The organism is Fibrobacter sp. UWEL, assembly GCF_900142535.1.
Classification (GTDB): Bacteria; Fibrobacterota; Fibrobacteria; order Fibrobacterales; family Fibrobacteraceae; genus Fibrobacter.
Genome location: NZ_FRBE01000022.1, coordinates 1 through 55,198, shown reverse-complemented (window position 1 = coordinate 55,198; position 55,198 = coordinate 1). Strand labels below are relative to the sequence as shown.

Sequence of the window (55,198 nt, the reverse complement as noted above, 5' to 3'; positions counted from 1 at the left end):
TGTAGATGTAAAGATAGCCTACGAATGGGAATCGGAATCGAGAGATTCATCTAGCAAGGCTGCCTAAATGCTTCCACACATGTTGATGATGCCTCCTAAAAGAGCTCAATTCTATCCGAGCACACTTGAAATAAAGTGTACAACAGGAAACACTGTATCAAAACTGCAGTTTCAAGTGCCATGATTCACTCAACATCCTTATATTAAAAAATCTACGGCACTTTTGCATTTTTGCCGTAGATTTGTTATATTATAATTATGGCTACATACGACAATAAAAAAATACCCGACAGCCCAACGCTTATCCTTCGAGAATCAGCAAGTGCGTATCAGTACCATCAAGCCCTTCAGAAGGTTAGAACCGGCGAAATGATTCGTCTGCGTCCAGGAATATTTGCTTCCACCGAAACACTAGCAGCAACCATGATTGACATCAATCAAGTTGTGCCAAAAGGCGTCTTGTGTATGTATTCTGCGTGGTTTCATCACAATTTGACAACTCAAATTCCGTCCGCATACAATATCGCAATCGAAAGAAAGCGAAAAGTCGTTCTATCATCACCGATTTCAGTAGAACTGTATTACTGGTCCGAAAAACTATTCGAGTTCGGCATTGAGCAAACAAACATCGAAGGACATTCTGTCCACATCACCGATATAGAAAGATCCGTTTGCGACGCCATCAAGTATCGCAATAAAATCGGTTTGGACCTCAGTTCCGAAATATTTCGCAGTTACCTGCAACGTCCCGATAAAAAGATTTCAAAGCTTTTGGAAACAGCAAAAAAATTGCGCGTCGAAAAAACCGTCAAGTCTTATTTGGAGGTAATCCTATAGTATGGTCAAATTCGTGGACAAATCCATTCGTAATAGACTTCTCGGACTCACAAGAAAAGAGAATCTAAACTACCAGCAAATTCTCATCCGTTTCATCCACGAAAGATTCTTGTACAGGGTATCCATTAGCAAATACGCAACCTCGCTGTACCTAAAAGGCGGTGCACTACTCTTTGCCTACGAAAAATTCGGATCCCGTCCAACCGTAGATATTGATTTTCTTGGAACGCGAATTAAGTCCGACAAAACCGAAGTAAAAAAAGTATTCACAAACATCTGCTCGCAAGTCTGCCAAGAAGACGGGATCACCTTTGATATTCAAAGCATATCCACAGAAGACATCATGGTAAACAAAGAATACAAGGGCGTTCGAGTTCAATTTCTCGCACACCTAGATACCATCGTGCAAAGAATTTCTATTGACCTTGGATTTGGAGATGTTGTCACTCCGGAACCAATCAGAATAACCTATCCAGCATTGTTGTCCAATATTCCCGAAACAAACCTTTTTGCCTATTCTCTAGAAACAGTCCTTGCCGAAAAATTTCACGCAATGGTTGTTTTGGAAAACGCAAACAGCAGAATGAAAGATTTCTTTGACTCCTATCAAATTCTTTCAAATCAAAAAATTGACTCCACAACATTAAAGCAGGCAATCATCAACACGTTTGACAATCGGCAAACAACCGTTCCGCAAGACATCATCGCCTTCACCGATGATTTTGCAAACGACCCTATTCGCAACAGATTTTGGAAGGGTTTTCTCAGAAGAATCAAGTGGAATAAACCTCTTGAATTCCCAGTAGTTGTTCAACTGATTCGCGAGAAAATGCAACCCGTGGTGAGCGAGATTAGCCGTCGCACTACTTCTTAATCGCCGCCAAAAAATCCTTCAAACGCTGATCCTTGGGGTTGTCAAAGATTTCAGCGGGAGTGCCGTCTTCCTTGATGACCTGGTCGGCAAAGAACAGCACGCGGTTAGCCACTTCACGGGCAAAGCCCATTTCGTGAGTCACCACCAGCATGGTCATGCCATCGTTTGCCAAGTCCCTCATGATTTTCAGGACTTCGCCCACCATTTCCGGGTCCAAAGCGCTGGTAGGTTCATCGAACAGGATGGCTTCGGGATTCATGGCGGCGGCGCGGGCAATGGCCACACGCTGCTGCTGACCGCCGGAAAGCTGTGCGGGATAATGGTCGGCACGATCAGCCAAGCCAACTCGTTCCAAAAGTTCCTTGGCGCGTTTTTCACCTTCAGCCTTGCTCAGCAAGCCCAGCTTTACAGGCGCAAACATAATGTTTTCCAGTGCAGTCATATTCTTGAACAGATTAAACTGCTGGAACACCATGCCGACGCGGGCACGAATAGAAGGCTTTGAAACCTTCTTATCCAAAATACTCTTGCCATCCAACAGAATGTCGCCGCTGGTGGGCTTTTCCAGCAAATTCAGCTGACGCAGGAACGTGGACTTACCGCAACCAGAAGGTCCGATAATAGCAACCACGTCACCCTTATGGAACTTCACGTTAATGTCTTTCAGAATCGTCTTGTCGCCGTAGGACTTGCAGAGATTCTTCACTTCAATCATAACTTGTTTTTCACTCATGGCAAATCCTCCTTAGCGTTCGTTCTTCTTCAGTTTCTTTTCCAAGCGAGCAACGCAAGTGGAAAGTCCTGCCACGATGATGAAGTAAACAATGGCCACAGAAATCAACGGGAACATGGCTTCGTAAGTGAGGCTTCGGATAATATCGCCGCCGCGGGTCAAATCAGTCAAACCGATGTAGCCGCAAATCGAAGTTTCCTTAATGAGGGAAATAAATTCGTTAGTCAACGCCGGCAGAGAATTCTTGAAAGCCTGGGGATAAACCACATGAATCATCACCGTCTTAAACTTCAGGCCAAGGCTGCGGCCAGCTTCAATCTGGCCCGGATCCACAGCCTTAATGCCACCGCGAATAATTTCAGAAACGTAAGCGCCGGAGTTAATACCGAAGGCGATGATTGCCACCAGCAGCTTATTGATGTTCACAGAAGAAAAAACGATGTAGTAGATGATCAACAGCTGGACCATCATAGGCGTACCGCGAATCACCGCCAGGTAAGCCTTGCAAATCCAGTTAGCAATTTTGTACTTGCCGTTAAACTCGTGGTTCACACGGACCATGGCCACTAAGAAGCCAATGAGAATACCCAAGAGAGCTGCGCAAAGGGCGATAATCAAAGTATTGCGAAGACCTTCGGCGATGTACTTCCAGCGATTGTCCTTAATGAAATTCTTCTGGAACTTTTCCACGAAAGTTTCCTGATCCGCTTCCTTCATGCCGGTACGGACCAGAATCACCACGCGGTTATCCACCAGCTTATCGGTGAAGTTAATGGACTTCTTGCGTTCTTCGGTGACGGTAAAGCCAGACAAACCAATGTCAGCCTTGCCGGAACTTACTGCGTTAATCACAGCATCAAATTCAATGTCCTGAATTTCCAGCACACGGCCCATCTTGTCGGCCAGGTAGTAAGCCAGTTCAATTTCCAGGCCAGCAATCTTATCACCTTCGTGATATTCGTAGGGCGGGAACTGGGCGTTAGTGGCCAGCACCAACTTCTCCCCTTCCGTCACCTTTTGTGCGTAATGGAAAGAACCGGTTCCATTGATGTAAGTGTTCATCAAAGAATCGAAGGTGCCATTTTCATGCATCTCCTTCAACACCACATTGAAGGTATCCAACAAGCCTTCGCGGCCCTTGGCAATGACACCTGCATAAGTTTCTTCAACGAAAGCTTCATCCAAAACGCGCAGCGTAGGATTCTGCTTTACGAAATAAATAGCCGGCTGGTCATCCAGCAGCACAGCGTCAATCTTGCCCTGCTTGAGAGCCTGGACCGCATCAGCCAACTTGGTGTAACGTTCCACATCAATCTTGTTGGTATCACCACCATATTCGGAAGCATAAATATCGGCAGTATTACCAATCTGAACACCCACCTTCTTCTTGCCAAGATCGCTAACCGCAAAAACCTTGTTATCCAGTTCGCTGGGCTTGATATCGCTGCGAACCATGACCACAACCTTATTGTCCACCAACTTGTCGGTGAAATTAATGGACTTCTTGCGCTCTTCGGTAACGGTAAAACCAGACAAACCAAGATCGGCTTTACCAGAACTTACAGCATTAATCACTGCATCAAATTCAATGTCCTGGATTTCCAGCACGCGGCCCATCTTGTCGGCCAGGTAGTAAGCCAGTTCAATTTCCAAACCGACAATCTTATCGCCTTCGTGGTATTCATAGGGCGGGAACTGAGCGTTGGTAGCCAGCACCAACTTTTCCCCTTCCGTTACCTTCTGAGCATAATGATATTCACCGGTACCATTGATGTAAGTGTTCATCAAGGAATCGAAAATGCCATTGTCGTGCATTTCCTTCAGCACCACATTGAAGGTATCCAGCAAGCCTTCACGGCCCTTGGCAATGACACCTGCATAAGTTTCTTCGACGAAAGCCTCGTCCAGAACGCGAAGCGTAGGATTCTGCTTTACGAAGTAAATGGCCGGCTGGTCATCCAGCAGCACCGCGTCAATCTTGCCCTGCTTGAGAGCCTGGACCGCATCAGCCAACTTGGTGTAGCGTTCCACATCGATCTTGGCAGTATCGCCACCATATTCCGAGGCATAAATATCTGCGGTGTTACCAATCTGAACACCCACCTTCTTCTTGCCCAGGTCACTGACCTTATTGACACGATTTGCCAGCGGATCATTTTCGTTGCAGCCCACCAGGACCATAGCGGAAAGGGCCAGGGCAGCGGCCATCACCATCTTAAAAACATTACGAATCATACGGAGATTCCTAAGAAAAAATACGGATAGAAATATAGGTATATCCACCGTTGAACAAAGCTGGATCCAACCCGTTTTTACTAGATTTGACCCCGCAAATTACAAGCGCAGGCAATGAAATGGAAATGAACGAAGACGAAAAATTCCAGCTGGAATGGATCATGAATCACCGCATGGAAGACAAGGATCTGGCTCGCCAGCAGGCCGAAGAAGCAGAAGCCGCCGCCCGCCCCCAGAACCGCGGTCCCCGCGGCAAGAAAATGCGCCGCAGCCCCTCCAGTTGGGAACTTCCCGTTCCCGAAGATGAAATCGACCTTCACGGATACACCTCCGAAGAAGCCGCAGCTGCAGTAGAACGCCGCATTGACGACCTCCTGATTGCAGGCCTCTCCGTCCTCCGCGTCATCCACGGCGGCGGAAACCCGGAATACGGCAACGTCAAGCACATCATCGACCGCAAAGCCCGCACCGAATGGAGCAACCGCATCACCCTCTACAAAGTAGAGCCCGACAACGCAGGATCCAGCATTATGAAACTAGGAAAACCCGCTCCCAAACTCAATTCCAAAGGCAAACCCAAAGCAAAAAAGTAACTTTTTTGCCCCATACCCCTTTAAAAAGTCCAATACACTATCTATATTTGGACTCACAAAACGGAATATAGCTCAGTCTGGTAGAGCGCTTGCTTCGGGAGCAAGAGGTCGTGAGTTCGAATCTCGCTATTCCGATACGAAAAAGAAAGACCACCCAAAGGGTGGTCTTCTTTTTTCGTGTATTCAGGATAGCGAGATGCAGGAGAACTCACGAAGTGAGTTCGACTGCCAGCAAGCCGAGTGCAGCGCCGGGGAGCTAGCTCACCGGCATTGCCGAGGCGTAGCGGCAGAGGCTACGAAGTAGCCTTATCTCGCGCTGTTCAGTTAGCAAACTAAAAGAAATCCCAATTCCCAGTTCTAAAAATCACAAGGCACTTTCATCTCGACGATTTCCGTCCTAGAAACGTAATCGCCCAAACGCTTTCCCTTGATGATATAGACCAGCATCTCAGGCCAGCCCAAAAGCCAGAAAACGTTGCGCAACACTCGCTGAAGCACACTAGCAGGAAGCTTCGTTCTGGCATCCACCAGTTGCAACCCCATAGCACGCTTCCCGATACTACCCTTCTTAGGCAAATCCCTAACCACCATATAAATCATGGCAACCAGAGCCGCAAGGAACGCATCCACAAACGTCTGATGGGAATCAAGTTTCTGACCAGCCAAAACAGGCTGCATCACCATAAAGTAAAACGGGATATTGTAAATAGCAATCGTTATGACAAAGTCAATAGCAAAAGCCATCACCTTCTTATCTCTCATATTCTCCAACCTTTTTTAAACCCAAAACAAAAATAGTAAAAATACAGACAAAATAAAAGACCCCAGTTCATCACTGAGGTCTTTTATAGACAACTCCCTACGTTTGGGAAAGGAGGGTCTTAGGGAGGGCGAAGCCTTCCCTAGTCTAATTACTTAGCTCTTTCGAGATAAGAACCGTCGCGGGTATCCACGCGGATCTTAGTGTTGTTTTCGATGAACAGCGGAATCATCACCTTAGCGCCAGTTTCAACGGTGCATTCACGGAGAACGTTACCGCTGGTGTTGCCCTGGACAGCCGGAGGAGCGTCGATGATCATGAGGTCAACGAAGGTCGGCGGAATGACTTCGATAGCCTTTCCATCCCACCAGGTCACTTCAACGGTAGCACCGTCAAGGAGCCACATTTCTGCGCCATTCAGGTTTTCCTTAGGAATTTCAACCATTTCCATGGTTTCAGAATCCATGAAGTACCAGTTAGTGCCGTCATTGTAGCTGTAGGTCATTTCGCCATAAGTAACATCGGCTTCTTCAACGGTATCACCGCTCTTCCAAGTACGTTCGAGAGTACGGCCGGTAACCAGGTTCTTAATACGAACGCGGTTGAAAGCCTGGCCCTTACCCGGCTTCACGAACTGGTTTTCAATGATTTCATACGGCTGACCGTCAACCATAATCTTAAGCTTCTTACGGAATTCGTTGGTGCTTACAGTACCCATATTATCCTCTTTTTGGTTTTTATGTTGCTAAATTTAGTAATATAATGGAACAACCCGCTTTTGTATTCACGCAAATTTCTGATTTTTTAGACTATTTAGGCCCCGATTTTGCAACTTTGATTGCAAACAACCCCTATTTGGCCAGCTTGGACCGCGACCCCACGTTCCCTTTCTGCTGTTCCAGGCATTATGCCGACCTGATCAAGAACGCAAAGGAACCCGCCGCCCTCCTGCGTGAAGTCCTCCCCACAAAAGAAGAATACCAGGACGTTCCTGGCTTCGTGGACGACCCTGTAGGAGACCTTCCTGCAGGCAAAAGCGAATGTGTCATCCAGAAATACGACCAGAGAGCCTTGATTGTTACAACGGCCACCTGTGGCGTACGTTGCAGGTTCTGCTTCCGCAGGAACTACCCCTTCCAGAACATCCCCAACGTCGACATCCAGGTGGGCAGCTGGCTGGACACCCACACGGACATCTGGGAAGTCATCCTCTCCGGAGGCGACCCCCTGACCCTGTCCCCCGCAAAGTTCCAGAGCCTTATTGAAGCCATCGGCGACCACTCTTCCATCACCACCCTCAGGATTCACACCCGCTTGCCAGTCATGCGCCCGGACCTGATCCAGCAGCATATGGAACTCCTCCGGGAACTTCCCGCCCGCTTCGATTGCGTGCTGGTAAGCCATGTGGACCATCCCGACGAACTGGACGAAGAAAGCCAGGTCATCTTTGGCCAGCTGAAATTTGCCGGCTGGACCCTTTTGAACCAAAGCGTTCTGCTCAAGGGCGTAAATGAGTCCGCAGGCACCATGGTCCAGTTATGTAGAAAACTGTTCGAACAGGGCGTCCTCCCCTATTACCTCCACCAGCTGGATCACGCCAAGGGTGTGGCTCATTACGAAATCAGCGACCCGCAGGCCAAGGCCCTCGTCGCTGAAATTCGCACAAAGCTTCCCGGCTATCTCGTTCCAACACTAGTTCGTGAAATCGCCGGGGAAAAAAGTAAGACCCCGGTGTAGATAATAGACGAGAGAACACCCGCCTTCGGCGGGTTACAGACGAGAGACGAAAGAGGCATGAGGTCGGAGGCTACGCCTCCTAGGGGTTTTAATTCGCTAAAAGTTTCAGTTCTTAACGCAGCGGACCGAGAATCCGTATTCAGCGTCATGGTTTTCAATAACCAAGGACCCGCTCTTAATCATCAAGCAAGATCCATCGGCCGCCCAGAAATTCGTTTCATCCCCGACGCCATAGAAAGAACTACTAGAATATTTCTTTGTGCCAGCAGGATAGGCAGAGAAGCCATAGCTTCCAGAAGATTCAACACCGGACCAGCCTGTAGCAGAAATCAAATAGGGCACAACCTCGCTCCATTTGTCCAACTTCTGCGCTTCTTGAATCAAGTCAACCAGTTCTTCCCATTCCGTTTTGGAAGGCAGGTGCCAGCCCACAGGACAGCCATTTTTCGCATCCGCAAAAGTATACAGGCGACCATACTTTTCACACATGGACTTATCATTTTCATAACACCAACTACCTTCACCTGCGTAATTCAGATTTTCAGCCATCCAGGTTCGCTCCCCCAATCGAACTACACCATACTTGCTTCCATCTCTGGAATCAATCAGCTTACCATCTTCAATCACGCTGGGAGCAACCACCGGATCCTTCTTGTCAAACCACAAAGTATCACTTTCACAAACCAAGGTGTAAGTCTTCCCATCTAGAATCTGGAAAGAACAACCAGAGTCCGCCTCAACCACAATAACAGAGTCCCGAATGACAACCGTATCCTTTTCATAGGCGAACGTCATGCGAACCCAGGCATTTTCATCACAGAAGAAAACCGCAGCGGAGTCCACCACATAAACGGTCTCACCGAACATCTCCGGAGTACACTTTCCTAGTTTCTCACCGGCATCCAGTTTACCCACCGTCTGGTTACGTTCCGTGATGTAGGTAATTTCATCACCAGAGCAAGCCATTAGAATCATGGCACAAAAAGATAATGCGAGAAGATGTTTCATATACATTCCTTACTTTCCTAAAAATACGGTGGTCACTTCCACAGAGTCCTCAACGCCGTTGATATCCGTGTAGATTGCGGTCCAGGTAATGGTGGTATCGGATTCCAGCGGTTCATCCAGCCAATTCCACAAACGATTTTTATACGTCACAAGCTTAAGAGGATAGGTCTGAGGGCAGCTAAAACACATCTTTTCCGCCAGATAATACCCGTATACAGTATCCACCTCAGCCTTATTAATCACAAGGACCGTATCCACGTTGTGCGACGCCTCAGGATACCCCACAGCGTAAGCCCATTCAGGCAAATCATCACTTGAGATGGAATAACCTTCCGAATAAAACAGTCTTCCAAAATCCAGGGTATCCTTCGTATCCAGAGTATCAAAGGCAGCACGTAAATCTTCCACAGAAAACTTCGGTACTTTGGTGTAAGGAATGAAGTTGGACGGATGTCCCTTTCCATAGTTAATGGAATTGATCTGCTTATAAGTTGCATTCTTGATGACCTGATAAACAGAATCCACGAAAATCGTATCCATAACATGTATGCATCTATCGTAGCGGCTACCATCCGATTTTACCGTAGTGGTGCATCGTTCATCCCGAACCGGCCAAGGATAACGAACAACAGACACCGTTTCTTCAACCTGTTGTTCAGAAGCCATTTGGTAAACGACTATCGTCGGTGTCACATAATAAGGGGCCTCAACAGTGCATTCAAAATAATTCTTCTGAATGTCACAATCCGCATTTTCAGATTTTACAGTGACGGTATCATATAATTCTTTACCCCGCTGGAAAATAAAGCTTGTATAGGAAACCGTATCCACATAGCGAGTCTTATAAACCGTATCCCGATAAACACGAACCTCCCCCACATTCACATAAAGAACGCCATCCTCAACAAACGTATCCGGAAAAATGACATTCTCCCGAAGGGGGGCTGCAGCCACACTCTCCTCATCAGAGCAGGCAACAAACAAAAAGCCAGCGCAAAGCCCCACCCAAAACAAAAACAACTTCATGAGTCCTCCTAATCTAACAACAAGATACTAAAACAGCGTCTTCACGCCAATCCCTATAATACCGTCTAAGTAGTTCTCGCCATTCCTGAGTGCGTAATAGAAATTCACACTCCAATTGCTGCGATACTGAGTGAAGGCAAGTCCATACTCATGCTCTTCCTTCCATCCGTGATCATCATCCAACTCCCGATACAATCCCGGCTGATAAAAAGCCTCAATACTCAAGTTGTAACCATCCTGCCACAAGAGCGCAAATTCAGAAAAACCATAAGCACGAGTCCTGAGGAATCGATAATCCATTCCCTTGAAATCATCCATACCGCCCAACGCAAAATAGTCGGAACGATCCAGAACCGCATCCGTAGCAAACAAGCCCCCTGCCTGTCCACCTGCACGAACAATCCAGTTCTTGTACAGAGGAACATACTTGACCAAGCTAGCTTTCAAGCGCAAGTAATTATCCAGAGAATCGGGACGCGCCATATTCCATACCGCAGACGCCTCCAAACGCATACCAGAACGAGGCAAGGAGAAACGATCCAGGGAAACGTAAGACACCTCCAGAGAAGACGTTTTTTCCTTATCCCCCACGCCCACAAAAACTCCAATCGAAAAGTCAAAACCAATATCACGAGTAACGCCGATTTCTCCATAAGCGTCCCGAGTGGAGGAGTCATCGTCAAAATACCCGCGGGCAACCAAGTTCCACTGCGTCCCGAAAATCCAAGGTTCCTTATAGGAACCTTCCAAACGTCGGGAATCCTCGGAAGTAAATCCCTCTACCTGCAGGTCCCTCGCAGTCCCCATTATATTCATGAGGGACACGTCAATTGAACCTTCCCACGTCCCGCTTTCGCTAGAATAAGTCAGCAGGGCTTCCGCTTCGGAAACAGCCGCCCCACGCATACTGAACGCAGGAATAATCCTGTTACGCGCAGGATCGCGGAACATTACCGCAGGAGCAGTCTTCTGGAAGTATCCCAAACGAGCAAGACGATTTTCCGCACGTTCCATATCCAGAGGCCGCACAAGATCTCCCGCAGGCAATCCCGCCAGCTTGCTAAATACATCCGGTCTCGTTCCCGAAGAATCCAGGTTCACACTTTCCGCCCAGACAAACGCAGAACCCCGACGAAGTTCAACCGTCAAAACACCAGCGCTATCCACATTCCCTAAAACGATTGCAGAAATAAACCCCTGATTTTCATAATCAGTCACAATCTTATCTGCTGTAACTTTCCAGGATTCGCAGGGCAACCCCATAACAAAAGCCATCTGGGTTTCATCCGCATCCGTACGCTCACCCGTCCAGACAATACGCTGAATGCGGCAACCTTCGGAGGCGAAGGCTACTCCAGCAAAAGCCAGCAGCAACAACGTATATGTCAAAACCAATCTTTTCATTTGTTCACTAGATTCTTCGGCTTCGCTCAGAATGACGCGGACTTATTTTTAAAAACTTGCTCTTGCCTCCATGCTGAGCTTCTGGAAAATATTTTCCTCGGCATCGCCAAATCTCAAAATATACCGTCCACCCATAGAGAAATAATCATTCACCGTCAGCGAAACACTCAATTCTAATCGATAAGTTCGGCCATCGCTATAGCCATCCATCACCTGATATGGCACGGTCCCTCCGTAAGTATCCGCCTGAATGACGGAGAAGACTGCATAGGCATCCGCTTTTTTCAAGCGTTTATACCCCAATCGCAAAGAACCTTCCCACAATTCACCTTCAAAATCGTCACCACTTTCATCCTCGCCGGAACCCGTGCGGTAGCGGCCCGCAGGCTGCACATAAAAACTCTGGAGGAAATCCATTCGGTACTTCAATGAACCATCATACACCCGCCAATCCCACTGGCTTAAAGCGGACAGTTCCTCATCCTGAATCAGGAACGAGCCACTTACCAGATGGTCCGTACCAAAGGGGACGCCACCTTCCAGAAAGTGACTGAAAATGGTTTCGTAATAGGAAATGGAAGACAACTTCTTGTCCAGTTCAACGCCAGGCTTGTAGGAAAGATTGGCGCCCATGGGATGTTCCCATTCCAGCAAGCCTTCCATGGAGATCATCCCCGACGTCAGGCGGTCCAGTTTAGACTTTGTTACCGGCGGGAAGAACAACTTCTTACCCGTGGTGTCATTTGCTTCTCCATTCCAGGAACCACCAATAGTAATATCCCTCAGGATACCGTTCTTGACGCCCAGAAAACGTCCCGGATTCCAGCGCAATTCCAATTCGAAGGAAACATCACTGGAAAGTACCGCCCCAACGGAATCGTTACGTCCAAGACCTTCGTAAACGAAGTCTCCATTGTCCACGCCTTCGATGTACGTGCCTGTCAAGCTATCATAACGCACATCACCAGTACCAGGCGCCACCGCCTTATACACCGCCGTATAAACCTGTTCTTCCGTCAGGCCCACCTTATAGGAAGTATTTCCCCACAGGCCTAAGTCCTCATTTCCAAACTGTGCATCCAGATTACCCGCCCAGTTGTTTTCCTTGCCGGACTGATTTTCTTCAATCTGGTCAAATTGCAGCAAGTGATTTACGGTAACGAAATCATTGCGATAGGAAACTTCCTGAAGCCACGTTGATGCTCGCAAAGAGTCTTCCCAATCCTTGCCGTAAGATTCCCCCTTACGTCGAGCCATGCGACCGCCAACGGATTCCTTCACTTCACCATTCTCGAAATAAAGCCCAAAGCCGCCGGCACTTTTTCCATAAACGACTTTATCCACATCATTGATTTCTGTATAGCGGCCATCCATACTTCCAAAGGGCCTGAATATTCCCTGAAGGAATTCACTACTCAACAAAGCCTGATAACGTTCCTTGGAATCTTCCTGCTGGCTCGCCACACGAACCAAACTGAATTGACTTGCCACATCCGAATTGCGGTGAGTCAAACCAAATGAAGTTCTAGACGAATTCCAGGATTCATCCTCATTGCGACGATAGCCCCACGTTGCAGAGCCCAGCAAATTTTTTCCCAGACGGAAACGGAAACCCAATTCATCAAACAGCAAGTCTTCATCCAGTGAAGAACTATCCTTAAGAGACAAGTCCCATTGGTCCCGTAAGTGATAGGAATTCCATCCCGAATAAGAACCTTGGAACTTGGAGATGTCAAAGCCTTTCTGAATGCGGCTGCCGCCCACATCCAAAGCCAGAGGGAACGTTTTCAAATAGCTGGAAGAGTCCGAGGTCACAAGCCATCGCAGGGCAAGTCCCTCCGGCCCTTTCACCTCATGGGAAACCGTGTTGGTGTCTTCACGATTGAAAGCGAATTCCACATCCGCATAAAAGCGATGGTCCAGCTGGGTACGGATTCTGGCGCCGCCACGATCAGTTCTTCTGGGGCGTGCAAGTACACCTAAGCTATCGTCACGAACAAATTCTTCCCCGCGATCCGCCTTCAGCATCTTGTAGTCATCATCCGTCCAGACACCCCGCTTTAGGCGATCCACATCATTTTCCAATCGAAAGCCAGACACGTCCAGCCACAAGTTTTCATGACGGTAATGACCTTGGGCTCCGTAAAGAGTATAGATGTTTTCATCTTCGTAGGCGTCAAACTCAATGCGGATTTCATCTTCCGCAGTCAGCATGAAACTGCCCGTAAAGTCCAGCAGACCGCCGGCATAATTCATCCGGTAGTCTTTCTCTCGGGAAAGTTTCCTTCCGTTCAGCCACACGGTTTCAGACTGCGGCACCACCTGGATATAACTTCCGGAGCCATCCATGGAGTAGCCTTCACGTTGGCCGCTGACTCCGTTAAACACCTTGGTAAAATGTTCCACCTCGTCGGTACCGAAAACACCGCTGGCTTCACCAGTCCCACCTAGAAGACTTCCTCGCACACCCGCCATGGCCCCTAAGGAACTGCGGTCCAGAGAATACAGGCTTAAAGATTCATCCTTCCAGGTCAAGTCCCCCAGATGCAAGAATCCAAAAGGCGCATTCACACGAAAGTAAATCTGGTCCACCTCACGTAAGGTGGATGTCGTCTGGTCTCCCGCCTTACGCCCCACATCAGAGAGAAGCGCTTCAACGTAAACGCTATCCGTAAGACGTCCCATAATAGACAGGCGCAGTTCCTGGTCCACCTGGGTTCCACCGTCACCCACCGTAATTTCCATGGTCTTGTAGCCGTGCGTTTCAAGTGAGTCCGTCCGTCGAGACGAATCCTCAATCACAGGCTTAGACTCCTTACTGTCTAGAACAGAAGGATCCCATACCGGTATTGTCTGGATATTCCTTGCAGAGGCTGTAAGCGCAAGAAGCCCCCCGAGGACCACTGCAAGTTTCATGGCCTTACCTCAGGGAAGGCGTTACTTTAAACTGCCTGGTTGCAAGGAGTTTGTGGCCCGCCACGAAGTCTACACTCCATTCCCCTTCCTTCATCAGCTTTGGGGTAATAATGGTGTAGCAAGATTCTCCCGAAAGATGGCAGGGAGCTTTCAAGACCGTATCCGCCCCATTAAACCAGACATGGAGCAAGGTGTCCTCGTCGGAAATGGCGGCTCTGGAAACTGTGGTGTAGAAATAAATTTTGCTATCGACGTCAAAGACACTGTCCACGCCAAAGGGACTGCCGTTCACAATATGGCTGCACACATCGCCCTGGGCTACAATCAGCTCGGACTCTGCGGAATCCTGAATGGTTGCGTCATCCATGCAGAGCACCACAATACGGTGGATCAAAAATCCTAAAAAGACGGCAATCACAAGGATTGTCGTCTTCCGCAAATTTCGAAGCGGTTGAACCTTTGTCACAAAGAGCCTATCGGACTAAGCGACTAGTATTCTGGGTAAATGCGGGGACTGCATCCACCAGCTTTTCCACCAACAGGCGGTTGAAGTCGTCGATGCGGTTCGGCAGGCGGTTGCCCGGGAAAATCTGGACCAACAGCAGGGCCTGGTCCACCGGAGCAATGTAGATGGAACGGTTGTCACCTGCGTAGGAAACAGAGTTAAAGTTTTCGCCACCCAGCATAAGACCCACCTGACGGGCGGAGTCAAAGGAGGCCGTGCTCAACACAGCCAGAGGAGTAGCGTCCAAGCCAAGGGAGCCAACTTCGGCGATGATAGAACCGTCGCGATGGCAAAGCACGATGTATTCGGCCTTAACGCTTGCCTGGTAAGCAGACATCAGGCGGCGGACTTTGTCCGCATCATCTGTATAAATGGTAAAATCACTCACGATGCAGCCTCCTTAGCGGTTATTTCTTCTTGGGAACGTACGGACGCAATTCGATTTCGTCGTCGGCAGCTTCGTTGGCAGGTTTTGCCACGTCACGGCCAAAAGTCGGCATACGGGGCGGAATTGCAGTAGCAGCCTTGGGTCGACCGAAGGGGGAAGACGTAGCTCCCTTCTGGAAGAGACCTGCACCGGCAGACTGGGGCTGAGCAGGAGCTGCAGCGGGTTTTGCGGCGAAGGACGGCATACGGAAAGGAGACGGTGCAGCACTCTGGGGAGCGGGAGCGGCAGGAGCCGGTTCCTTCACGGAAACGCCATCCTTAGTCAGGGAAACATCGTGAACACCAGTATTGTTGACATTAGCGGCTGCCTGACGGAGGAAGCCCTGCTTCACGTTGAACTTTTCGATAACAAGCATTGCGATCGTCTTCAGGGTGGTCACAACGCCCTTACCGTTATGGGCGGTTGCCGGGAAGAACGGAATGTTGCGGGGATTAAGTTCAGCATTCAGTTCGTCCAGAGTAAACACATTGTCCATATCGCGCTTGTTGTACTGGAGCACGAAAGGCATATCGTCCAGATCCATGCCGTAATCCTGCAGGTTCTGACGAAGGTTCTGCAAACTTTCCAGGTTTTCAGCCTGACGGGAGCGCTGGGAGTCGGCAACGAAAACGATGCCGTCCACACCACGAAGCACCAGCTTACGGGTACTGTTGTAATAAACCTGACCAGGAACAGTATAAAGCTGGAAACGAGTCTTAAAGCCCTTGATATCACCGAGATTCAACGGCAAAAAGTCAAAGAACAAAGTACGGTCGCCTTCAGTAGCCAAGGACACCATATCTGTACGCTTGTCCTGAGGCATCTTCTGATGGATAACCTGCAGGTTGGTGGTCTTACCACTCAAGCCCGGTCCGTAGTAAACTACTTTACAGCTGATTTCACGTGTAGCAAAATTAATTGAAGACATTACTAATCCCTAACAATACTATGCGCAAATCTATAAAAAAATTTTGGATTCATTCCTTAATATATATGGGATTTTACTCCAAAAAGCAATAAAAACGACATTTTTCTCGTTTTTCTAGACAAATTTATTATTACAAAGTAAAATATAAACGACCGAAAACCAGCGCGAGTCCGTCGCGCTGGTTTTCGAGAAAAAGCGATGTTGCTTCTTAGCTGATAAGAGCTAATTATGCGAGGCTATTGATAACCTTAGCAGCCTTAGCCTTGTAGTTTGCTGCACGGTTAGCGCAGAAACCTGCACGATGCTTTGCAGCGGCCTTATCCAGCTGGCTGAACAGGTTGGGAAGTTCCTTGAGAGCTTCTTCCTTAGTTGCAGCAGTACGGATAGCCTTGAGGCTGGTACGGATAGCAGAACGTGCGGAACGGTTCTGTGCATTGGCCTTTTCGGCCTGAATCAAACGCTTTTTGCAAGACTTGTGTTGAGGCACCTTATTATCTCCGGGTGAAAACCTACTTAAAAATGTTGGCTCAAAGTTAGTAAATATTTGAAAGATTTCAAGGGGTACCAAAAAATTTCTAACTTTTGGGCCATGATTCCCTTCGTAAATCTTGTTGGACAACGAGATGCCTATAGGCAAGAACTCGAAAAAGTCGAGAAAGAAGTGCTGGATAGCGGCTGCTTCATCGGCGGTCCTCAGGTGAAAAATCTAGAAAAAGAGCTGTCGGACTACACCGGCCGGTCCGCAATTACCTGCGGAAGCGGTACCGACGCCCTGACTATCGCCCTTATGACCCTGGATTTACGCCCCGGTGACGAAGTCATTGTGCCGGACTTCACCTTCATCGCCCCGGCGGAAAGCGTGGCATTTCTAGGCGGAATCCCCAAATTTGCCGATATTGACCTAAAAACTCTGCAAATTGACCCCGCCAGCGTTCAAGGTCTTGTAAGTGAAAAGACCCGAGGGATCATTGCAGTAGACCTGTTCGGGCAGTGTGCCCCCTTCGAAAAACTGCGGGAAATTGCCCAAAAACACAGTCTCTGGATTATAGAGGATGCCGCCCAGGCATTTGGCGCCACCCGAGTGGTCGCTGGGCAAATCCAGAAGGCATGTACCTTCGGGGACATTTCCATTACCAGCTTCTACCCTACCAAACCCTTGGGCTGTTACGGGGATGGCGGAGCGCTCTTTGTAAGCGATTACCAACTAGAAGAAAAAATCCGGATGATCGCTAACCACGGCAGTCCCGGACATTACGACCACCAGATTCTAGGCATGAACAGCCGTCTGGACGCGTTGCAGGCAGGAATCCTCCGCGTCAAGCTCTCCCATCTGGATGCCGAACTGAAAATCCGTGAAGAAAACGCCCGAAAGTACGACCGTTTCTTCCTGGATGTATGGAATAATACTAGAGGATCGGACCTGCAGGTCACCCCTCAAGCTCTGGATTCTAGGAATTTCAGTACCTATGCCCAGTACACCTTGCTGGCCCAGAACCGCGAAGCCTTTATAGCCCTGTTGAAGCAGGCCGATGTGCCGTTCTGCATTCACTACCCGGAAACCCTTCAGAACCAGCCCTGTTTCAGGGGTTTACAGCAAGCCCCCTCCCCCAACGCAAAGAAGGCAACCCAGATGGCCATTAGCCTGCCGGTGTGCGCCTTTACGGATGTAGACCAGATTATCAGCCGTCTTGTCAGAGCCTAAAGCCAAGGAAGCAACGCATTTTGCTATCTTGAGCCCCGTGGCTTTTTACTCCAATGAAATCATTCAGCAGTTAAAATCTCAGACGGACATTGCAGCCGTCATTGAGAGTTTTTTGCCGTTGAAGCGCTCCGGAAATGGGCGCTATCTTGGAGTATGTCCTTTCCACGACGACCGCTCCCCCTCCATGAACGTAAACCCGTCCCTAGGTATCTACAAGTGTTTTGCCTGCGGAGCCGCCGGTGACGTTTTCAAGTTTGTGCAAGAGCACGAAAAGATGGACTTTAAGGGAGCCGTGGAATGGGTAGCAAACTTTTCTCACTTTACGCTGCCTCAGCTTGGCGCCCCCGAAAATGCGGAAGCCATCGAGGAACGTGAACAGGTCCGAAAGCTAAATGAACTGGCCTGCCAGTGGTTCGAGCAGCAGCTCACCATGAGCGAAAAGGCGATGGCCTATCTGAATAGCCGCCACATTACAGCGGAAACCCGCCAGAAGTTCCACATCGGTTACGCCCCCGATGGAAGAGAAGGCTTTATTGGTTACGCCGTCAAGAACGGTTTTTCTCCGGCGGACTGCGTGAAGGCAGGCCTTGCTGTAGAGAAGGAACATGGAGGCATCTCCGACAAGTTCCGCGACCGCCTGATGATTGCCATCCAGAACATTTCCGGCATGATCGTAGCCTTCGGTGGTCGCGACCTGAGCGAGAACAAGGACCCCAATTTTAAGCCGGCAAAGTACATGAACAGTCCGGAATCCGCCCTCTATCACAAGAGCGACATTCTGTTTGGACTTCATCACAGCCGCCAGAGCATTGCGAAAGAAAATGCGGTCATCATCGTGGAAGGCTACTTCGATATGATTAGCCTCTATCAAGGTGGGGTTACCAACGTGGTAGCCGCCTCCGGAACCGCCCTGACGGAAACTCACGCCAGCATTCTTGCCCGCTATGCCAAGACCGCCTATCTAGTTTTTGACGGAGACGCCGCCGGACAAAAGGCAACCATGCGCAGCCTCGAGATTGTGTTGCCCAAGGGAATTGCGCCCCGAGTTTTCGCGCTGTCTAGACCCGACGGAACAAAGATCGACCCTGATAACTTCGTGAACGAACAGGGTCCAGACGCCTTTAGAAGGGCACTTACAACCGCAGATGACTGGCTGAACTATCTGGCTAGCCGCAAGGACCTGCGCAGTCCCGAAGAAAGAGCGGGCTTTGTCAGTTACGCAAAGTCCCTAGTCAAGAGCATTGCCGATCGTGAGCTTCAAAATCAATACTTGAAGCTCATCTCCGAACGATTCAATACGGACCGTTCCCTGTCCCAAGTCCGCCCCCTCAAGCAGGACAAGCGCCCTCAGCAGGCTGCGGCACCCCAAGTGCAGGAAGCGGCCATCCAGTGGCACGCCATCCCGCCTATTGAAATTCGATTCGCCAATTTGCTGTTGCGCAATCCGTCCCTGATGGAACGTGCGCTGGAATACTTCGACATGGACTGGGCCGCCAGCGGCATCCAGATGTTCGAATCCCCCCTGGTAGACGAATTCGTCAACACCATCGTGGCGTTGTACGCCGAAACAGGAAGTCACAACCCGCAGGTTCTTTACGAAAGCGTATCTAAGGAAATGCAGAGCTTCATTGAAGGTCTGCCCGACGAGCTATGGAAGCCCCCTCAGGAAATCTACGAGTTCTACCAGACTCTGACGGTGCTTTCCACAAAGCTTTGCGACCGCCAGAAAAAGGAACTCCCCCTGGATACCATGGAACGTGTGAACACCCGCATGAAGATGACCAAGTTCACCCAGGGAATGCAGACCATTAACAACCTGCTGAACGCGGAGAAAATCCAGATTGACGCCTTTGCAGATCAGGTCGTGCGAAGCAAGGCCCAGCTGATCCAGTTCCAGGCAGCCCTGCCCGAAATGCAGAGCGCCCCGCAGGAAACGTACCAGTCTGAGTCTTACCAAACGGAACCCAACCAGATGGAAACGCCTCCCCAGGAATTTGATCAGCCGGACTTCGGTCCTCCACCCGATATGCCGCCCGAGGCCATGGAAGAACCTCCCGAAGAGGAAGATTATTCCTACGGCGCAGACGAATTCAACAACGACGACGATATGGGATTCTAGGATCACAGAACCTTGAGACCGGCGGACACAAAAGAAAAGTTTATAAACGAGGAAAACATGTTAAGCATCAAGAACCTTAAAGCAAGTATCGAAGACGGAACCCAGATTTTGAAGGGTATCAACCTGGAAGTAAAGCCCGGCGAAGTCCACGCCATCATGGGTCCCAACGGTTCCGGCAAGAGCACCCTTTCCAAGGTGATCGCAGGCCACCCCGCCTACACCGTGAACGATGGCGTTGTGGAACTGGACGGCAAGAATCTGCTTGACATGGAAATCTGCGAACGCGCCAACTCCGGCCTGTTCATCAGCACCCAGTACCCCACCGAAATTCCGGGCGTAAACAACGTGGAATTTTTGCAGATGGCACTGAACTCCAAGCGTAACTTCCTGGGTCTCCCGGAAATGAGCGCCGAAGACTTCAAGAAGCTCTGCGAAGAAAAGATGGAACTTCTGGAAATGGACAACCGTTACCGCGACCGCGGCGTCAACGAGGGCTACTCCGGCGGCGAAAAGAAGCGTAACGAAATTCTCCAGATGGCAATTCTGGACCCAAAGGTTTCCTTCCTGGACGAAACCGACTCCGGCCTGGACATTGACGCTCTGCGCATCGTTGCAAACGGCATCAACCACATCATGAGCCCCGAAAAGGCCGTGATTCTCGTGACCCACTACCAGCGTTTGCTGGACTACATCAAGCCCACCTACGTTCATGTGCTGCGCCACGGCAAGATCATTTTGAGCGGCGGTCCGGAACTGGCCTTGAAGCTGGAAGAACAGGGCTACGACTGGATCGAAGAAAAGTAACTGAGGCGACGAATGAGCTATACCAATACTGAATTAGCACAGGCCGCCCAGGCTCGCATCAATGCCCTTGGCATGCCCAAGCGCAATAACGAGCTGTGGAGTTTCTTCCCGGTCTATAAGATTCCCAATATTCTGAATACGCAGGAAGGTTCCGCAAGTATTTTTGAAAACGAGACGGATATCGCCGCCCTTTTGCCCATTGCAAAAGCGGCTCCCGCTATGAAGAAGGATTTTGCGGAAGGCGAAACCGAAATGGGTCTCATCAAGAGCCGCGACGATTTCGGCCACAGCATTTTCACCATCGGCAAGAACGCCAAGATTTCCCTTGAAATTCTGGACAACAAGGTTCAGCACGAAATTGCCGCCGAACGTTTCGACATCACCGTTGAAGAAGGCGCCGAGCTGGAAATTTTCTTTGCAAATCCCGCCAACGAATTGCCCCTGCAGTTCCGTCACTTTGTGATCAGGCAGGCCGCCAACTCAATCGTTCATTTTTCCAACATCCTGCAGGACGCTGGCATTGGCCGCATCAGCATTGATGTGGATCTGAACGGCGAAGGCGCCAACTTCGATTACCGCAGTTTGTCCATATTGAAAGGTTCCGCCAGCAAGCATCAGCGCTTGACCATCCGTCATAACGCCCCCAACACTGTCAGCTCTCAGTTCGCCCGCAACCTGCTGGACGAAAGTTCCTACGTAAGCTATGACGGCAGCGTTATCGTTGGCGATCACTGCAGCCAGGTGAACTCCAGCCAGCTGGTAAACACCATCCTGCTGGGCGACGAATCCAGCGTTTCCGTAAAGCCCGTCCTGAAGATTTATCACGACGACGTGGAATGCACCCACGGCAACACCTGCGGCGAACTGGATAACGACCAGATGTTCTATCTGACCAGCCGCGGCATTCCCACCGCCACTGCCCAAAAGATGCTCATGAAATCCTTCGCCAAGGAACTGTTCCTGCCCCTAAACGATGGCCCCGCCAAAAAGAGGTTGATGCAGGTTCTAGCAGGATTGTAAAAAACAAACCCTTAAACATTCAAAGGTCGCACCATCAATGGCGCGGCCTTTATTTATTGAAATGGATTTTTCATAAGAAATCCCATATTTTGGCACTCCTGTGACACGAAAACTTTATACATTGGTAGTATGAAGTTTGTAACTAAAATTCTTTGTTTTTTGGCTGTATTTGCTGCATTCGCCTTTGCAAATACCGCTAGTCAAGATTCCTCGACTACGGCTCGGAATGACAAACATATTGTCGAGGCAGCAATTGCTGCAACCGACTCCAGCCTCCCCGGCCCTGTAGCCACAGATTCCACCGCCAAGGCTGCTGCGAAAAAGCACGCTGTTTGGATCAAGCTGGAAGGTGACGTGGAACCGGCCATGTACGAGTTCTGCGCCCGCGCCATCGGTGAAGCCCTGGAACAAAAACCGGACTACATCATTTTCGAAATCAATACTTTTGGCGGTCGCCTGGACGCAGCCTTCGACATCGTGGATACCATCATGGCCGTTCGCGGTCCCCAAACCATTGCCTTCGTGAAGAAGAAAGCCATTAGCGCAGGTAGCCTCATTGCTCTGGCCTGCAACAAACTTTATATGATGGAATCAACCACCATCGGCGACTGCGCCCCTATCCTTCAAAGTGCTGGTGGCGCCCCCCAGATTATCGGAGAAAAGGTTCAGTCTCCCCTCCGCGCCAAGTTCCGCAACCTGGCTCAGAAAAACGGCTATCCCGAATTGCTGACCACAGCTTTCGTAACTCCGGAACTTGAAGTTCTGGAATTGAAGACTAAGTTGGATGCAGGCAAGAAAACCGCCCGCGACACCACCATGGTCATTGAATCTCCCAAATACGCCGTCATGAGCGAAGCCGACAAGAAGTTCTGGGGTTCACCCAAAATTCTGGTGAAGGAAGGCGAACTTTTGACCATGACCGATAAGGAAGCTCAAGAATTAGGATTCTCCCAAGGAACTTTCCCCGGTCGCGACGAATTTGAAACAGCCCTATCCATTGAGAAGAAAAGCGAAGTGGAAACAACCATGGGCGAAGACATTGCTAACGCCATTGCAGCCATCAGCGGACTCCTGCTGATTCTCGGCTTCGGCGCCCTCTACATCGAGTTCAAGACTCCTGGTTTTGGCTTCTTTGGCATTGCAGGTATCATCCTTATTGGTGTTGTATTCCTAGGTCAGTTCGCACCCCAGCTGGACGGCATGCTTCCCGCAATCCTCCTGATTGCAGGCGTCATTCTCTTCCTGGTGGAAATTTTCGTGATGCCTGGTACATTCCTCTTTGGTATCGGTGGTATCATCTGCATGATTATAGCTCTTGCTACCAGCTACGACCCCGGCAATATCCCTGAATACGTTCCGGAGGCCGCCGAAGAAACATTTGACGCACTTCCCTGGCTGTTCGGTTTATTCTACATGCTTGTGTGCGCGGCCATCGCCCTTGTATTCCCCATTGCGGCTAGCAAGTACTTGATTCCCCTTCTGCCCGAAGGCTGGACTCCTATGCTAAAGACCGACCTTGAAACCGCAGCCTCCCCCACGGAATCAATCCAGGAGATTGCAGTAGGAACCATTGGCGTGGCTAAGACATTCCTTCGCCCGGTGGGCCAAGCAGCTTTTACAACTGCCGATGGTACAACCAAATTACTGGACGTACATACCCGCGGGGAAATCATTGAAGCAGGCCAGTCCATCAAGGTGGACGCCGTTCAGGAAGGTCACATTTTCGTTTCTGCAAATAACAGCTAAAAGCATTTTTAACATAAAGGATCACATATGGATACTCTCGTAACCGTAGGCATTATTATTGCCGCTATCGTTGTCATCATTCTGCTCGCCTTCGTAGGCAAGTTCTTTAGCCTCTGGCTTCAGGCATTGTTCTCCAAGGCAAACGTGAGCATTTTCCAGCTCATCGGTATGCGCCTTCGTAAGGTTCCTCCCCAGGTGATTGTGGAAGCTCGTATTCTTAGCTGCAAGGCGGGTCTCCCGGTGGATACCAACCTGCTTGAAGCCCATTACCTTTCCCGTGGTAACGTGCTCCGCGTGATCCAGGCTCTTATCGCCGCAAACAAGGCAAACATCAAGCTGGACTTCAAGGAAGCAGCCGCCATCGACCTGGCAGGCCGTAACGTTCTGGAAGCAGTGCAGATGTCCGTGAACCCCAAGGTCATTACTACCCCCAAGGTTTCCGCAGTGGCTCTGGACGGTATTCAGCTCCACGCCGTGACCCGTATTACCGTTCGCGCATCCATCCAGAAGTTGGTGGGTGGCGCAGGCGAAGAAACTGTGATTGCCCGCGTTGGCGAAGGCATCGTGTCTTCCATCGGTTCCGCACAGAGCCATAAGGAAGTTCTTGAAAACCCCAACATGATTTCCAAGAAGGTGTTGGCTTCCGGTCTGGACGCAGGTACCGCATTCGAAATTCTCTCCATCGATATCGCCGACGTAGACGTGGGCCAGAACATCGGTGCAATCCTGGAAACCGACCGCGCAGAAGCCGATAAGAAGATTGCTCAGGCCAAGGCAGAAGAACGCCGTGCCATGGCATTCGCCGCCGAACAGGAAATGAAGGCTAAGGTCATGGAAATGAAGGCAAAGCTGGTGGAAGCAGAAGCCCAGATTCCTATGGCTATGGCAACCGCCCTTCGCGACGGCAAGCTTGGCGTTATGGACTACTACAACATGAAGAACATCGAAGCCGATACTCAGATGCGCAAGGAAATCGGTTCCGCTCCCGAGGCTAAGTAATTAGAGATTAGCCCATGGAAGGTTTATTAATTCTAATCGCCATCTACGTTCTTCCCGTGATCGTCAAGAAGGTGATTGAATCTCAGAAGAAAAAGTCCGAACCCCCTCGGGACACCCGACGGGAGACTTCTTCCGACGCATCAAGCCAGCCCAGGCGCCAAGGCAACCTGCAAGATTTGATTCGTCAATTTGAAGAAGCCCAACGTCAGGCAGCCCAAGGGAACGTAGAGCCGCCAGTTCCTCCTGTGGATGAATACAGCGAAAACTACGATGACAATGAGGACGAAAGCTACAATGAAGAGGATGAGGAAGTCGATTTGCCGGTAGTCACGCCGGCAAACCCCAACCGCATTACCTTCAGGGAAATTGCCGAATCCGTCATCCAGTGGGAAGAAGTCTGTGTGGAGTACTTGCAGCAGGCCTTCGGGTTCTCCGAAAGTACCGCCCAGCAAGTTCTCACAGAACTGCAGGCCCACCGCATTGTTGGCCGCGACATGGGCGAAGGCTACTGCGACCTTCTGGTACACGACAAGGTGGAACTGGACAACCTATTCAAGCGCGAACAACGTGATGAAGAGGAGCGCCAGGCCGCCAGTGCACAGGAATCCGCCCTCCAGGCCCGTCGTGATGCAGAACTCCAACACCAGAAGGAATTGGCAGAACTGGAAGAACGCGCCCGTCAGCTTCGCGAACAGGCCGGTCAGATAAACGACGGATCCGAATCCATCGGAGCCCCCTGCCCCACGGCAGAACACAGTAGACATGCCCGCAGCTTTAACAAGGCCGAAATCCGTCGCGGTTTCGTATGGGCGAAAGTTCTGGATGAGCCCCGCTTTAAAAAGAAGTGGAACTCCCGCGTAAGATAACCCAGCAGGTTTTCTAAGCCAGTTCTAAAAATACATACAGAAAGGCGCTCCTTACGGAGCGCCTTTTCCATATTCGTATATCGCAGAGAATTACATCCAGCCGCGTTCAGAAGTACCAGAGATACCGCGAATCTTAAGATCGAAGTCATCCGGATTGGTAGCAGCAGACATTGCCGTTTCCAGAGAAATCTGTTCACTTCCGTACAGTTCAAGCAGAGCCTGGTCAAAGGTCTGACTATGATACTGCATATGGCCTTCAGCGATGGCCTGTTCAATCAGGTCATTCTTGGTCTTATCCTGGATGTATTCACGAATTGCACCAGAGTTCACCAGAATTTCTGCAGCAGGAACTCGTCCGTTGCCATCCTTAGTGGGCAGCAAGCGCAGAGAAATAATGCCAGCCAGAACTTCACCCAACAACAGACGAATTTCGTCATGCTGGTGAGGCGGGTACATGGAAAGCACACGGTGAATGGTTTCAGTTGCGTTGGTCGTATGGATAGTTGCAAACACCATGTGGCCCGTATCAGCAGCGGTCATAGCGATCTGCATGGTTTCAAGGTCACGGATTTCGCCCACCAGCAACACGTCAGGGTCCTGACGCAAAGCGGCACGCAGAGCGTTTGCATAAGACAAGGTATCCACCCCAATTTCACGCTGGGAGATAATAGCCTTGTTATCCTTGTAAAGATATTCGATCGGGTCTTCAACGGTAATGATGTTCACCGTTTCCGTCTGGTTAATGTAATCCAGCATGGAAGCAAGTGTGGTGGACTTACCGGAGCCCGTCGTACCTGTCACGAGAATCAAGCCACGCTTGGTCAGAGCCAATTCGCGGATGACTTCAGGCAGGTGCAATTCTTCGAAGGGAGGAATCTTAGCCTTAATATGACGGATCACAATAGCGATCGTACCACGCTGACGGAACACATTCACACGGAAACGTCCCATATCGCGGGCGCCCACGGCAAAGTCACATTCCTTATTGGCTTCAAAACGCTGTTTCTGTTCGCGGTTCATGATATCATCCAGGAAGGAATCCATCATCATACCGTCCACACGAATATCAAAAAGTTTCTGCAGAGAACCGTTAATACGATAAACCGGAGGAACGCCCACACGGATGTGCAAGTCAGATGCCTTGTGGTTTACCATTTCACGAAGGAGCTGCTCAATGCGGAGAGTCCTCTGCTGCTGTTGCGGCTGATCAGCCATTACCCATTACCTCCAAACTTTTCCTTGTAGAGTTTTTCAACTTCGGCCATACGGTTGGCAATTTCCTGATTTTCAGGTTCCTTTTGAGCCAAATCCTTATAGATATCCAAAGCCTTACCATAGAGGCCCTGATCGAAATAAATTTCAGCCAGAGTTTTGGTATTCAAGCTTTCGTCAATTTCCTGAGCGCCACGATTCAGCGGGGCATCCGGATTATTGATAAGACCGGCGGAAACTTCGTCATCGGAATCACCAGACATGAGGAAATCCACACCGCTATTGGAAGGCTTATCCTGATCCAGAGTCAAGGAATCGTCGTCCATTTCAAATAAGCCCTTGAATGCGCCAGAAACTTCGGATTCCAGAGAATCCAGATTCTGCATTGCAGGAGTATCCTGTGCGGATTCAACAGCAGGAGCTTCAGCCCCGTTTTCAGAAGGCATGGACAAGTCGTCGTCATCGCCGAACAAGTTGCTAAAGGACTTGTCCAGATCGGATTCCAGCTTGCTTTCAGAAGCTTCTTCAAATGCGGCGCCAGTGGCCTGCTGATCATCTTCAGCGCCGAACGTTAGTTTGTCTTCACCATCCAAGGCCGGGAGATCAAGATCATCCTGATCGCCAAACATGGAGGCGAATGCGCCACCCATTTCCTGAGCCAAGTCAGAAGCATCTTCCTTCTGGACAGAGGGCAATTCCAATTCTGCTTCAGCCTGATCCACCTGTTCTGCCAGAGTTGCAGTTTCTTCAGGAGCAGTTTCTACAACAGGTTCAGCAGGTTTTTCTTCCGGCAGGTCATCGTCATCGCCAAAGATGGAACTGAAGGCGCTATCTACGGTAAAGCTAGCTTCAGATGCAGGAGCAGGTTCTTCGGCCGGTGCGGCAGGTTCATCATCCAGAACGAAATCCATTGCGGAAGTGATCGCGGGAGCTGTCGGAGTTTCCACTTCTTCCACCATAGAAGGTTCTTCGGCAGGAAGTTCAAGAGATTCTTCTGCAGGAGCTGCTTCTACAGGCTTTTCTTCAGGGAGATCATCGTCATCACCGAAGATAGAGTTGAAGGCTCCATCAACACTCAGGGCGCCATCATCTGCAGGCTTTTCTTCTGCAACTTCAGGAGCAGGAGATTCTTCAACGACTTCAAGGGCAGGTTCTTCTGCAGCAGCAGGAGCGGGGCTCCAGTCGCCAAGGGCAGGTTCTTCTGCAGGAAGTTCAAGAGATTCTTCAGCGGGAGCTGCTTCTACAGGCTTTTCCTCCGGGAGATCATCGTCATCACCGAAGATAGAGCTGAAGGCACCATCAACACTCAGGGCGCCATCATCTGCAGGCTTTTCTTCTGCAACTTCAGGAGCCGGAGATTCTTCAACGACTTCAAGTGCAGGTTCTTCTGCAGCTGCAGGAGCGGGGCTCCAGTCACCAAGTGCAGGTTCTTCTGCGGGCTTTTCCTCCGGAAGATCATCGTCATCACCGAAGATAGAGCTGAAGGCTCCATCAACACTCAGAGCGCCATCGTCTGCAGGCTTTTCTTCCGCAACTTCAAGCGCGGGAGTTTCTTCAACAACTTCAAGTGCAGGTTCTTCTGCAGCAGCAGGAGCGGGGCTCCAGTCGCCAAGGGCAGGTTCTTCTGCGGGAAGTTCAAGAGATTCTTCAGCAGGAAGCTCCAGACTTTCTGCAGCAGCTTCTACAGGTTTTTCTTCGGGAAGTTCATCTTCGCCAAAGATAGAGTCAAAAGCATTGTCCACACTCAACGGCTTATCTTCAGCGGGAACGTCCAAGCTTTCTTCAGCGGGAACATCCAAGCGTTCTTCAGCAGGAACATCCAGACTTTCTACTGCAGGAAGTTCAGAACTATCTTCTGCAACAGGAGCACTCTGGGGTTTTTCCTCAGGCAGTTCGTCATCACCGAAGATAGAACTGAATGCATTGTCCACGCTCATAGGTTGGTCTTCGCTAGAAGAACCAAACACCATGGAGGCATTAGCAGATGCACTTTCATCCACAGGAGTTTCATCCAAAGCACTTGAACCAGCTGTAGAGGTTTCCTCAGCTTCCAGATCATCATCCAGACCAAAGAAACTGGCCATAGCGGAATTCACGTCATTGCCAGAAATATTATCATCCGCCGGGAATTCTTCCAAAGGCTTGTCCGCAGTATCTTCTGCAGAGATGGTAGCCATGGTCTGATCCAGAGATGCAGTCAGGTCTTCCATCATGGAATCTTCGGCTGCATCGCTATTGGGAAGCATTGCGGCAAGAGCGGCAAACGGATCGTCATCGGTAGACTCTTCCTGAGCAGGAGTATCAAAGACGCCACCCAGAGAGTCATTCAAGGATCCACCAAAGCCACCACTGAGAGGAGCTTCAAGAGATTCTTCTTCCTCAGGTTCATCAAAACCCTTGCTGAAAGGACTTGCGGATTCAGCAGACTGATCATCATCCAGAGAAAGTCCAACAGAACTTGAGGACTTTTCAAACAGGCCGCCGTCATCTTCAGAAGACTCTTCACTAGATTCAGAACCGAAGGTATCTTCAAAGGACTTTTCGAAGGTAGAATCGTCGCCACCCAAGAAGTTCCCAGATTCCTGTTCGCTAGATGTAAACAGGCCGCCTTCTTCCTCGGGCATGCTGAAATCAGCATCGGACATGGTCATATCCGCAGCCACAGCAGCAGCAACGGCAGCAGTTTCCACCACATCGTACTCATCCTTCCAGAAGGTATTCAGGGGGTCCATGTCGTGGTAACGACGGTAACAAAGGTTACGTTCGGGAATATTGCCCAACTTGTCGTAGGCATCACCCATAATTTTCTGGCCGGCCAGGCTGAAAGTATCCTTCACCAGGATTGTTTCACACTGCTGGACACATTCCTCGTACTTTTCCTGCTGGAAAAGAATCTTGGCACGGACGATCATGGCTGCCACATCATTGGGGTACAGCGCAAGGCCGTTATCCACCCTCTGGAGGGCTCCGTCCAAGTTACCGGCGGCGCGTTCCAGATCGGCAAGCCAAGCAAAAATCTCGGACTTGGCGCTCTTTCTGCCAACGGACTTTTTAAGAGATTCCAACGTTACCGTCATATTTACTCCTTCTAGAGCATAATAGCTTCGTCAGCCAAAAGAACCGGAATATCCTCACGGACAATATAAGCCCTGGAACCATCCTCGGAAACCAGGACTTCAGTCAACTTTTCTGTAATCTTTTCGCCGGCTACATTCTTCAAAGTACCAGCTTCAATTGCGCTGTTCAAGGTAGCCAGCAGTTCATTGTTTGCAGGCTTAAGGGCACCCCTGGTCTCGGGGCAGCACAGAATATCCAAAAACTTAGAGTCGATCATATTGCCTTTTAATGATAAATCACTATAGGCAAAAAGATAACTTATTTTAGGACAAAAACTTACGTTAATGGAGATATTTCAGGTTTACTAGGGCAAAATTGCCGTCTTTGCCGTTTCCCACCAGCAAAAACACCCTTAAACCCAGCTTTTCCAGGTATTCAATACTGAAAGGCTCACGATAGCCAGAAGCATTGGATACTACCAAAAGTTCACGGCAGCCGGTGCGGTTGCAGACGGATTCCATCTGGTCCAGGGTACCCAGGAGATGCTGACGGTTCCCTTCAGAAATTGTTTCCGGATTATTGGTGACGCAGCCCAGGATTTCGATACCGGGAATCACATTGTAGCGGTCAAACCAGTTGTCCAGAGAATCTTCGGAACCACCCAGCAGGATGGAACGATGACGTTTTTTGGCAAAGATTCGATAAAAATAGTTTATCCAAAATGCCACGCGGCGCCAGGCCTTGAGAGCCAAGGGAATACCCAAAACAAGGATCAAATAACAATACAGTTCATTTGAATCCAGGATAGAACAAACGCAACCTCGATTACTAAGAAAAACAATATAGGCAAGGGAACCTGCAACGGCCAAAAAATTTATCGGCACTAGGTGACATATAAACTTTTCACCATTCAATGATGCAGTACTATATTCACCACGTAAGGCCAAATAGAGAATATTTACCACTAGGACGCTCAGGAACACAACATCAGTATTAACGAAACCGTCGTAAGGATCATTTTCAACGCAACACGCAATCAGGGATACACCAAAAATGAGGATTACATCGAGAATAATCTTCCAGAACTTGGGAATCAGGCGGGAGAACATGCCCACGAATGCCGCAAAAAGAATACCTAACGAAACCAACAGAGAGGGTACAAAATACAGGTCCTTGTGTTTTCTCACAAAGATCAACATGGCCTGGTAGAAATCCACGTAGGATTTCCAGCGACGGGTCTTACAACTCTGGCCCTTAAAATGCAGAATGTTGGTTACAGGAGTGTAATAGTTCTTATGGCCGGTAGCCTTTGCCCTAAAGCAAAGATCCAGGTCTTCACCATACATGAAGAAATCTTCGTCAAAGCCCTTCAATTCCCTGTACAGATCGCTGCGTACGCAGAAGAAGGAACCACTGATGGCATCCACTTCCGTCACTTCGTCCGGATCAGCGTAGGTCATGTTATAGGAGGCGAACAGCTTGCTCTTGGGGAATAGTGCCGCAAGACCAATAGTCTTGGAGATGGCGGAGAAGGTCGTGGGGAAAGAACGACGGCAAGCCAACTGCAGGGAACCATCCTCGTTCAGGATTCGAGAGCCTGCCAAGCCAGTTTCCGGATGTTCCTGGACAAATTCCAACATCTTGCGGAAGGAATCCCTGGAAACAATGGTATCGGGATTGATAAAGAACAAGTAAGGCTTGGTCGCAGACTTTACAGCAAGATTGCAGCCCTTGCCAAAGCCCAGGTTTTCCTTGGAATCCACCCACTTGACTTCGGGGAAGAAAGCCTTGATTTCAGCTGTAATAGGTTCCGGAGATCCGTTATCCAGAACAATGACTTCAACATCAACATCCTCGCTTGCATCGCGGACGGACTTAAGACATGCAGGAATAAAATCGCTAGAGTTATAAGCGACAATAATAACGGAACAGGAATAATCAACAGCCATTACGAAAACCTAAAAATTATGCCAGGCCCAGACGGAGCTTGAGAACCAGGAAGAACGCTTCAGAAATAATACCCCCGCTCATCTTGGAGGTACCGCGGGTGCGGTCCGTAAAGACAATGGGGATTTCCTTTACCGTCAGGCCCTTCTTGCGGACCTTGAAGGTGGTTTCAATCTGGAAGCAATAGCCATCGCTTTTCATCTTGTCCAGGTTCAGTGCCTGGAGGGCGGCACGGCTATAGCACTTGAAGCCACCCGTAGCATCGCTAATGGGAAGGCCAGTCACAATGCGAGTATAGACGTTTGCACCGTAGCTCAGGATCAGACGCTTCAGGTCCCAGTTTACCACGCTAATCTTATTGTCAAGATAGCGGCTACCCAGCACCAGGTCTGCACCATTTTCGGCGGCATCCAGGAATCGAGTCAAGTCAGCGGGATTATGGCTGAAATCGGCATCCATTTCGAACACGCGCTGGAAATCACGTTCCAGAGCCCACTTAAAGCCAGTGACGTAAGCAGAACCAAGACCCATCTTGCCCTTACGGCGAAGGAGGTGAATGCGAGGATTCTTTTCAGTTTCTGCCTGGACCATATCGCCAGTACCATCGGGAGAACCATCGTCCACCACCAGGATTTCCAGACATTCATTCTGCTTCAAAATTTCCGCCATAATTAGAAGGATGTTTTCCTTCTCATTGTAGGTAGGAATAATCACCAAACTCTTAGGGTACGCCATATATCCTCCAAAACACAAATCATTTTGCAGCAGAATCTTCAATGGATTCTGCAACAGGGTAAGTTCTCTTTCGGTTACCGTTCATCATTTCGCCCAGGAGACCCAGGGAAATAAACTGAACGCCCATGACCAGAGCAAAGCCACCAGCAAGAAGCAGAGGACGCACATGGAGTGCACCCAGCTGAATCCATTCGTAGGCAAAGTATCCGGTCACGCCAAGCCCAATCAATATACAAATCAAGCCCAGCAAACCAAAGAAATGAAGCGGCTTTGTTGCAAAACTTTTCAGGAACATGAGGGATAGCAAATCCAGGAAGCCCGAAACCAGACGGGAAACTCCGTACTTAGAAACGCCATGGACGCGGGCACGATGAGCCACCGGCATTTCAGTAATGCGGAAGCCCTGCCACTTTGCCATCACAGGAATAAAACGATGGAAATCGCCGTACAGGTCAATAAAGCGGACCACGGAACAGCGGTAAGCCTTAATACCGCAGTTAAAATCGTGAAGACGCTTGCCACATACGGCGGAAACAGTCAAGTTGAACAGTTTGGAAGGCCAAGTCTTGTGCCAGGGATCCAGACGACGGATCTTCCAGCCGGAAACCAGGTCGTAGCCATCTTCCAGGATCTTGATCATCTTGGGAATTTCCAGAGGATCATCCTGCAAGTCGCCATCCAGAGTTGCCACATACTTACCCTTGGCCTTAGAGAAGCCAAGTGCAAGACCAGCGGCCTTACCGCAGTTGAACTGGAAGCGATAAGCCTTAGTGAAGGGATATTCCTTCGCAAGGTTTTCAATCACTTCCCAGGTATTATCGCGGCTGCCATCGTCAACGATAATGACTTCGTACTCATAACCCGTGGGGGCCAGAGCTGCCACAATTTCCTTAAACAGTTCCGGAAGATTTTCGCTTTCTTCCTTAACCGGGATAACAAGACTTAAATCCATAACAATATCAACTTTCAATTATTTTGCAGCGACTACGGCACTTTCAGCGGCAGCAGAATCTACTGCAGGTGCTTCCGGTTCCGGAGCCGGTTCTTCAACAGCGAGAGGAGCGTCGGACATAGCTTCGGACTGACGGAGAGCCATGTTCAGACGGTTGCGGCCACCTTCTTCAAATGCAGGAACATTTTCCAGACCGCGCTGAGCCATTTCAACAGCCTTCTGCTTCATACCAGCAGCCTGGTAGACATAGGAGGCTGCCCAGTAGTTACGCCATTCCTTGGGGAACTGCTTCATGCCCAGTTCCAGGTACTTGCCGGCAGAAAGTGCCAGGCTATCCACCTGAGCCTTCTTGTCAGCGGTGAAGGGATGATCGTTACGGAGACGGTCAATCTTTTCGCGAGCGTCGAAGGAAAGCTGCAGATACAGGGAAATGTAGCTGGACAGCAGACGTTCAGTTTCGTCGTTGATAAAGGCGGTGCCATCACCCAGGCCGCGATACTTGTACACGTTGTCAATCAGGTTTGCAGTGTAGGCGGCATCAAATGCGTTACGCTTGGGTTCCAGATCACCCTTGATGAAATGGTAAACCATACCTTCCTGAACCATGTACTTTTCAAGACCCATGAAGTTGCTCTGTCCCACAGTGGTAGAGATTTCAATAGGCTTGTCCATATTCTGGAGAGCAAGGTCAATGACCAGCTTATGCTGAGTGAGCATCATGGAACTACGAGAACGCTGAGCCCATTCGTTAAAGGCATCCCATACCTGGTAATGAACCTTAAACTGCATCAGCTTGGCGGAATCTGCAGCGGAAAGCTGCTGGCCTTCCATGGCATCAATACGAGACTTCAGTTGAGGCAACAGACGCTGTGCACGACCCACCCAGACAGAAACCTGATGGTTGGGGTTGCTTGCAGTCTTGCTATCCAGAACCATGTCCGTAAGGATAGATTCCTTATTGTAGGAAAGCTTGAGAATCGGTTCGTTTTCCAGCATCTGGGTGATGTACCAGTCGGTATTACCCAAGGACAGGTTCACCACGCGAACATCCTTACGGATACCAGCAACTTCCTGAGCAAACCACAGGGGGAAGGTATCGTTATCGCCATTGGTAAAGAGGATTGCGTTGGGACGGCAGCTGTTCAACAGGTTGTAAGCGTAATCCCAAGGAACCCACAGGCCAGAACGGTCATGTTCCTTGTAGTTGGAAACGCAGGGAACCAGGAAGGAAACCAGAATCAGAGCGGCTGCAACAGGAGATGCGAGAGTTGCCATAGTTCCAGTTGCGACCATGAACACCAGGATACCTGCACCCACACCGAAAATCATACTCATGAAGATGTATGCCGGAGTGTAGAAGTAGTCACGTTCACGAACTTCCAGATGGACAGTTTCCGGGAACGGAGCGCGGGCACCTGCACGAGCAAAGCCCTGTTCAATCTTGGTCCAGTTCTGCCATGCAGTCGTATTTTCCAGAGATTCCACTTCCTGCTTCAGGCTGGCAACCTTTGCGCTGCCGCTTTCACCGCGGGATTCGGCCATCTGGATACGATACTTGGCCACTTCAATCTTCTGGCGAAGATCGATAATGTCATTTGCGTTGGGAACGGGAACATTCAGGCCAAGGCTCTGGCTATAACGAGCGATGGTGTTGTTCCAGTATGCTTCATCAGCCTTCTTGTCCATACGGGAACCGTCGGCGAAGTTGATGTAGAAAATCAGACCCAGAGAGCAAAGTGCGTAAAGGGTGGACATGAAAATGCCCATCTTGGAGTTACGCTTCCAGCAGAAGACGCAAACCATAATGAGAAGGCCGTTAAAGATCAGGAAGATCAGGAACTGAGCCAGAGTGCCCATGGACTGATCGTCACCCATCATACTCATCTGAGTGGGGAACTTGAAGCCCAGACGTTCCAGAGGCTGGTTGTCACCCGGATCGAAGGTATAGACACCATTAGCGTAGTTTACTTCACCCACCTTGTAGGGCAGGTACTGAGCCATCTGGTAACCACCGTAACCCATGTGGGGGAAAGACAGGAACTGGTGAGACAGTGCTGCACGGCGGTAGAAAGCGCGATCGATCATGCTTTCGGAACCATACTGCTTACGTTCAATGAACGCATTGAAGGAATCCCAGTTTTCAGCCTTGAACAGGTTACCCAGCTGCAAATTGCCCTGATCGTCACGGATGTTGATTTCCGGATTGTTTTCATCAATTACAGGATTCAACTCAGAGCGGATAGGAATATAAAGATGAGTGCTATAGCCAATCAGAGCAAAGAAGGTAAATGCCAGGGAAAGACGAACCGCCTTGTTCACGTTCTTACTGAAAGGCTTTGCCAAGGTAAGAATTGCAAGAGCAACCAAGCAGACCAGGGAGATTTCGATAAAGGCAGACACCATGTAGATCACGGAGCACAGGAGAGTACCCGTAACCCAGACCGGGAGGCGTTCCAGAATCTTCTTGGGCTGAGCCACCAGAAGCAGCACGAAGACTGCGGGAACGGTAAGCATTGTATACAAATGAGCGCCAACACCCAGGAAGGCGATGTAGCAGATAAAGATCAGGATGCGATCGCTGGAATCTTCGTCGCGATGCTTATACCACACCAGGCCCAGGTAGGACACCAGCATGAGGATCAGCATTGCAATGCCGTAAACTTCGGCTTCCACAGCATTGAACCAGAAGGTATCGGAGAAAGTCAGGAGGAAGCCAGCAACGAGAGCGGCAGTACCAAGAACGATGGTGCGGGTCTTGCCGTTAATCTTGTCGGCGAGACGTTCCACAAGGCCTTCGCCCTTTTCCTTTGCGGAATCAAGAACGATAGCCAGGAGTTCCCAGGCGAACAAAGCGGTCACGTAGACCGTAGCAGCGGAACTAAACACAGAGATATAGTTCACGCGCTTTGCGATTTCTTCCACGAAGGGAAGCAGCACGATCACAGCACGAGCAAAGAATACGAAGAAGGGAGTTCCAGGAGGATGAGGAATACCCAAGGTATTTGCACAGGCTACGAATTCACCACAGTCCCAAAAGGACACCGTGGGAGCCATGGTCAGGCAATAAATAATCAGCGCAATAAAACTTGCAATGCCGGCAAAAATATGCTTGTTCTTTTTGTCGTTAAACATTACTTGGACTCCTTAGAGGGGGGAATGACAATGCCCTTCTTTTCCATGAAACCGGTGAGGATACCGTTCACGAAAGCATCAGAAGAATCGGTGCTGTACTTTGCAGCAATCTGGACAGCTTCAGAAATAGCCACCTTCATGGGAACTTCCGGAATGTAGGACAGTTCCACCATGGCAATGAACAGGACAATGCGGTCGATGCGAGCAATGCGGTCCAGTTCCCAGTGAATTGCACTTTCCTTCAAAGATTCTTCCAGTTCAGTCTTGTGCTGCTGGATCAGGTCCACCAGCTTCATGCCGTACTTTTTCTGTTCGTCCGGGAAAGGCTTGGTGTCCTGGTCGGGCAGTGCGGCGATAACGCCGGGCAGAGCCTGACCGACAGTCTGTCCTGTAATTTCCATGGCGTACAGCAACTGCATTGCAAATACGCGGGCGGGTCTAAAACTTACTTGTGCCATAAAACTTTCTCGTTTTTTATAAGTCTCAGTTAACGTTTCTATTAATTAAATCTGCTTATAGAGGTTTGCCATCTCTACGGCGGTAGAAGCCCAGCTGCAACCCAAGTTACCTGCCTTGAGGCCTGCGCGGTTCATAGCCTGATCCACGGTGTCGGTGGTCAGGATGCCGAGAATCATGGGAACCTTACCTTCGGCGGCGATACTTGCGATGCCGCTGGTAGAATTGTTCACCACCACGTCGTAATGACCGGTCTCGCCGCGGATCACGGCACCCAGAGCCATCACAGCGTCAAACTTGTTGGAGTCCACCATGCGACGGCAGATACCCGGCAGTTCGAATGCGCCCGGAACGTGAGCCACGGTGATATCCTTTTCGTCTACGCCAAGGATCTGCAACTGACGGAGAGCGCCTTCCAGCAGCTTGTCAGTGACGATTTCGTTAAAGCGGGCCACGGCGATTGCCACCTTCAGGCCATTTCCATTGAGAGAATTCTTCAGTTCGTTCATAACTCTTCCTTAAGCCTCGTCCAACTTCAGGTCGTGGCCCATCTTTTCTTTCTTGGTACGCAGATAGAAACGGTTAATGTTGTTGGGCTTGATTTCGATAGGAACGCGTTCCACGATTTCAAGACCGTAAGCGGAAATACCATTGATCTTGCTGGGGTTGTTGGTCAAGAGACGCATCTGCTTTACACCCAGGTCAGCCAGAATCTGCGCGCCGGTACCGTACTGGCGCAGGTCAGATTTAAAGCCCAGCTTGATATTTGCTTCAACCGTATCCAGCCCCTTTTCCTGCAGTTCGTAAGCGCGAAGCTTGTTGCAAAGACCAATGCCACGACCTTCCTGGCCGCGGAGGTAAAGGAGCACTCCCCCATGTTCACCAATGAACTTCATGGAGGCTTCCAGCTGTTCGCCGCAGTCGCAACGCATGCTGCCGAAAATATCGCCAGTCAGGCATTCGCTATGGACGCGGACATAAACCGGCTTGCTAAAGTCCGGATTGCCGGCCACCCATGCCACATGTTCCACGCCATCGGTGGAGCTACGGTAGGCGTAAGCCTTGAATTCGCCGTACTTGGTGGGGACGTTGGGAGCAGCCACACGCTGCACCAGCTTTTCGTTCTTGAGACGGTAGGCGATCAAGTCATGAATAGAAATGATCTTGATGTCGAACTTCTTGGCCACTTCCTGCAGCTGAGGCATGCGGGCCATAGTGCCGTCTTCGTTCATGATTTCAATGAGGGCGGCGGCAGGGCGAAGTCCAGCCATACGAGCCAGGTCCACGGCAGCTTCGGTGTGGCCAGCGCGACGAAGAACACCCTCTTCCTGGGCGTACAGCGGAGAAATATGGCCAGGACGACCAAAGTCGCTGGGCTTGGAAGCTGGATCAGACAAGGCCAGAATGGTTGCTGCACGGTCATGGGCAGAAACGCCAGTGGAGCAACCTTCAATCTTATCCACCATGATGGTGAACGGAGTGCCCAGAATAGAAGTATTTTCTGCAGTCTGACGAGTGAGATTCAACTCGTGGCAGCGTTTGATAGGCAGCGGGCAGCAAAGAACGCCGCGACCTTCGTGGAGCATGAAATTCACCTTTTCCGGTGTAATCTTTTCGGCGGCAATTACAAAATCGCCTTCGTTTTCACGATCTTCGTCATCCACGACGATAAGGAATTTACCAGCCTTGAAGTCTTCAAGGGCTTCTTCGATGGTATTAAGCAAGGTCACGCTCCTTCAAATAATTCTCGATATATTTGCCAAGCATATCTACTTCTACATTCACGATAGTACCGGGAACCCAGTTACGCAAATTGGTGCGGGCAAGAGTTTCTGGAATAATGCAAACGCGGATGGAATCCTCAAACTTTTCGGCCACCGTAAGGCTAATGCCGTTCAAGGAAACGGAACCGCGGCGAATCACATAGCGGCGTAGGTCCTTGGGAAGTTCCAAGTCCACTTCAACGCCAGTTTCGCGATTGGCAACAGCAATAACCTTCACGGAAGTATCCACATGTCCCATGACAAAATGGCCACCCATAAAGGAATCTGCGCGGCAAGCCTTTTCCAAATTCACCAACTTACCCGGTTCTGCTTGCTTAAAAGAGGTGTTTTCCACCGTCTGGTGCATCAGGCAGAAAGTAGCTTCGTCATCGGTGCAGGCCTCAATAGAAAGGCACACGCCATCGTTAGCAACACTATCGCCCAATTTACAACCCTTAAAGAAGCCGGGTGCAGATAATTTCATGGTAAGCGCATCCCCTCTTTCTTCAAGAGAAAGGATGGTTCCCGTACTTTGAATGATACCTGTAAACATACGGGGCGCAAGATAGCAAATTTGCATAAGGCGAATAAAACGGTTTCATTTATGAAACCACTTTTGAGCCGAGCAAATTGCGCGCAAGCGCAATTTATGAGTTATGAGATATGAGTTATGATGGGGGATTGTGGCGGAAATGGGCTTTTTTGAAAGAATTTCAGGGCGGACTGGCACTACAAGTTAGACGAAACTAATTTTAGATTCCCCGGTAGTTCTTTCGTCTTGTATTTTTGATTTATGCTGGATAATAGACGGTCAATACGTCGGGGCCAACCATAAAGGATTCCTTGGCCACCAGCTTTTCGGGAATCTCCGGGAAATCCAGGGATTTGGAAGCCATACCAGCATCAATGAAAGACGCCAGGGCGTCATCAATAGTGTGGTCCGTGGAACGCCAAAGGTCCAGACGGTTCCAGCCACCATTTTCAAAGAGTTGCTTGGCGAGGCCTGCGCCAGGTTCCACCATCAGGCGGTGCATTCCCAGAGCAGAAAGATGGTCCAGCATTTCGTTCCAGCAATCGGCGAAGCTGGACTTAGTCAAAACCACAGCGTCTGAAATTGCAGGCTGCGGAACGCAAGAGAAAACCAGCGCCTGGATGACCGCGGGTTCTTGCAGCGCCGCGGCGTAATCGCCAGTAAAGACTCGATGGCAGGAAACTTCTTCTCTGGAAAATTCGTGATGGCCAGCCCATACGATTTTGACGGGGCTATTCCCTTTTACCAGGCGCACGTCAAGGCCGGGATTGTCAGCGAGGACGGTACCCGCCCCCACGAGGATTGCATCACTCATGGCGCGGAGTTCATGGTTCCAGCTATTGGCCCCATCGCCTGTAATTTTCATGGGCTTGTGGGAACCGTCGGGCAGAACGTACCCCATGGAGCCTTCGTCAGTGACAGCGGACTTGACTTCTACAAAGGTACGCTTATTGCGGACGAAGTAGTCGTAAGCTTCAAAGTAGCGTTCAATTTCGTCGAAAACTTCGCGGCCGGCCCCCTCTTTTTCGGAGGCGGTACGGGAGGCTGCAGCGGAACCTTCCAGGCAACGACATTCACCGCCGGCGCAATCCCCCGATAGCTGTTCCAGCCCGTCTTCGAATTCAGCGGCAATACAGGCGTCAACGCCTTCGAATACTTCAATGCCAGCGTCTTCCAGAATCTTACGGCTGTTCCCGCGGACCACCGGATTAGGGTCCCCGTGAGCGTAAAAGACTTTAGCAATTCCTGCGTCAATGATGGCCTTGGTGCAGGGGGGCGTGCGGCCATAATGGCAGCAAGGTTCCAGCGTCACGTAAATGGCCGCGCCGCGGGCAAGCTCGCCCGCGTCACGCAGCGCCATGACTTCAGCATGGGCACTACCGGGGCGCTGCGTACGCCCCTTCCCCACGATGATTCCATCCTTCACTACAACAGCACCTACCGCGGGATTAGGGCGGCTAGTCCCGATAGAAAGGATGGACTCTTCTAAAGCCAGACGCAAGTAATTCATGTTCGTTCAAATCCTAGCAGGTTATTTCTGCTGGGGGTAAGCCATGAAACCACCGGCCACGTTGTAAACACGTTCAAAGCCATTTTTCATGAGCAGGTTAGTAGCAGCTTCGCTACGGCGACCAGAACGGCAGTAAATCAGGATATCCTTATCCTTAGGAAGTTCACCGCTACGTGCCACCAGTTCATTGATGGGAATGTTCTTTGCATTAGGAACGTAGCCCTTCATCAGTTCATCCGGATAGCGAACATCCAAGTACATGGCGCCGTTCTTGGCCATTTCCTCAGCCTTTGCCCAGTCCACCGTTTTCACTTGTGCCAGACGATTTTCCGCAGCAGGCTTTGCCTCAGGGGCGGGAGTAGCAGGAGCCTGGGCCACAGCGGGTTGAGCAGCAGGCGCAGCTGCTTCATTCTTGGCATTGCTTTCATTACAAGCAACCAGCGCAAAGCTCAGTGCAAAAACAGAAAACAGCATTTTTTTCATTTTATTTTTCCTCACTAGAATTCAAACAATAATCAAACTCTTCCCTACTCATGTAGATGTAGGAGATGATTAGGTTAGTGACCACACCTTCGTCATTGGACACAGGCGTTGTGTTCAAAACGATAATCCTATTGGATTCACCAATACTTCCTCTCCAGGAAACAGGGCGTCCGGTTTCAAAAGCTGCGGAACACAATCCCGTCAAATACGTCAGGTACTTGGTAGTAATCACATCCTTCGTTCGCTTACCAATCACCAGCCTAGGATCGGGAATAGAATGTTCCATAGCAAAAGTGAGATTACAGCTTACAAACCTATAGTCGCGATCCAGGCAGAACACGCTCATGTCCGGAAGAGCGAAAATCTGAGAAGCCAGAGCATTAATCCCCTGGTCATCGAACATGGGGTTTTCTAAGGACATGTCCATACGGCGGGCTGTCCCCTTAATCGCCAAACGAGCATTTTCATCATAGCCCACTTTGCAACGAAGGGCGTACCAAACCTTTTTGCCATCCTGACCATAAAGGCGAACCTTCAAGGTTCTATTCTCATCATTATCACGTCCCGTGGTTCTAAAATCCACCACACGGGAGTTGATCATCTTTGCAAAGCGTGCGAAATCCACATCCGGCAACACGGTATGAATATCCTGAACACCCACAGAGCGAGGCACCACACGACCTTCATCATCGGAAATAGGGGTCAGCAAGGAGAACTGACGCCTTTCCACGTCCATACTCCACAGAAAATCTCCGGTACTCTGAAGCAGCAAATCCAAATTCTTCTGGATTAAGTCTCGCTGGTTTCTGGATTCCACATCCATAGTCACGTTCTTGATCAAATAAGCAAGATAGTTGGTATTCTTCTGGACAACAGCCCTCAGCTCGTACCACAGCAAACCCGATTCTCCACGGAAGGAGAAAATAAAGGGAATGTCCGGATAGGCATCCAGCCCGCGGATATAGTCATTCAGGCGAGTCAAATCTGAGATGGATAAAATGCTTTCAAAGCGTTCATTCTGAACCAGTTGTTCGTACAGCGGATCATCCATGAACTTGGGCAAAACATCGTGGAGATGACCATCCTTGGTCATGATTACGAGAAATTCATCCAGGTAGGACGCAAAATTAGCATACGCATTCTGACGGGAACGCAAATCACGGTAAAGCATTACCGCGATAAAAAACGCCACCAGCACCAGAAACAGTGCAAACATGATTCCAGCTAGTACACCCGGAGAAATTACCATAAAAAGCCTAAACCTCAGAGTACAAGATAGTCTTTTTCAAATTTTCCGTACGCCTCCAAATCCAAACCAGGACCATTTCCCCGATGAAAACCCATAGGTTCCAGACGGACTCCACTTTCCAAGAGACAGATTCACGCGAATTCCCACCCCGAAATTCGGAAACTGATAGGAGGTATCCAAGGTCAGAAACTTCCACGAAATCCGATTTCCCAAAATGACGCTGGAGCCATCCCACTGACCATAGGCAAGCCCAAGCCCCGAAAGCTTTACACCACCTCCCAGGACACCTCCCCAAGTTTTTTCAAAAGGGGAAAGCCATCCCAACATCATCGCTCCCACATAGGCATCCCCAAAGATCAAGGAAATCCCGCCCTTGTAACGATGCCTGGACCATTGAGCAAGCCCCGTAGACCATTCCATGGAATAGCCATAGGCGCCACCCGCCACCAAGAACTTCCAGCGGTAAGAGCCCTCCAGTTCCGAATAAACCTGATGGTAAAGGGAATCCATTTGATGATAGAGTCCGAAAAATGAAATCCGCTGGTGATGAACAAGAAACTCCCCACCCCCGCCACAGCCAAGTTCCTCCCTCCCGTAGAGAACTTCACAAGACATAAAGATAGATGGCTCCCCCGTCCTGGCAGGCGTGGAGTAGAACCCGCTTGGTCCCTCGGTAGCCATGCTCCCCGAAACGCCGGCGGCAAATGGAGTCAAGGCATCCTGAGCCAAACAGCAACCCCACAGGAAAACAATCAAGACGAACACTTTCATAGGGTCAGGGCCTCACCAGAATTCCAACGGTGCGTTCTTCCCTGCCAGAAGAAATAGACAAGTAGGCCACGCCAACATCCAGCAGTGTATCCGCGGGGACTTTCCACCAGGCGTTACTCTGGGCAGGAGCGGTCTGTTTCCAGACAGAACGGCCTGCGGAGTCCAGAAGTTTAATCACCACGGAGGATTCGCTCTCTACGTATACTAAAAGCGGGCCCTTGTTCTTCCGGACCATTCTGGACGAAAGTTTGTACGTAAAGAGTTTTCCCGAAGCATTCCTGGAACGGGCACTTTGATAGCCGGGGGTGTTTTCCGCCCGACCCGTCTGGGGGTTAAAACCTAAGGGGCACGATACCGTAGACTTGTCCCACCCTACGGAATCCAGCACCTGGTCCTCGTAGCAGATAGACAAGCTTCCCGCCGTATTGTTCAGATAGCCTAACGCCACCTGCATCATTTGAACATCCCGAAATTTCAAAAACTCCAGAAGGGCCGTTGTATCCTTAGAGAACACCAGGGAGCCTCCCCCTTCAAGAGAACCCTTCCAGAAGCCGCCCCGCCCGCAAAAACGGATCTTTTCCAGCGGGATGTTACCTTCACCTCTGTTGTAGACTTCAGCCCACTCCGGTTCAGGCTCGCTGGGACAATGATGGACCTCAGATATTACCAGCGGGAACCGTCCCGATACAAAAACCATGGTATCCAGCAGGTTATTGGATGGGGCAGCGTCGGGAGGAACCTCCGCCCGAATCCGGAAGGCCTCCCCCCTTAGGGACTTCAACGCGAAGGATTCTCCCGCCAGAGCGGAGTCCCGCTGGACACGTCCATCCCCCAAGTTCTCCACCAGGTAAGTAAAGCGGGTAGAGTCGCACCCGGTAAAGCGAAACGTCAAATTCCATAGGGGCGAATCCGTCCCCTCGTAACGGGCGGTCAGGCCGTCGATCCCGCAGTCCTCCACGTCGCTTTCGTACGTAGGGTTGGCTGCCCCCGGAGTCGCTTCCGTCAGGACCCACTCATCCGACGATTTTACCCGCTGGAAACTTTTCCCCGCCTTAGGCGTGGGGAGTGTTACCGAATCCCTGCAGGAGCCCGCCTCCAGCACCCAGACCGTCTCCCTGGAATTGGGTAAGGAAATGTTCCCTAAGGAGCCACAAGTCACCAAACCCGATGTCTCACAAGGCGCACCCTCATGCATCAGCAAAAGACGTTCTGTCCGCGGAAATTCAAATACTAGCGGAGTCTTCCCGTCGAATTGGATCTTAAGACTTTCCGGACCATAGACATTACCAAGATCGTCCCTATCCAGGCGAATCTCGACGAATTCCCCCAAAGCATCGGAAACGTCCGTGGGATCCGGGAAGAATTCCACAAAAGCAGGACAGCCCAAAGCTGCCCCAGCCATCAAAAGGATTAGAAAAAACAAAACACCCTCCAGAGGGTGTTATCCGCCTTTAGCCAGAACAAGCCGGCGCCATTTTCTCGGGCGGGAGCTCAAACGACATCTGTTAATCAACAGAATGATCGTTAGGCAGAATATAGGCAAGGGGATTTACAGGAGAGTTGTTGACCCAGACTTCGTAATGAAGGTGAGGACCGACGGAACGACCCGTGTTACCCATGTATCCAAGAACCTGGTAACGAGACACGAACTGGCCCGGGCGAACGATAGAGCGCTGCATATGACCGTAACGGGTCTTCACGCCATTGCCATGGTCCAAAGTGACAAAGTTACCGAAGGTTGAGCTAGACTGAGCAATTTCCACCACGCCGTCACAGGGGGCAAAAATCGGAGTCCAGCGATCGTTAGCAATATCGATACCCTGATGCATCTTGCCCACTTCGCCCGTCACCGGATGAACGCGAGGACCGAAGGAGGACGCATAGCGACCAGTCGTAGGAGAAACAGAAGGAACGTAGCGCCACTGGGCCAGTTTCTGTTCCATATACTTATTCAAGTTCAGGAAGGATTCTTCGCTGCTAGCCAGCTTACCCTGGATCTGGACAGAAGACTCGTTCAGGCCAGCCACATGCTGGAACACAGGAGCGATCTTGCGCTGGAGCATATCTTCCGGAGAAATATCACCGCCAGTACCGAACTTGCGGGTATCTTCATCCTGGGAAGGCAGGCCAAAGCGGGAGAAAAGCAGGTTTTCGTCCTTGAAGAAATCGGCGGAAGTGTAGTGGAGGTAATCCAAAGTACCCTGGATACCCGCAATTTCCTTTTCCAGTTTCTGGCGTTCGCTCAGCTGCAAGTTCAGCACACCTTCGTATACGGTGGTAAAAGCCATCTGGGCCAGGAAAAGAATGGCACCGATCACGACAAAAATACGCATCACAGGCCAGGTCGTAAACAGGAACGCCGGCACATGCAGCGTCCAGGACTTGGACGAATTCTGGAAATGTATAGTTGTCTTTACGAAATTCACGGGACGTAAGATAACTTATTACACCCCATTTGGCAAAAAAAATTGGCCTAAAAATGGAAAAGTCCCTTTGACAAGCCCTCCAAATTGGACTATACATTTCCGTAAGTCATTGATACTCAATGAGTTACGAACTTAACGCTAGAAATGTAAAATTTTTGGATTTTTTTCATTTTCAGCATAAAAAAAGCCGATTCCGGGAGGCATTTCCCGAAATCGGACATTCAAAAGTCATTGCCTACTATATAGATAGGTTGATTTTGAGATATTAAATAGGGTTATCCAGGTCAATGAACTTGGCGGGAATCTTCAACTCTTCCTGAATCTTCTCGGCGATGGCACGGACACCGAACACTTCCGTACGATGATGGCCGCAACTAATTAAGTTGAACCCAAGTTCCTCACAAATAATAGGCACGGATTCCTTGATTTCGCCTGTGATAAAGGCGTCACAACCGAGGGAAATGGCTTCCTCGATACCGCTGGCACCAGAACCACTGCAGATAGCCACCTTCTTGATGGTCTTGGATCCGTACATCAACTTATTCTGAACGCCGTGAGGGAAAACGGATTCTGCGCGAGCCAGAAATTCCTCCTGAGAGGCGCTGCCGTCAAACTCGCCAATCCAACCCACGAACTTCTCGCCTTCACGCATAAAGCCATCAACAATGTTCAGGCCCATGGCCTTGGCAATCAGGGCGTTGTTACCCACCTCCATATGACCATCCAGCGGCAGGTGGAATCCGTAAAGGGAAATGCCATGCTGCATCAAGCGTCGCATCCGTTCGCCGAACTTGCCGACCAAAACGCGATCCTCCCCCTTCCAGAAACCGTTAGGATGATGGACAAAAATACAGTCCGCACCCTCTTCGATGGCGGCATCAATCAGGCGGTCGCGGAAGCTAACACCGGTAACCACCTTCGTCACCTTGTCATTCGCCTCGACGCAAAGACCGTCGGTACAGTAATCATGAAACGCCTGCGGGCAAAGCAGGTCATTAAGCCAGGCAGAAAAAAGTTTTAGTTCCATAGAAATAAAATTAAAAAACTTGACCAAAAACCGACATACACACCATAATGTACTAGGAATTTAGCAAAAGCTAATTAGAGTCGCGGAGACAGCGGACTGATAATCCGTCATCCTTAAAGACTATGTAATGGTTAACGCCCTCGTAATTGTAGGCGAAATTCCATTTGTACGCGCTAACAGCGCCATAGTTACTAGAAGACCAGAAGTAGGCCACATAGCCGGCATTGCCGAAATCACCGTCGCCATAACGGTAGCCCGCGGGCAAAACCGCGAGGCCAAAGGAATCACTCCCGTCGCCGCCATCCTGCCATCCGCTAGTAGATTTTAGTTTTGTACCGGCAGAACCGACGCCACCTATGACAGCGAACAAGGCACTCCATTCGTCATCGTTGGGCAGATGCCAGCCTGCAGGGCAGACTCCACGCACCAAGGTCGCTGAGCCGCAGGTCTTGCCATCGCCGCATCCCTTGCCCGCCGTGCTGAATACCGCAGCGGAATCCATGGCAGCAGACCACAAATACAAACGGCCATACTTGTCGCAGGAATCGGCGCTGTTGTTGTAGCAATAGCTCTTGGCAGATCCTTCATTGTAGTTGTAATTCAAATTTTCCGCCATCCAAGTCTGGGTGTCGATGGTCACCGTCTTGTAGACTTGATTATCGCGATCATCTGTCAGCGTGCCATAAGAAACTGCGATTGAAGAGGAACTATTCGCAGACAAGCTGCTGTCAGCGCTTGACGAGGAAGCGGCACGTTCCTCACTAAAGTCCAGCAAACATCGAACGGATTGGGCTCGATACTTATTTTGTGCAAACAAGCCAGCACTTTCGTCGTGGTAGGAGAAGTACATTTCAAAAGCATAATAGGAACGGTACTCAGAACTGGACCATAAGTGGGCTTTGGTATGAATATGGTCGAAATAGTCCATGAAGATGTCGTATTCGCCAGCAGGGAGAAGCGAGAAACCGAACGAATCTACTCCTTTAACACTACCGTCCCAATCACTGGTGGCCCTTAACAACCTACCTGCAACACCGACTCCACCTACCGCAGTCAATAGAGTGTTCCATTCATTATCACTTGGCAGGTGCCAGCCCGCGGGGCAAACACCGCGCACCATTGTCATAGGGGTTCCCAAGGTACCGCTATTACCGTCGTCACACACCTCCCCTGCAGAACTAAACACACCGGCAGAGTCCATGGCAGCAGACCATAGGTACAGACGACCATACTTGGCGCAGGAATCGGCGCTATTACTGTAGCAGAAGCTGGAGGAATCTAAACTTGAGGTAGGTTCGTTGTACGCATAGTTTAGATTTTCGGCCATCCAGGTCTGGGTGCCGATAGTTACGGTCCTGTAAACTTGACTGTCGCGAAGGTCCGTCAAAGTCTTTGCCACGGAGTCATACTCGCTGCCATCATTGACACTACAGTCTCTCTCAACTTCGACACAGGATGCAACACTACTGGAAGAAGACCTCTCAACGAAATCACTATCACTAGATTCTACAACTTCACTTGGGGTGACACTGGAGTCAGAACTTCCACTGCAAGCAACAAATACAGACATCGCAGCGATCATCGCTACGCACAGAACAGCCCTCGAAAAAACATTCTTCATAAACGCTCCTAACATATTCCCCCGTGAAGTTAAAAAAAATGTCAACTATTGGTTGCAAAATTTCCGTCAACAACCGTGAATCTTGACAAAGGCCTTGCAGGATTATAATTTTACAGGGCAGCTTTCGCTGTGTTTTGTATATCCAGACTTATAAGCAACATACACCAGCGAGGTTTCACATGATGGGCATCAGCCAGCAGCAGGAACTTGACGCCATGCCAGACGGTATGGCCAAGCGAATTCTCCTCAAAGTCATTAACGCACCTAAAGCGGATTTGGCCAAACTAGACGAAATGTGCAAGGATCTAGAAAAACAGTACCTAGAATCCCACCACATGACAGAATTTCCTCGATAAAAAGGAATCAAAAATGGCACCCAATATCAATGGGATGTTCTATTGTGAACATCTCAGTTCTGACGAACACACCCTTCAACAAATCACTCTCTTCAAAGTCAAGCATCCAGATGCAAAAAATCTTGAATTATTTTTACAAAATCATGCAGCAGCGGAAGAAACAAACAACAAGAACAGAACTTACTTGATAAAAGACCGAAAAACAAATGAAATCGTTTGTTATTTCAGTCTAAGAAACGGACTTTTCACCATTCCTAACGATTATTCGCAAAGTTTTTCCACTGTTCCCGCCATAGAGCTTTCAAATTTCGCAGTAAACGAAAGTTACAAGCAACAATACCCCAAAGTACACCAATTAGGGGCAATGACTTTGAGAAACTTCATTCTCCCCATTGTCAAACAAATCCAGGAGCAATCAGGAGTCCAAGCCCTCTACATCTACGCCTTGCCCAACGACAAACTGATTGAACATTACTCCTCCCTCGGCTTTATGCGCTTTGACCCAGAAGAAGAGGCTTTTATCCACAATCACGTAAAGCCTTTGTACGACAAAGGCTGCGTATTCATGTGCCAGGGTGTTTAGCAAAAGCTAATTAGAGTCGCGGAGACAACGAACAGATAACCCACAGTTCTTATCGTAGCGGCTCAGGTAGACGTACTCGTAGTAGTAGTAGTAGAAATACACGTAGTAGGCGCTGCCGCTATTGTACTCGGTACTAGACCAGAAGTAGGCGCCGTTGCCAACGCTGAAGAAGCCGTCGTAGTTGCTGTGGTAGTAGCCAGCAGGGAGAACCGAGAACCCGAACTCGTCTTCCCCGTTGCCTCCGCCGAACCATCCGCTGGTGGATTTTAGTTTTGTACCGGCGGAGCTAGTTCCACCCACCTCAGTAAATAGCCTATTCCATTCACCCTTGCTTGGCAGATGCCAACCCTCGGGGCAAACGCCACGGATAGTTCCGCTGGAGTTACAAGTCTTGCCGTTACCGCAACCCTTGCCAGCATCGCTAAGATCCCAAAACGAATGTAAACTTTTGTTAAGAATAATGCAAAAAGATATTTTTTCTTTTTACACTTTCAGCCCTCTTTTCCGATAGTATCACTAGTCACCCTTTATGCATTTTTGTACATTTATGCATAGAAAAACTCAAATCGTTTTTTCAGCGCTTGGGTTGGTCAAAAATGCGACCATCTTTTCGGTGCTGTTAACACATAGGAGCCAATAATGGCACATTATCTCTTTACTTCTGAATCCGTATCCAAGGGTCACCCGGATAAGGTCTGCGACCAGATTTCCGACGCCATCCTGGATGCCTGCCTTGCACAGGACCCCAACAGCCGCGTTGCTTGCGAAACTCTCGTGAACACCGGTCTCGTGGTCATCTCCGGTGAAATCACCACCAAGGCAGTGATCGACTACCAGCAGATCGCTCGCAAGACCATCAAGAGCATCGGCTACGTGAACCCGGAACTGGCCTTCGACTACAAGGGTTGCTCCGTTCTCGTTGCTATGGACAAGCAGTCCCCCGATATCGCTCAGGGCGTTGACGCCAAGGCTGCCGACGGTAAGGAAGACGACAAGCAGGGCGCAGGCGACCAGGGCATGATGTTCGGTTATGCCGTGAACGAAACCAAGGAACTGATGCCGCTGCCCATTAGCCTGGCTCACAAGCTCATGGAAGAAATTCAGAACCTCCGCGAAAAGGGCAAGATCAAGTGGCTCCGTCCGGACGCAAAGTCCCAGGTCACTGTTGAATATGACGAAAACGACAAGCCCGTCCGCGTGGACACCGTGGTTATCTCTACCCAGCACGACGAATTCGTGAACGGCAAGGAACTGAAGCACAAGACCATCGAAAAGGAAATCATCGAAAAGCTCATCAAGAAGGTGATTCCCGCAAAGCTTCTGGACAAGAAGACCCGTTACCTGATCAACCCCACCGGCAAGTTCGTTGTTGGCGGTCCTCATGGCGACTGCGGCCTCACCGGTCGTAAGATCATCGTGGACACCTACGGTGGCATGGGTCGTCACGGCGGTGGCGCATTCTCCGGCAAGGATCCTTCCAAGGTGGACCGTTCCGGTGCATACGCAGCCCGCTACGTTGCAAAGAACATCGTGGCTGCAGGTCTCGCAGACCGTTGCGAAGTCCAGGTTGCTTACGCCATCGGTTACTCCAAGCCCGTTTCCGTTCTGGTGAACACCTTCGGCACCGGCAAGATCGATGACCGCAAGATCGAAGAAATCGTGAACAAGAACTTCGATCTGTCTCCTGCAGGCCTCACCAAGATGCTGGACCTCCGCAAGCCCGGCTACCAGGCAACCGCAGCCCTCGGCCACTTCGGCCGCGAAGGCGCACGCTTCACTTGGGAAAAGACCGACAAGGCCGCCGCTCTCAAGAAGGCTGCTGGAATCAAGTAAAAGCTAGATCCCCGGTCATCCCCGACAAGCGAGGACAGGCGCCGGGGATGACATCTAACGAAAGAGGGTCGCTTTAAAAGCGGCCCTTTTTTGTATCCCAGCGGGACTAGAAAAATCCGTGATGATTTTGAACTGCGGGGTTATTTAATCAATTCCCTGGGGAGGAATTTCAGCAGGCAGTTTTCAAGATCCTGGGGTCTAATGGGTTTGCACAGGTAATCGTCAAAGCCCGCCTTCAGATACATTTCCTTGGCACCCACAATGGCATTTGCCGTGAGGGCGATAATAGGAGTCTTGGCGCACTTATTCTCGGTCAACATCTTACTCTGTTTCAAGGCCTCGATACCATCCATGCCGGGCATCATGTGGTCCAGGAAGACCAAGTCAAAATGTTCCTTCTGGATCAGTTCCAAGAATTCATTTCCGCTATTGCAGGTGAACGTCTTCAGTTCCAGATACTTCATCAAGTGTGTGGCCACACGAAGATTCAGGGCATTGTCATCCACCACCAAAACACGAGCCCCGGGCGCCGTAAAGGAAAGACCGGTCTGTTCCTTCTTCTGCTTGAATTCCTGATAATGCTTCTCGAAGTCGCCTACAGGAGTTGCAGTCACGATTCTCTGGGGGAGCAATACTGTAAAACTAGAGCCCTTGCCATAGGTACTTGCCACATTGATGGTACCGCCCATGCGGTCCACCAGCTTTCCTGTAATGGCAAGACCGAGACCAGTACCTTCTACAGTGCGGTTCTGAGTCAAATCCAGACGCTGGAAACTCTGGAACAGCTTATCCAGATCTTCTTCACGAATACCGATGCCAGAATCCTGAACTTCAATCTTCAGGTAAACAATATCATTTTCAATGCGGTCCACGCCCACCTTGAAAATCACTTCACCAGACTCCGTATACTTCACGGAATTGTTCAGCAAGTTCAGCATGATCTGCTGGATTCGGATGGAATCCCCCAGTAAGGTGCTGGGAATGTTTTCATCCACAGAAACTTTCAGCTTAAGCCCCTTCTGTTCCGCCTTAATGCCAATCATGTTGGAAACGTCATTCAGCACAGAGCTGATATCGTACTTCACGTCCACGATTTCCATCTTGCCCGCTTCAATCTTGGAGAAGTCCAGAATGTCGTTGATGATGGAAAGCAACATCTGGCTTGCGCCCTTGATGTCTTCGGCATAGGAGAGAACCTGAGGATCCTTGCATTCGCGCAGGATCATTTCGTTCATGCCCATCACGGCGTTGATAGGCGTACGAATTTCGTGGCTCATATTGGCAAGGAAATCGCTCTTTGCCTGACTGGCGTCTTCGGCACGCTTCTTCGCGGCCTTCAGTTCCTGCTGGTACATTTCCAGCTTGCGGATTTCATCGTCAATATCCGCCAGGGCCACCACAAAACCGTCAACGCCCTCGTTGTCGTTGGACTTGATGAAATACACTCGATGGTAGCGGTATACGCCATATTCAAATGCCTGGCACTGAACACTAAAGGACTTGCGAGTCTGAAGCATGGAAATCACGTTATCAAACTGGGCAGCCTTACTCACCATCTCCTTGTCATCCGGATGGACAATGGCAAGAAGCAGAATGTTCGCCCCCTGATCGTACGAGAGCTTTAAGTTCTGAGCCTTTACGTCCCCCAGCTTTTCAATGAGGGTCGCCCCCATGGAATAAGGAATCACCAGCTTTGTTTTCGCATCCACATAGCAGACCGAATCAAAGGTGGTCGCCAACGTCTTGATGATACTGAAGTTCCTCTGAGCTTCATTCTTCATGGCAACCTGACTTGCAACAGAACGCTTCTTCATGGCAACATTAAGATGCGCCAAAGCCAGCAGCAAAACAACAGCAACTATAATGACAATAATACTCATCGTCTAGAACTGGAAATAGAGGAACGGATTATAGCTCTGGGTAAACAAAGCGAGAATTGCAACAACAAAGATGGCCAAGGAAATCGCAAGGCGCAGAGGGCTAATCTTACTGCACCAATCGAAGGAGCGGAACTTCCACAACGAAAGCAACGCAGCCAGGCCCATGAACACAACGCAAGTAGGAGTAAAGATTTCTGCCGTAAGAATAGCATCGGCGTTACTTACCGCATTCAAACCAAGCATAGCCTTCCACATACGCCAGGCTTCGGAAATATTGTCCGCACGGAACAATACCCAGCCAAAGAGGACAAGCACCTGAGTGATCAGGACCTGCACAACGGCAGGTGCCTTTGCATAAAACGCCTGCTTATTATTCGCGCGTTCTATAATCATAAAGAAAGCGTGATAGAGGCCCCAGCAAATAAAGGTCCAGTTGGCCCCATGCCAAACACCGCTGGCGAACATGACCAGGAACAAGTTCAGATAAAGGCGCCCCTTGCTCACGCGGTTTCCGCCCAAGGCAATGTACAGATAGTCGCGGAACCAGCTGGTCAAGGAAATATGCCAGTACTTCCAGAATTCCGTAATGCTCTTAGCGCGATAGGGACCGTTAAAGTTTCTGGGGAAATGGAAACCCAGCATCAAGCCAAGGCCAATCGCCATATTGGAATAGGCAGAGAAGTCAAAATAAATCTGGAACATGTAGGCAATGGAGCCCCACCAGCTATTTAACACGCCAGGAGCATCCGCATCGAATACACGGTCCGCAATAATTCCCACCTGATTAGCAAGGAAAATCTTTTCCGCAAAACCAAAGCAGAAGAAGGCAATGCCCCGCACGAAGTTTTCCACCGTATGGGTTCGGGTATCCAGCTCTTCCGCCACCGTATTGTAGCGCACAATAGGACCTGCCACCAGCTGGGGGAACAAGGCCACATAGCAAGCGAAGGTTGCAAAGTTCTTGACCGGAGGGGCTGTGCCGCGCCACACGTCAATAGCATAACTCATGGACTGGAAGGTATAGAAAGAGATACCTACCGGCAGGAGAATGGTCATCACATGGAACGGTTCGCCGCCAAACTTTTCGATAATGGAGTTCAGGGCTCCCATGCCGAACATGTAGTACTTAAAGAAGCCTAAGGCGCCAAGATTCACGCCAACAGCCAGACCAAGCCCAAGGTTACGCTTGAACTTGGAAGCACCTTCCGCAGAAATCATCTTGCCGGAAATGTACACCACCAAGGTGGATCCGAACATCAGGAACACAAGCCAAGGTTCCAGCCAACCGTAAAAGATATAGCTGAAAACCGTAATGAAGAAATTCAGATAGGAATGGCGTGCGCCCAGCTTCAGCAGGACGAAATACCCCACAAGAAACGTGGGCAAGAAATAGAACAAGAATAGCTGTGAGGAAAAAACCATATAAAGGGCGCTTATTCGTTGACCTCAATGGCCAGGTAACGGGGGCTTTCATCGTCGAAGTATTCATCTTCGACAGCACCATCCCAGTTGCCTTCCAGAGGAACAAGCTTCATCTTGTGCTTGGCCTTTGCCTTGAATTCAGAAACGTTACCCTTGGACTTGTCGGCCATCTTGTCCTTTACCTTTCCGCGAGCAATCAGCGGATTGTAGACGCCCACCAGGATTTCCTTGGCATCCATACCGGAAAGGACCTTATACTTGAAAACGTAGACATAGCTGTACAGATCGTTGCTAGGCATCTTGCCCGGGATTTCAGTCAGACGACCTTCAACAGAAATAGGATCAGCCACGGCGAACATGGCCATGGCGAAAACGAGAATAGCGAGTTTCTTGAGCATGGATACCCCATCCTTTATTTTTTCACTAATATAATAAAAGAGCCCGAATTGTTTTATGCGTGATGGAGTAAATCGTCCCGTGACCATATTCCAGGATGCACTAAAGTCACAAACTAAAAGCCCCGTTCTTTCGAACGGGGCTCTTAAGCTGCTTCACTTGGACTCGAACCAAGGACAACGCGATTAACAGTCGCGGGCTCTACCAACTGAGCTATGAAGCAATCAGGTCATTGAGTTTCCTCACTGACGAAGCCAAAGATAGATTATTGGCGGACTTTGTCAAGGGAAAAGCCGCAAAAAACCGAAAAATCCATAAACTAAAAGCCCCGCTCTTTCGAACGGGGCTCTTAAGCTGCTTCACTTGGACTCGAACCAAGGACAACGCGATTAACAGTCGCGGGCTCTACCAACTGAGCTATGAAGCAATCAGATCATCGAGTTTCCTCTTTGATGAGCCAAAGATAGATTATTCCCGACTTTTGTCAAGTCATATTCACGAAAAAAGTGAAAAAAAAGGGCTCTTCATCAACATGTGTGGGTGGCTTCGCCACCCTTTTTTGTTGACTTTCGCCTAAATTAAACAAAAAATGGGCTATTTTCTAAAATTTAATCGC

48 protein-coding genes, 3 tRNA genes and 1 pseudogene are annotated in these 55,198 nt (G+C 49.8%); 15 read left to right on the top strand and 37 right to left on the bottom strand.

What is annotated here, in order from left to right; genetic code table 11:
• Positions 1-258: 258 nt before the first annotated feature.
• The gene (locus tag BUB59_RS12560; RefSeq protein WP_073230478.1) at positions 259-837 is read left to right on the top strand and encodes a type IV toxin-antitoxin system AbiEi family antitoxin domain-containing protein; all 579 of its coding nucleotides are present in this window, start codon (positions 259-261) and stop codon (positions 835-837) included.
• Between the two features lies 1 nt (position 838).
• Positions 839-1,711 (top strand): nucleotidyl transferase AbiEii/AbiGii toxin family protein, encoded by an 873-nt coding sequence (locus BUB59_RS12555; RefSeq protein WP_073230476.1) that lies wholly within the window; start codon positions 839-841, stop codon positions 1,709-1,711.
• On the opposite strand, the gene BUB59_RS12550 is transcribed toward BUB59_RS12555, so the two are convergent.
• On the bottom strand, positions 1,701-2,444 hold the full coding sequence (locus tag BUB59_RS12550) for an amino acid ABC transporter ATP-binding protein (protein ID WP_073230475.1): 744 nt from the start codon (positions 2,442-2,444) through the stop codon (positions 1,701-1,703). The genes BUB59_RS12555 and BUB59_RS12550 overlap by 11 nt on opposite strands.
• 12 nt (positions 2,445-2,456) lie before the next feature.
• Positions 2,457-4,679 carry an ABC transporter permease subunit gene (locus tag BUB59_RS15050; RefSeq protein ID WP_083540328.1) on the bottom strand — a complete coding sequence of 741 codons (2,223 nt, stop codon included), beginning with the start codon at positions 4,677-4,679 and terminating at the stop codon, positions 2,457-2,459.
• Between the two features lie 119 nt (positions 4,680-4,798).
• Between BUB59_RS15050 and BUB59_RS12535 the strand changes: the two genes are divergently transcribed.
• Positions 4,799-5,272 carry a Smr/MutS family protein gene (locus tag BUB59_RS12535; protein WP_073230498.1) on the top strand — a complete coding sequence of 158 codons (474 nt, stop codon included), beginning with the start codon at positions 4,799-4,801 and terminating at the stop codon, positions 5,270-5,272.
• Between the two features lie 61 nt (positions 5,273-5,333).
• Positions 5,334-5,407, top strand: a tRNA-Pro gene (locus BUB59_RS12530).
• Between the two features lie 222 nt (positions 5,408-5,629).
• Here BUB59_RS12530 and BUB59_RS12525 read toward each other — a convergent pair.
• A complete protein-coding gene (locus tag BUB59_RS12525; protein WP_073230473.1) occupies positions 5,630-6,034 on the bottom strand; it encodes an RDD family protein in 405 nt (134 codons plus the stop codon).
• 149 nt (positions 6,035-6,183) lie between these two features.
• Complete coding sequence (efp, locus tag BUB59_RS12520) at positions 6,184-6,750, bottom strand: elongation factor P (protein WP_073230471.1); 567 nt, start codon at positions 6,748-6,750, stop codon at positions 6,184-6,186.
• 44 nt (positions 6,751-6,794) lie between these two features.
• On the opposite strand from efp, the gene BUB59_RS12515 reads away from it, so the two are divergent.
• Positions 6,795-7,769: a KamA family radical SAM protein gene (locus BUB59_RS12515; protein WP_073230469.1), complete on the top strand. Its 975-nt coding sequence runs from the start codon at positions 6,795-6,797 to the stop codon at positions 7,767-7,769.
• Between the two features lie 105 nt (positions 7,770-7,874).
• Here BUB59_RS12515 and BUB59_RS12510 read toward each other — a convergent pair whose 3' ends face one another.
• The 8 genes and pseudogenes from BUB59_RS12510 to rpsT all read right to left on the bottom strand — a co-directional run bounded on the left by BUB59_RS12510 (position 7,875) and on the right by rpsT (position 16,470).
• Positions 7,875-8,744 (bottom strand): FISUMP domain-containing protein, encoded by an 870-nt coding sequence (locus BUB59_RS12510; RefSeq protein WP_073230466.1) that lies wholly within the window; start codon positions 8,742-8,744, stop codon positions 7,875-7,877.
• A 42-nt stretch (positions 8,745-8,786) separates the two neighbouring features.
• Positions 8,787-9,803 carry a hypothetical protein gene (locus BUB59_RS12505; RefSeq protein WP_073230464.1) on the bottom strand — a complete coding sequence of 339 codons (1,017 nt, stop codon included), beginning with the start codon at positions 9,801-9,803 and terminating at the stop codon, positions 8,787-8,789.
• Positions 9,804-9,830: 27 nt separating this feature from the next.
• Positions 9,831-11,207 (bottom strand): BamA/TamA family outer membrane protein, encoded by a 1,377-nt coding sequence (locus BUB59_RS12500; RefSeq protein WP_073230462.1) that lies wholly within the window; start codon positions 11,205-11,207, stop codon positions 9,831-9,833.
• Positions 11,208-11,255: 48 nt separating this feature from the next.
• Complete coding sequence (locus BUB59_RS12495; protein ID WP_073230459.1) at positions 11,256-14,123, bottom strand: hypothetical protein; 2,868 nt, start codon at positions 14,121-14,123, stop codon at positions 11,256-11,258.
• 4 nt (positions 14,124-14,127) lie between these two features.
• A complete protein-coding gene (locus BUB59_RS12490) occupies positions 14,128-14,517 on the bottom strand; it encodes a hypothetical protein (RefSeq protein ID WP_234980050.1) in 390 nt (129 codons plus the stop codon).
• A gap of 79 nt (positions 14,518-14,596) precedes the next feature.
• Positions 14,597-15,016 (bottom strand): roadblock/LC7 domain-containing protein, encoded by a 420-nt coding sequence (locus BUB59_RS12485; protein ID WP_073230454.1) that lies wholly within the window; start codon positions 15,014-15,016, stop codon positions 14,597-14,599.
• A 403-nt stretch (positions 15,017-15,419) separates the two neighbouring features.
• Positions 15,420-15,983: pseudogene (locus tag BUB59_RS15845) on the bottom strand (ATP/GTP-binding protein); the annotation flags it as partial.
• A 226-nt stretch (positions 15,984-16,209) separates the two neighbouring features.
• The gene (rpsT, locus tag BUB59_RS12475; RefSeq protein ID WP_073230449.1) at positions 16,210-16,470 is read right to left on the bottom strand and encodes a 30S ribosomal protein S20; all 261 of its coding nucleotides are present in this window, start codon (positions 16,468-16,470) and stop codon (positions 16,210-16,212) included.
• A gap of 102 nt (positions 16,471-16,572) precedes the next feature.
• Between rpsT and BUB59_RS12470 the strand changes: the two genes are divergently transcribed.
• The 7 genes from BUB59_RS12470 to BUB59_RS12440 all read left to right on the top strand — a co-directional run bounded on the left by BUB59_RS12470 (position 16,573) and on the right by BUB59_RS12440 (position 25,239).
• The gene (locus tag BUB59_RS12470; RefSeq protein ID WP_073230447.1) at positions 16,573-17,685 is read left to right on the top strand and encodes a DegT/DnrJ/EryC1/StrS family aminotransferase; all 1,113 of its coding nucleotides are present in this window, start codon (positions 16,573-16,575) and stop codon (positions 17,683-17,685) included.
• A gap of 37 nt (positions 17,686-17,722) precedes the next feature.
• Positions 17,723-19,804 (top strand): DNA primase, encoded by a 2,082-nt coding sequence (gene dnaG, locus BUB59_RS12465; RefSeq protein WP_073230496.1) that lies wholly within the window; start codon positions 17,723-17,725, stop codon positions 19,802-19,804.
• A 57-nt stretch (positions 19,805-19,861) separates the two neighbouring features.
• On the top strand, positions 19,862-20,608 hold the full coding sequence (sufC, locus tag BUB59_RS12460) for a Fe-S cluster assembly ATPase SufC (protein WP_073230445.1): 747 nt from the start codon (positions 19,862-19,864) through the stop codon (positions 20,606-20,608).
• Between the two features lie 12 nt (positions 20,609-20,620).
• A complete protein-coding gene (locus BUB59_RS12455) occupies positions 20,621-21,628 on the top strand; it encodes a SufB/SufD family protein (RefSeq protein WP_073230443.1) in 1,008 nt (335 codons plus the stop codon).
• A gap of 129 nt (positions 21,629-21,757) precedes the next feature.
• On the top strand, positions 21,758-23,374 hold the full coding sequence (locus BUB59_RS12450; protein ID WP_073230441.1) for an NfeD family protein: 1,617 nt from the start codon (positions 21,758-21,760) through the stop codon (positions 23,372-23,374).
• Positions 23,375-23,401: 27 nt separating this feature from the next.
• A complete protein-coding gene (gene floA / locus BUB59_RS12445; RefSeq protein WP_073230439.1) occupies positions 23,402-24,373 on the top strand; it encodes a flotillin-like protein FloA in 972 nt (323 codons plus the stop codon).
• Positions 24,374-24,387: 14 nt separating this feature from the next.
• Positions 24,388-25,239, top strand: coding sequence for a hypothetical protein (locus BUB59_RS12440; protein ID WP_073230437.1), 852 nt, complete (start codon positions 24,388-24,390; stop codon positions 25,237-25,239).
• 90 nt (positions 25,240-25,329) lie between these two features.
• Here the strand turns inward: BUB59_RS12440 and BUB59_RS12435 are convergent, their stop codons facing one another.
• From BUB59_RS12435 to BUB59_RS12345, 19 genes are all read right to left on the bottom strand, one after another.
• Entirely contained in the window at positions 25,330-26,454 is a 1,125-nt protein-coding gene (locus tag BUB59_RS12435) for a type IV pilus twitching motility protein PilT (RefSeq protein WP_073230434.1), read from the bottom strand.
• Positions 26,454-29,528 (bottom strand): hypothetical protein, encoded by a 3,075-nt coding sequence (locus tag BUB59_RS12430; RefSeq protein ID WP_073230431.1) that lies wholly within the window; start codon positions 29,526-29,528, stop codon positions 26,454-26,456. The genes BUB59_RS12435 and BUB59_RS12430 overlap by 1 nt, the downstream gene beginning before the upstream one ends.
• 11 nt (positions 29,529-29,539) lie before the next feature.
• A complete protein-coding gene (locus tag BUB59_RS12425; RefSeq protein WP_083540326.1) occupies positions 29,540-29,785 on the bottom strand; it encodes a Trm112 family protein in 246 nt (81 codons plus the stop codon).
• Between the two features lie 64 nt (positions 29,786-29,849).
• Positions 29,850-31,457: a glycosyltransferase family 2 protein gene (locus BUB59_RS12420; RefSeq protein WP_073230428.1), complete on the bottom strand. Its 1,608-nt coding sequence runs from the start codon at positions 31,455-31,457 to the stop codon at positions 29,850-29,852.
• 16 nt (positions 31,458-31,473) lie between these two features.
• Positions 31,474-32,190 carry a polyprenol monophosphomannose synthase gene (locus tag BUB59_RS12415; protein WP_073230426.1) on the bottom strand — a complete coding sequence of 239 codons (717 nt, stop codon included), beginning with the start codon at positions 32,188-32,190 and terminating at the stop codon, positions 31,474-31,476.
• A 19-nt stretch (positions 32,191-32,209) separates the two neighbouring features.
• Positions 32,210-33,142 (bottom strand): glycosyltransferase family 2 protein, encoded by a 933-nt coding sequence (locus BUB59_RS12410; RefSeq protein WP_073230491.1) that lies wholly within the window; start codon positions 33,140-33,142, stop codon positions 32,210-32,212.
• An 18-nt stretch (positions 33,143-33,160) separates the two neighbouring features.
• Complete coding sequence (locus BUB59_RS12405; RefSeq protein ID WP_073230423.1) at positions 33,161-36,274, bottom strand: glycosyltransferase family 117 protein; 3,114 nt, start codon at positions 36,272-36,274, stop codon at positions 33,161-33,163.
• Positions 36,274-36,732 carry a transcription antitermination factor NusB gene (nusB, locus tag BUB59_RS12400; RefSeq protein WP_073230420.1) on the bottom strand — a complete coding sequence of 153 codons (459 nt, stop codon included), beginning with the start codon at positions 36,730-36,732 and terminating at the stop codon, positions 36,274-36,276. The genes BUB59_RS12405 and nusB overlap by 1 nt, the downstream gene beginning before the upstream one ends.
• Positions 36,733-36,777: 45 nt before the next feature.
• On the bottom strand, positions 36,778-37,239 hold the full coding sequence (gene ribH, locus BUB59_RS12395; protein WP_073230417.1) for a 6,7-dimethyl-8-ribityllumazine synthase: 462 nt from the start codon (positions 37,237-37,239) through the stop codon (positions 36,778-36,780).
• A gap of 9 nt (positions 37,240-37,248) precedes the next feature.
• Positions 37,249-38,460 (bottom strand): bifunctional 3,4-dihydroxy-2-butanone-4-phosphate synthase/GTP cyclohydrolase II, encoded by a 1,212-nt coding sequence (locus tag BUB59_RS12390; protein ID WP_073230415.1) that lies wholly within the window; start codon positions 38,458-38,460, stop codon positions 37,249-37,251.
• On the bottom strand, positions 38,447-39,046 hold the full coding sequence (locus tag BUB59_RS12385) for a riboflavin synthase (RefSeq protein ID WP_073230488.1): 600 nt from the start codon (positions 39,044-39,046) through the stop codon (positions 38,447-38,449). Before BUB59_RS12385 ends, BUB59_RS12390 begins: the two co-directional genes overlap by 14 nt.
• A 238-nt stretch (positions 39,047-39,284) precedes the next feature.
• Positions 39,285-40,535 carry a bifunctional diaminohydroxyphosphoribosylaminopyrimidine deaminase/5-amino-6-(5-phosphoribosylamino)uracil reductase RibD gene (gene ribD / locus BUB59_RS12380; RefSeq protein WP_073230412.1) on the bottom strand — a complete coding sequence of 417 codons (1,251 nt, stop codon included), beginning with the start codon at positions 40,533-40,535 and terminating at the stop codon, positions 39,285-39,287.
• 21 nt (positions 40,536-40,556) lie between these two features.
• The gene (locus BUB59_RS12375; RefSeq protein ID WP_083540329.1) at positions 40,557-41,009 is read right to left on the bottom strand and encodes a rhodanese-like domain-containing protein; all 453 of its coding nucleotides are present in this window, start codon (positions 41,007-41,009) and stop codon (positions 40,557-40,559) included.
• Between the two features lie 10 nt (positions 41,010-41,019).
• Entirely contained in the window at positions 41,020-42,267 is a 1,248-nt protein-coding gene (locus tag BUB59_RS12370) for a hypothetical protein (protein WP_073230410.1), read from the bottom strand.
• 36 nt (positions 42,268-42,303) lie between these two features.
• Entirely contained in the window at positions 42,304-43,038 is a 735-nt protein-coding gene (locus tag BUB59_RS15410; RefSeq protein WP_073230408.1) for a hypothetical protein, read from the bottom strand.
• A 4-nt stretch (positions 43,039-43,042) separates the two neighbouring features.
• A complete protein-coding gene (locus BUB59_RS12360; RefSeq protein WP_143160379.1) occupies positions 43,043-44,461 on the bottom strand; it encodes a lamin tail domain-containing protein in 1,419 nt (472 codons plus the stop codon).
• Positions 44,462-44,543: 82 nt separating this feature from the next.
• Positions 44,544-45,464, bottom strand: coding sequence for a M23 family metallopeptidase (locus BUB59_RS12355; protein WP_073230404.1), 921 nt, complete (start codon positions 45,462-45,464; stop codon positions 44,544-44,546).
• Between the two features lie 265 nt (positions 45,465-45,729).
• A complete protein-coding gene (locus tag BUB59_RS12350) occupies positions 45,730-46,491 on the bottom strand; it encodes a Nif3-like dinuclear metal center hexameric protein (RefSeq protein ID WP_073230484.1) in 762 nt (253 codons plus the stop codon).
• Positions 46,492-46,561: 70 nt separating this feature from the next.
• Complete coding sequence (locus tag BUB59_RS12345; protein WP_159433376.1) at positions 46,562-48,112, bottom strand: fibrobacter succinogenes major paralogous domain-containing protein; 1,551 nt, start codon at positions 48,110-48,112, stop codon at positions 46,562-46,564.
• Positions 48,113-48,291: 179 nt separating this feature from the next.
• Here BUB59_RS12345 and BUB59_RS15405 point away from each other — a divergent pair, with 179 nt between their 5' ends.
• Positions 48,292-48,468, top strand: a complete 177-nt coding sequence (locus tag BUB59_RS15405; protein ID WP_159433375.1) for a hypothetical protein — start codon at positions 48,292-48,294, stop codon at positions 48,466-48,468.
• Positions 48,469-48,481: 13 nt separating this feature from the next.
• Positions 48,482-49,051, top strand: a complete 570-nt coding sequence (locus tag BUB59_RS12340) for a hypothetical protein (protein ID WP_083540324.1) — start codon at positions 48,482-48,484, stop codon at positions 49,049-49,051.
• Positions 49,052-49,057: 6 nt separating this feature from the next.
• Here BUB59_RS12340 and BUB59_RS15045 read toward each other — a convergent pair whose 3' ends face one another.
• The gene (locus BUB59_RS15045) at positions 49,058-49,420 is read right to left on the bottom strand and encodes an FISUMP domain-containing protein (RefSeq protein ID WP_255370642.1); all 363 of its coding nucleotides are present in this window, start codon (positions 49,418-49,420) and stop codon (positions 49,058-49,060) included.
• Positions 49,421-49,690: 270 nt separating this feature from the next.
• On the opposite strand from BUB59_RS15045, the gene metK reads away from it, so the two are divergent.
• Positions 49,691-50,884: a methionine adenosyltransferase gene (gene metK / locus BUB59_RS12330; RefSeq protein WP_073230397.1), complete on the top strand. Its 1,194-nt coding sequence runs from the start codon at positions 49,691-49,693 to the stop codon at positions 50,882-50,884.
• Positions 50,885-51,024: 140 nt separating this feature from the next.
• Here metK and BUB59_RS12325 read toward each other — a convergent pair whose 3' ends face one another.
• The 5 genes from BUB59_RS12325 to BUB59_RS12305 form a co-directional block, all read right to left on the bottom strand.
• Positions 51,025-52,764: an ATP-binding protein gene (locus BUB59_RS12325; protein ID WP_073230394.1), complete on the bottom strand. Its 1,740-nt coding sequence runs from the start codon at positions 52,762-52,764 to the stop codon at positions 51,025-51,027.
• Between the two features lie 3 nt (positions 52,765-52,767).
• On the bottom strand, positions 52,768-54,150 hold the full coding sequence (locus tag BUB59_RS12320) for an MBOAT family O-acyltransferase (RefSeq protein ID WP_234980049.1): 1,383 nt from the start codon (positions 54,148-54,150) through the stop codon (positions 52,768-52,770).
• A 47-nt stretch (positions 54,151-54,197) separates the two neighbouring features.
• The gene (locus BUB59_RS12315) at positions 54,198-54,584 is read right to left on the bottom strand and encodes a hypothetical protein (RefSeq protein ID WP_073230389.1); all 387 of its coding nucleotides are present in this window, start codon (positions 54,582-54,584) and stop codon (positions 54,198-54,200) included.
• A gap of 148 nt (positions 54,585-54,732) precedes the next feature.
• A tRNA-Asn gene (locus BUB59_RS12310) sits at positions 54,733-54,805 on the bottom strand.
• Between the two features lie 131 nt (positions 54,806-54,936).
• Positions 54,937-55,009 (bottom strand) — tRNA-Asn (locus BUB59_RS12305).
• Positions 55,010-55,198: the final 189 nt, after the last annotated feature.

Excerpts from the sequence above, each read along its gene's own strand:
- BUB59_RS12495 (WP_073230459.1), bottom strand. The coding sequence starts at position 14,123 with ATGAAACTTGCAGTGGTCCTCGGGGGGCTTCTTGCGCTTACAGCCTCT.
- BUB59_RS12325 (WP_073230394.1), bottom strand. The coding sequence starts at position 52,764 with ATGAGTATTATTGTCATTATAGTTGCTGTTGTTTTGCTGCTGGCTTTG.
- BUB59_RS12515 (WP_073230469.1), top strand. The coding sequence starts at position 6,795 with ATGGAACAACCCGCTTTTGTATTCACGCAAATTTCTGATTTTTTAGAC.
- BUB59_RS12420 (WP_073230428.1), bottom strand. The coding sequence starts at position 31,457 with ATGGCTGTTGATTATTCCTGTTCCGTTATTATTGTCGCTTATAACTCT.
- BUB59_RS12425 (WP_083540326.1), bottom strand. The coding sequence starts at position 29,785 with ATGATCGACTCTAAGTTTTTGGATATTCTGTGCTGCCCCGAGACCAGG.
- BUB59_RS12405 (WP_073230423.1), bottom strand. The coding sequence starts at position 36,274 with ATGTTTAACGACAAAAAGAACAAGCATATTTTTGCCGGCATTGCAAGT.
- BUB59_RS12505 (WP_073230464.1), bottom strand. The coding sequence starts at position 9,803 with ATGAAGTTGTTTTTGTTTTGGGTGGGGCTTTGCGCTGGCTTTTTGTTT.
- BUB59_RS12450 (WP_073230441.1), top strand. The coding sequence starts at position 21,758 with ATGAAGTTTGTAACTAAAATTCTTTGTTTTTTGGCTGTATTTGCTGCA.
- BUB59_RS12385 (WP_073230488.1), bottom strand. The coding sequence starts at position 39,046 with ATGTTTACAGGTATCATTCAAAGTACGGGAACCATCCTTTCTCTTGAA.
- BUB59_RS15405 (WP_159433375.1), top strand. The coding sequence starts at position 48,292 with ATGATGGGCATCAGCCAGCAGCAGGAACTTGACGCCATGCCAGACGGT.
- ribH (WP_073230417.1), bottom strand. The coding sequence starts at position 37,239 with ATGAACGAACTGAAGAATTCTCTCAATGGAAATGGCCTGAAGGTGGCA.
- BUB59_RS12560 (WP_073230478.1), top strand. The coding sequence starts at position 259 with ATGGCTACATACGACAATAAAAAAATACCCGACAGCCCAACGCTTATC.
- BUB59_RS15410 (WP_073230408.1), bottom strand. The coding sequence starts at position 43,038 with ATGAAAGTGTTCGTCTTGATTGTTTTCCTGTGGGGTTGCTGTTTGGCT.
- metK (WP_073230397.1), top strand. The coding sequence starts at position 49,691 with ATGGCACATTATCTCTTTACTTCTGAATCCGTATCCAAGGGTCACCCG.
- BUB59_RS12350 (WP_073230484.1), bottom strand. The coding sequence starts at position 46,491 with ATGGAACTAAAACTTTTTTCTGCCTGGCTTAATGACCTGCTTTGCCCG.
- BUB59_RS12415 (WP_073230426.1), bottom strand. The coding sequence starts at position 32,190 with ATGGCGTACCCTAAGAGTTTGGTGATTATTCCTACCTACAATGAGAAG.
- floA (WP_073230439.1), top strand. The coding sequence starts at position 23,402 with ATGGATACTCTCGTAACCGTAGGCATTATTATTGCCGCTATCGTTGTC.
- BUB59_RS12470 (WP_073230447.1), top strand. The coding sequence starts at position 16,573 with ATGATTCCCTTCGTAAATCTTGTTGGACAACGAGATGCCTATAGGCAA.
- nusB (WP_073230420.1), bottom strand. The coding sequence starts at position 36,732 with ATGGCACAAGTAAGTTTTAGACCCGCCCGCGTATTTGCAATGCAGTTG.
- BUB59_RS12535 (WP_073230498.1), top strand. The coding sequence starts at position 4,799 with ATGGAAATGAACGAAGACGAAAAATTCCAGCTGGAATGGATCATGAAT.
- BUB59_RS12410 (WP_073230491.1), bottom strand. The coding sequence starts at position 33,142 with ATGGATTTAAGTCTTGTTATCCCGGTTAAGGAAGAAAGCGAAAATCTT.
- BUB59_RS12550 (WP_073230475.1), bottom strand. The coding sequence starts at position 2,444 with ATGAGTGAAAAACAAGTTATGATTGAAGTGAAGAATCTCTGCAAGTCC.
- BUB59_RS12500 (WP_073230462.1), bottom strand. The coding sequence starts at position 11,207 with ATGAAAAGATTGGTTTTGACATATACGTTGTTGCTGCTGGCTTTTGCT.
- ribD (WP_073230412.1), bottom strand. The coding sequence starts at position 40,535 with ATGAATTACTTGCGTCTGGCTTTAGAAGAGTCCATCCTTTCTATCGGG.
- BUB59_RS12345 (WP_159433376.1), bottom strand. The coding sequence starts at position 48,112 with ATGAAGAATGTTTTTTCGAGGGCTGTTCTGTGCGTAGCGATGATCGCT.
- sufC (WP_073230445.1), top strand. The coding sequence starts at position 19,862 with ATGTTAAGCATCAAGAACCTTAAAGCAAGTATCGAAGACGGAACCCAG.
- BUB59_RS12370 (WP_073230410.1), bottom strand. The coding sequence starts at position 42,267 with ATGGTAATTTCTCCGGGTGTACTAGCTGGAATCATGTTTGCACTGTTT.
- BUB59_RS12440 (WP_073230437.1), top strand. The coding sequence starts at position 24,388 with ATGGAAGGTTTATTAATTCTAATCGCCATCTACGTTCTTCCCGTGATC.
- BUB59_RS15050 (WP_083540328.1), bottom strand. The coding sequence starts at position 4,679 with ATGATTCGTAATGTTTTTAAGATGGTGATGGCCGCTGCCCTGGCCCTT.
- BUB59_RS12555 (WP_073230476.1), top strand. The coding sequence starts at position 839 with ATGGTCAAATTCGTGGACAAATCCATTCGTAATAGACTTCTCGGACTC.
- BUB59_RS12315 (WP_073230389.1), bottom strand. The coding sequence starts at position 54,584 with ATGCTCAAGAAACTCGCTATTCTCGTTTTCGCCATGGCCATGTTCGCC.
- BUB59_RS12455 (WP_073230443.1), top strand. The coding sequence starts at position 20,621 with ATGAGCTATACCAATACTGAATTAGCACAGGCCGCCCAGGCTCGCATC.
- BUB59_RS12430 (WP_073230431.1), bottom strand. The coding sequence starts at position 29,528 with ATGACGGTAACGTTGGAATCTCTTAAAAAGTCCGTTGGCAGAAAGAGC.
- BUB59_RS12435 (WP_073230434.1), bottom strand. The coding sequence starts at position 26,454 with ATGGCTGATCAGCCGCAACAGCAGCAGAGGACTCTCCGCATTGAGCAG.
- efp (WP_073230471.1), bottom strand. The coding sequence starts at position 6,750 with ATGGGTACTGTAAGCACCAACGAATTCCGTAAGAAGCTTAAGATTATG.
- BUB59_RS12510 (WP_073230466.1), bottom strand. The coding sequence starts at position 8,744 with ATGATTCTAATGGCTTGCTCTGGTGATGAAATTACCTACATCACGGAA.
- BUB59_RS12375 (WP_083540329.1), bottom strand. The coding sequence starts at position 41,009 with ATGCTGTTTTCTGTTTTTGCACTGAGCTTTGCGCTGGTTGCTTGTAAT.
- BUB59_RS12340 (WP_083540324.1), top strand. The coding sequence starts at position 48,482 with ATGGCACCCAATATCAATGGGATGTTCTATTGTGAACATCTCAGTTCT.
- BUB59_RS12525 (WP_073230473.1), bottom strand. The coding sequence starts at position 6,034 with ATGAGAGATAAGAAGGTGATGGCTTTTGCTATTGACTTTGTCATAACG.